Origin of the sequence: Pseudomonas sp. LB-090624 (assembly GCF_003205205.1) — a bacterium.
In the GTDB taxonomy this organism is placed as follows: domain Bacteria; phylum Pseudomonadota; class Gammaproteobacteria; order Pseudomonadales; family Pseudomonadaceae; genus Aquipseudomonas.
Genome location: NZ_QJRL01000010.1, coordinates 114,807 through 161,332 on the forward strand (window position 1 = coordinate 114,807; position 46,526 = coordinate 161,332).

Below are 46,526 nucleotides of genomic sequence, written 5' to 3' on the forward strand. Positions count from 1 at the left end.
CAACGAGCAGATCACCACCGACTATTCCGAGTCGCTGCTGGAGTTCATCACCCCGGCATTGGCCGACCCGGCCAAGGTGCTCGAAAGCCTCGAACAGACCCACCGTTTCGTCTACAGCAAGCTCGGCGACGAATACCTGTGGAGCCCGTCGATGCCATGCACACTGCCGGCCGAGGAGGACATCCCGATAGCCGAGTACGGCACCTCGAACATCGGCAAGCTCAAGCACGTCTACCGCAAGGGATTGGCCCTGCGTTACGGCCGCACCATGCAGTGCATCGCCGGTATCCATTACAATTTCTCGCTGCCCGAAGCGCTGTGGCCGCTGCTGCGCGCCGCCGAAGGCAGCAGCGAGAATGACCGCGACTACCAGTCGTCGGCCTACATTGCGCTGATCCGCAACTTCCGCCGCTACAGCTGGCTGCTGATGTACCTGTTCGGCGCTTCGCCGGCCCTGGACAAAGGCTTCATGCGTGGCCGACCGCACCAGCTGGAAGAGCTGGATGCCGAAACCCTGTACCTGCCCTACGCCACCAGCCTGCGCATGAGCGACCTGGGCTACCAGAGCAATGCCCAGGCCGGCCTGACGCCGTGCTACAACAACCTGGCCAGCTACACCGACAGCCTGCGCAAGGCGGTGGGCACGCCCTACCCGCCTTACGTTGAAGTCGGCACGCACGTCGACGGCGAGTGGGTACAGCTGAACACCAACATTCTGCAGATCGAAAACGAGTACTACTCGAACATCCGCCCCAAGCGCGTCACCTACACCGGCGAGCGGCCGATCCAGGCCCTGACCTCGCGGGGCGTGCAGTATGTGGAAGTGCGCTGCCTGGACATCAACCCGTTCCTGCCGGTAGGTATCGACCTCACCGAAGCGCGCTTCCTCGACGCGTTCCTGCTGTTCTGCGCCCTGGACGACAGCCCGCAACTGGACAACGGCGAGTGCGGCCAGTGCACCAGCAACTTCCTGACCGTGGTCAAGGAAGGCCGTCGCCCTGGCCTGGAGCTACAGCGCAACGGCCAACCAGTCGGCCTGAAAGAATGGGCCAGCGAGCTGCTAGAGCGCATTCGGCAACTGGCCAACCTGCTCGACCAGGCTCAAGGCGGTGATGAGCATGCCAACGCCCTGGATGCTCAGCAGGCCAAAGTCGATGACGCCTCGCTGACGCCTTCGGCACAGGTACTGGCACGCATGACCGAGCATGACGAAAGCTTCGTGAAGTTCTCGCTGCGTCAGAGCCGTATTCACGCCGAGACGTTCCGCGAGCAACCACTGAGCCACGAACAGCAACAGGCATACGAAACGCTGGCCCGCGAGTCGCTGGCCAAGCAGTCCGAGCTGGAACAGGAAGAAGTCGGTGACTTCGACCTGTTCGTCGGTGCCTACCAGGCCAGTATCCTGGCGATCAGCAACTGATGACGCGTACCGCCACCCCGCGCAAGCCACGCGCCAGCAGCCAGGCCAGGATCGAGGCGATTCTGGCCGCTGCCCGCGAGCTGCTGGCCGAGCTGGGGGTGGCCGGGCTGTCGATATACAGCGTTGCCGAGCGTGCGCAGATTCCACCGTCGTCGGTGTACCACTTCTTCGCCAGCGTGCCGGCGTTGCTCGAGGCGTTAACCGCCGATGTCCACCGGGCTTTCCGTGAAGCTTTGAGCGCACCGATCGACAACCGCGCGTTCAGCACGTGGCATGAGCTGTCCCGGCTGATCGAGCAGCGCATGCTGGATATCTACAATGAAGATGCGGCGGCGCGGCAGTTGATTCTGGCGCAGCATGGGCTGAGCGAAGTAGTGCAGGCCGACCGGCAGCACGATATGGAACTGGGCGACTTGATGTACAAGTTGTTCGACCAGCATTTTCACTTGCCGGTGATGCCGCTGGATGTGGATGTATTTGCCTTGGCCATGGAGCTGAGCGACCGGGTGTATGCACGGTCGGTGCAGTTGCATGAAGCGATCACCCCACGCATGGCCGAGGAAGGCAAGCGGGTGTTCGAAGCGTATCTGGGGTTGTACCTGCCGCCATTTCTGGCCAAGCGTTCCAGCTGAGAAATTTGGGGCCGCAAGCAGCCCCAATATCGAGCAAACGCATCACAGCTTGGCGATAGACACTTCAGTCGACTTCACAAAGGCAATCACTTCACTGCCCACCTGCAGCTCCAGCTCACGCACGGAGCGGGTGGTGATGACCGAAGTCACGATGCCCGAGGCGGTCTGCACGTCGATTTCCGACAGTACCGGGCCTTCAAGGATTTCTTTCACGGTGCCTTTGAACTGGTTGCGAACGTTGATGGCTTTGATGGTCATGATTTGCTTCCTTCTCTTGGCTTCAGTCTGGTAAGTGAGTCATTCAGTGCGCCCAACGCAGTTGCGTGGGCAAAGGCGCTACAGGATCCGGCTCGGGCGCGGCGCCCGGGGCCGACAGAACACGGTTGAGTACTTCGCTTTCCAGCGCGGCCAAGCGGTGCGAACCACGCGCCCGGGGCCGTGCCAGGTCGACAGTGAGGTCGAGCCCGACTTCGCCGTCCTCGATCAGGATTACCCGGTCAGCCACGGCAACCGCCTCGCTGACATCGTGGGTAACCAGCAATACGGTGAAGCCGTGTTGACGCCACAGGCGCTCGATCAGTTGCTGCATCTCGATACGGGTCAGGGCATCCAGCGCGCCGAGCGGCTCGTCCAGCAGCAGCAGGCGAGGCTGGTGGATGAGCGCCCGCGCCAACGCCACACGCTGCTTCTGGCCGCCAGACAATGCTGCCGGCCATTCCTGGGCACGGTCGGCCAGGCCGACCGCCTCCAAGGCATCCAGCGCACGTGGGCGCCAGTCGCCAGACAGGCCAAGACCAACGTTGTCGATCACTTTCTTCCACGGCAGCAGTCGTGCGTCCTGGAACATCAGGCGGGTTTCTTCACGGGCCTCGTCCAGCGGCGCAGCACCGGCCAGCAGTTGTCCGGCAGTGGGCTGGTCGAGCCCGGCCAGCAACCGCAACAAGGTGCTCTTGCCGCAGCCGCTGCGGCCAACGATGGCAACGAACTGGCCGGCCGGAATGTGCAGGTCGATACCCTTCAATACTTCGCGCTGGCCAAAAGTCTTGCGCAGGCCGTTGGAGGCCAGCGGGATGCCACGCAGCAGGCGTGGCGGCTGTTCCTTGAGCACGGTCATGCGCCCTCCTTCCTGGCAACTTGATAGGCGGGGTGCCAGCGCAGCCACACACGCTCCAGGCCGCGAGCGGCGAGGTCGGCGAGCTTACCGAGCACGGCGTACAGCACGATGGCCAGGACCACCACATCGGTCTGCAGGAACTCGCGAGCGTTCATCGCCAGGTAACCGATGCCGGCATTGGCCGATATGGTTTCGGCGACGATCAGGGTCAGCCACATGAAACCCAGGGCAAAGCGCACACCCACCAGGATCGACGGCAGCGCCCCCGGCAGGATCACCTGGCGAAACAGGCTGAAGCCAGACAAGCCATAGCTGCGGGCCATTTCCACCAACGCCGGGTCGACGTTGCGGATGCCGTGGTAGGTGTTCAGATAAATCGGGAACAACGTGCCCAGCGCGACCAGGAAGACCTTTGCCGACTCGTCGATACCGAACCACAGGATTACCAGCGGGATCAGCGCCAGGTGCGGCACATTGCGGATCATCTGTACCGAGCTGTCGAGCAGGCGTTCACCCCAGTTCGAAAGGCCCGTGATGAAGCCGAGCACCAGGCCGATGCTGCCACCGATGACGAAGCCCAGCCCGGCCCGCCAGCCACTGATGGCCAGGTGCGTCCAGATCTCGCCGCTGCGGACCAGTTCGACGCCGGCGCTGATGACTGCACTGGGCGCCGGCAGGATACGCGTCGACAGCCAGCCGGCGCTGACCGCCAGCTGCCAGGCGGCCAATAGCAGCACCGGCAGCGCCCACGGCGCCAGGCGCTGGGTAAGGTTGGAGGAAGTAGAACGACTCATGGCCCGGCCCTCAGCTCTGCGACACGGACTTGGGCAGGATGTCGTTGGCCACCATCTCGCCGAACGGGCTTACATACCCACCGGTTTTCGGCTGCTCCGGGCGCTGCACATCAAGGTGCGGGAACAGCAGCTCCGCCACGCGGTAAGACTCTTCCAGGTGTGGATAACCCGAGAAGATGAAGGTATCTATGCCCAAGTCGGCATATTCCTTCACCCGTGCTGCCACGGTAGGGCCGTCGCCCACCAGCGCGGTACCCGCGCCGCCCCGTACCAGGCCAACACCTGCCCACAGGTTGGGGCTGACTTCCAGGTTGTCGCGGTTGCCGCCGTGCAAGGCAGCCATACGCTGCTGGCCTACCGAATCAAAGCGCGCCAGCGAAGCCTGGGCACGGGAAATGGTGTCATCGTCCAGGTGCGAGATCAGGCGGTCAGCAGCAGCCCAGGCTTCTTCGTTGGTTTCCCGCACGATTACGTGCAGACGGATACCGAAGCGTACTTCGCGGCCTTGAGCGGCAGCTTTTTCGCGCACCTGGGCGATTTTTTCGGCTACAGCGGCCGGTGGCTCGCCCCAGGTCAGGTACAACTCGACCTGTTCGGCAGCCAGGTCCTGGGCGGCCTCGGACGAACCACCAAAATACAGCGGAGGACGTGGCTGCTGAATCGGCGGGTAGAGCAGCTTGGCGCCCTTCACCTGAATGTGTTTGCCCTCGTAATCCACGTTTTCGCCTTCCAGCACCTTGCGCCAGATGCGGGTGAACTCGACCGAGGCCTCGTAGCGCTCCTGGTGGTTCAGGTGCAGACCGTCGCCGGCGAGCTCGTCCGGGTCACCGCCGGTTACCAAGTTGAACAACGCGCGGCCATTGGACAGGCGATCGAGGGTTGCCGCCTGGCGTGCTGCCACGGTTGGCGAAATGATGCCCGGGCGCAAAGCAACCAGGAATTTCAGGCGCTGAGTCACGGGAATCAGCGACGCAGCCACCAGCCAGGAATCCTCGCAGGAGCGCCCGGTCGGGATCAACACTCCACCAAAACCCAGGCGGTCGGCAGCCTGCGCGATCTGCTGCAGGTAACCGTGATCGACCGCACGTGCGCCGTCGGAAGTGCCCAGGTACTTGCCGTCACCATGGGTTGGGAGGAACCAGAAAATGTTAAGGCTCATTGGAGTTGTCTCCTCAAGGGTGGCTCAGGCCGGGGCGGCGCCCCGGCACAGGCGAATCAATCAAGGCGCGCTGGCGACCTTGGCCGGGGGTGTCCAGATCACGTCCTTGATGCTCAGCGGCTTGGGAATAAGCTTCAGCGCCTGGAACGTGTCGGCGATTTTCTGCTGCGCGGCCACCACGTCGGGGGTCAGCGGCGCAGCGCCGTAGCCTTGGCGTTTGACCGAGGTCAAGGTGATGTCGGCAGACAGGCCGAGCAGCGGGGCAACCTGGTCGGTCACTTCCTGCGGGTTGGCCTGGGACCACTCACCCACGGCGCGCACTTCTTCGATCACGGTGTTGATCACCGCTGGGTGCTGTGTCGCATAGTTGCGGGTGGCGAGGTAGAACTGGTGGTTGTCGACCAGGCCCTTGCCGTCACGCAGGGTGCGCGCTTGGAGCTGCTGCTCGGCGGCGGCCTGGTACGGGTCCCAGATCACCCAGGCATCCACGCTGCCGCGTTCGAAGGCGGCGCGGGCGTCGGCAGGTGGCAGGTAGACAGGCTGGATGTCGCTGTACTTGAGGCCGGCATCTTCCAAGGCGCGGACCAGCAGGTAGTGCACGTTGGAGCCTTTGTTGAGGACGACCTTTTTCCCCTTGAGGTCCTTCACCGACTGGATCGGCGAGCCCTTGGGCACCAGGATCGCTTCGCTGTGCGGCGCTGGCGGCTCGTAAGCCACGTAGAGGAGATCGGCGCCAGCGGCCTGGGCGAACACAGGAGGGGTCTCACCGGTGACACCAAAATCGATGGACCCGACGTTCAGCCCTTCAAGCAGCTGCGGGCCACCGGGGAACTCGGTCCACTGCACCTGCACGCCCTGCTCGGCCAGGCGTTTCTCCAGCGAGCCCTTGGCCTTGAGCAGCACCAGAGTGCCGTATTTCTGATAACCGATACGCAGGCTTTCGGCCTGGGCTTGGGTAATGGCGCCGAAGGACACAGCCGCCGCAAACAGGGCGACCAGACCACGACGCAAGAAGACTGTGCGCATGGCGCTCTCCTGTGCGAATGAGGTTCGGGTTGCACCTGCTTGCCTCGTTGTCGGGCGAGTAAGGTGGTGAAGCGGGTAGTGCCGTTCAGATGCTCCAGCGGGCGCTGATCAGGCGTTCGTTCAATACGCCGGGGGCCACCGGGCGCGGTCGACGGGCCAGGGCAACGTGGAAAGTTTCCAGCGAGTCGTGCAGGCGTTCTTCCAGCGCCTGTACCAACTGCGCGGGCTTTGTACCTTCTGCGTAAGCCACCTGGCTGTCGTCGGCAAAGATCCCTTGCAGGGTCTCTTGTGCCTTCAGGGCCGACAGCACCGGCTTCAATGCGTAATCCACCGCCAGCATGTGGGCGATGCTGCCACCGGTGGCGATTGGCAACACGATCTTGTGTGCCAAGGCGCGCTCGGGCAGCAGGTCCAGCAAGGTTTTCAGGGCACCGGCAAACGAAGCCTTGTACACCGGGGTGGCGACGATCAGGCCATCAGCCTGGGTTACCAGCTGTTGAAAGTGCTGCACATGCGGGCTGTCGAAACGGGCATGCAGCAGGTCTTCGGCGGGAAAGTCACGCACCTGGAACGTCACCACTTCAACGCCGCGGTCCTGCAGCCACTGGCGCGAACGCTCGAGCAGCACGCCGGAGCGTGAACGGAGACTTGGGCTACCACCGATTGAGACGACCAGCATTGCTGCGCTTCCTTGTGTTCTGTTGGAGGTGACATTAACAGCTGCTACATATATCTAGAAATCATATTTTTTCATTTGTTTATTCCATTAATGTCTTTAACCATTAGGACCTCTTCGCAGGCGCGCCGGCTCCCACAGGTTTTTGGCAGGCATAAAAAAGGGCCGTCGAAACGGCCCGAAAATCCCTGCTTGGCTAAGAGCAATGCAACGAGGAATCCATTAACGATTGGGCTGAGGGGTCAGGCGCAGATAGGGTTTGACCGCCCGGTAACCTTTGGGGAAGCGCTGCTTGATCTCCTCCTCATCCTTGAGCGAAGGCACGATCACCACCTCGTCGCCGTCCTGCCAGTTACCTGGCGTGGCGACCTTGTGGTTGTCGGTCAACTGCAGCGAGTCGATCACCCGCAGAATCTCATTGAAATTGCGCCCGGTACTGGCCGGGTAGGTAATGGTCAGGCGCACTTTCTTGTTTGGGTCGATGACGAACAGCGAGCGTACGGTCAGGGTGTCGCTGGCGTTCGGGTGGATCAGGTCGTACAGGTCGGACACCTTGCGGTCAGCGTCGGCAATGATCGGGAAGTTGACCACAGTGTTCTGGGTCTCGTTGATGTCCTCGATCCACTTGTGGTGCGAGTCGACCGGGTCCACCGACAGGGCGATGGCCTTGACCCCGCGCTTGGCGAAATCGTCCTTCAGCTTGGCAGTCAGGCCCAGCTCGGTGGTGCACACCGGCGTGAAGTCGGCCGGGTGGGAAAACAACACCCCCCAGCTGTTGCCCAGCCACTCGTGGAAGCGGATCTTGCCTTCGCTGGAATCCTGTTCGAAATCGGGGGCGATATCGCCGAGTTTGAGGCTCATGGGCTGCGGCTCCTTGGCTGGGTTCTGTACCGTATGGGTTCAATGTGCCTGCAATCGGTTAAAAACAAAAAGAATAAATAACAATTTATTTATAACCATAATTCATACCAATCGAGAGGCACAAAAAAGCCTCGCACTAGGCGAGGCTTTCTTTGTAGATACGACTTACAGGAAGCTGTAAGTGTAGTTCACGATGAAACGAGCCTGATCCTGGTCGGAGCTGCTCTCGCCGGCACCACGGTAGACGCCTTGGCGCAGGCTGAAGCCCAAGCCTTTGAGGGCGCCTTCCTGGAGGGTGTAGTCGATGCGCGCGTCGCGTTCCCACTCATTGTAAGTGCCGCTGCCCGACTTGTTGCGGATATCATCACCACGCAGGTAAGCAACCGATGCTTTCAGGCCTGGCACACCCAGAGCCGCGAAGTCATAGGAGTACTGACCGAAGGTGGTGTTTTCGCCAGCACGGGCGAACTGGTTGATCATGCTGTCGGTGAACAGGTAGAAGCTGGCGCCACCAGCACCTTCCGAGGTGCCGCTGTCGTTGGCCAGGCTGCCCTGGTTCAACCATACAAAGCCACCGTCGTCACCTACTTGCTGGTGACCGAGCATCAGCGCGTGGCCACCCAAGGTATAGGTGAACATGGCGGACCAGGTCTTGTTGTCGATCTCGCCGGTGTTTTTGGCATAGCCACCGTTGTTGTTGAAGTTGTAAGCACTGTCGTTGCCATTCTTGCCGTCGCTGCTGCTGTCGAAGTAGCGCAGGTCGGTCTTGAACGACTGGTCGTCAGCGATCTTGAACACGTGGGTCGCGCCCAGGAAGTGCTGCTTGTAGAAGTCTTCCAAGTTCGAGTAGTAGTACTGCAGGGTCAGGTCTGGAGTGAGCTTGTAGTCCAGGCCACCGTAGCGGAACTTGTTGCTCTCAGCATTGGAACCGGCGACAGACAGGCCGGTACGGTTGCTCGAAGCACGGCCCATGGCGTGGGTCAGCTGACCCGCGTTGATGGTCAGGTTGTCGATTTCCTTCGACTGGATGGTGCCACCCTCGAAGGTTTGCGGCAGCAGACGACCATCGTTGGAAACAAGGATCGGCAGGTTCGGTGCGAGCGCGCTACCGAAATGCGCTTCGGTCTTGGAGAAGCGAGCCTTGGCATTGGCACCGAAACGAGCCCACTGGGCTGCAGAACCTTTGCCGTCATCCGGGAAGAAGCCGGACTTGTGGTAACCCTCGCCGCCATCTAGGTGAATACCCCAGAGCGCTTGGGCATCAACACCAAAGCCTACGGTACCTTGAGTGAAGCCCGAGATGTAGTCGAGCTTGAAGCCCTGGCCCGACTCACGTTGGTCCGGGCGCTCGGCACCAGGTCTTGCGTGATCTTCACGGTTGTCGCCGTTGTAGTACATGGTGCGCGAGCTGAGCGACAGTTTGCTGTCTTCAACGAAACCGGCAGCGCCTGCTTGTTGGGCGAGAACCCCCAGTGCCACGGCCAGAGCCAGGCTGGACTTGTACATGTTTTGCTCCTCTACGTTCTAATTCTTGTGTATCTCTGGCGGCAGGGTCTTCTGCCCCGCTCACCGTGGATTGGCGATTAAGTCCCAAAGCGTGACCATTAAGTCAATCGTTTCTAAACGTTTCACGACTTTGGTCTAAGACGCCACCTGCGCTACAGGATAATGACAATCCTATAAATCCAAAATGACCGTTTTATGAATTTGTAAGATTTTTAAGGAATATGTTAGGAACCTTTACTGCCATTCGTTGTAGCGGCGCCACCTTTTCATAACCATAGGTTATTTGCAAACGTTTGCTCATAACCTAATTCCGTATGGTTCTATAGGAGCGAAAACCCTTTCAGGTTGTGCGGGTTTCGCCATTGGCCCAGATTGCGACTCCATGTGCTGCCCGGCATGGAGCTTGCTGGAGGGCCTGCCCCCTAAGGCCTTTGCCTCCTAAGCTAATTCGAAAAAGTTATTTATTTTTGATTTCTTAGATCATTTAGCCTTCTCGTCATCCATTACCCAGATTGCCTGACGAGAGGTTCACCATGATCCCGCATGCCCCGCTGCGCCTGTTCGCCGCCCTGACCCTCGCTGGCTCCAGCTGGCTGGCCCAGGCTGCCGACCTGACAGTTGCCTACCAGACCACGGTCGACCCGGCCAAGGTCGCGCAGGTCGATGGCGACTACGAGAAGGCCAGCAAGGCCAGCATCGACTGGCGCAAGTTCGACAACGGCGCCGACGTGATCACCGCCGTGGCCAGCGGTGACGTACAGATCGGCTACCTCGGCTCCAGCCCGCTGGCCGCCGCTGCCACCCGCAAACTGCCGGTCGAAACCTTTCTGATCGCCACGCAGATTGGCGCCGGCGAAGCACTGGTCGCCCGCGACAGCGTCAAGACCCCACAAGACCTGATCGGCAAGAAAGTCGCCGTGCCGTTCGTGTCCACCGGCCACTACAGCCTGCTGGCAGCCCTGAAAAGCTGGAACATCGATCCGTCCAAGGTGCAAATCCTCAACCTCGCCCCCCCAGCCATCATTGCTGCCTGGAAGCGCGGAGACATCGATGCAACCTACGTCTGGGACCCGGCTCTGGGCGTGGCCAAGGAAAACGGCAAGGTGCTGATCACCTCTGGCGAGCTGGCCGCCAAAGGCGCGCCGACCTTCGATGCGTGGATCGTGCGCAAGGACTTCGCCGCCAAACACCCCGATGTGGTCAAGGCCTTCGCCAAAGTGACCCTCGATGCCTATGCCGACTACCGCAAGGACCCGAAAGCCTGGCTGGCCAACCCCGACAACGTGACCAAGTTGGCCAAGCTGTCCGGCGCCAAGCCTGCCGACATCCCGGTACTGCTGCAGGGTAACGTCTACCCGCTGGCTGCCGACCAGGCCAGCGCCTTGGGTGCGCCAACCACCCAGGCACTGACCGATACCGCGACCTTCCTCAAGCAACAGGGCAAAGTCGACGCGGTACTGCCGGACTACTCGCCATACGTCAGCGCCCAGTACCTCCCCAACTAAGCCTGCACAACCGGAGCCCGCCATGGCCTTGCTCGAACTGGAGCGCATCAGCGCACAGTACCCCGGTGCCGCCACCCCGGTACTGGCCGATATCAACCTGAGCCTGGGGCCTCGCCAGTTGCTGGTGGCCCTGGGGCCATCCGGCAGCGGCAAGACCTCGCTGCTTAACCTGATCGCCGGCTTCGTCCCCCCCAGCGCCGGCCGTATCACCCTTGACGGTGTGCCGGTGCAGGGCCCCTGCGCCGAGCGCGGCGTGGTATTTCAGGACGACGCGCTGCTGCCCTGGCAGAACGTGCTGGGCAACGTCGCCTTCGGCCTGGAGCTGGCCGGGGTGCCGCGCGTCGAGCGTGAAGCCAAGGCACGCGAGATGCTGGCCCTGGTCGACCTCGCCGGCTTCGGCGAGCGGCGCATCTGGCAGCTGTCAGGTGGCCAGAAGCAACGCGTGGGCCTTGCCCGGGCACTGGCAGCCGACCCACGGGTGCTGCTGATGGACGAACCCTTCGGCGCCCTCGATGCCTTCACCCGCGAGCAGATGCAGGAGTTGTTGCTGCAGGTGTGGCAACGCACCGCCAAGCCGGTGTTCCTGATTACCCACGACATTGAAGAGGCCGTGTTTCTGGCCAGCGAGCTGGTGCTGCTGGCACCCAACCCGGGGCGTGTAGTGGAACGTCTGCAACTGGACTTCGGCCAGCGCTATGCCGCGGGGGAATCGGCCCGGGCGATCAAGTCCGACCCGGCCTTCATCGAAACCCGCGAGCATGTACTGGCCCGCGTTTTCTCTCAACGCCAAAGCCTGCAGGAGCGCGCATGAGCAGCCTGGACCTGCCGGTTACCGGCAAAAGCGAAGAACAAGCCCGGCCAGCCACCCGGCTGAGCCGCCCACTGCCTACCCGCTGGATCAGCGCCCTCACCCTCGCCAGCCTGCTGCTGGCTTGGTGGCTGGTGACTGCCGCCGGTTGGGTCGAGCCCCTGTTCCTACCCTCGCCCAGCGATATCCTGGCCAAAGCCTGGACCTTGCTGACCCAGGGCTACATGGACGCCAGCCTCTGGCAGCACCTGGGCGCCAGCCTGGGGCGCATCGGCGTGGCCCTGGTGGCCGCCACCCTCACTGCCATCCCGGTGGGTATCGCCATCGGCTACAACCGCATTGCACGTGGCATCCTCGACCCGCTGATCGAGTTCTACCGGCCGATCCCGCCACTGGCCTACCTGCCGCTGATCGTCATCTGGTGCGGCATTGGCGAGCTGTCGAAGGTATTGCTGATTTACCTGGCGATTTTCGCCCCGATCGCCATTGCCACTGCCACCGGCGTACGCACGGTCGACCCAGCCAAGCTGCGTGCCGCGCAGTCGCTAGGTGCCAGCAAGGCCCAGCTGATTCGCCATGTGATCCTGCCCAGCGCGTTGCCCGACATCCTCACCGGTATCCGCATCGGCCTGGGGGTTGGCTGGTCGACCCTGGTCGCCGCCGAACTGATCGCCGCCACCAGCGGCCTGGGCTTCATGGTGCAGTCGGCGGCGCAGTTCCTGGTCACCGATGTGGTGGTACTGGGCATTCTGCTGATCGCCCTGATCGCCTTCGCCCTGGAGATGAGCCTGCGTGCCCTGCAACGCAAGCTGGTGCCCTGGCACGGGCAAAGCCACTGAACCCCATTGCCCACGCCAGCACACTGGCGCCTGATTGAAGAGACCGACATGAGCCTGACCATCACCCCACTCAGCCCGGCGCTCGGCGCCCAGATCAGCGGTGTGGACATCAGCCGCGAAATCAGCGCAGCAGACCGCGACGCCATCGAACAGGCGCTGCTGCAGCACCAGGTGCTGTTCTTCCGCGACCAGCCGATCACCCCGGAGCAGCAGGCGCGCTTTGCTGCCCGCTTCGGTGACCTGCACATTCACCCAATCTACCCCAACGTGCCGGACACCCCGCAGGTGCTGGTACTCGACACAGCAGTGACCGATGTACGCGACAATGCCGTATGGCACACCGACGTGACCTTCCTGCCGACCCCGGCACTGGGCGCGGTGCTCAGTGCCAAGCAGTTGCCGGCCTTCGGTGGCGATACCCTGTGGGCCAGCGGCATTGCCGCCTTCGAGGCCTTGTCGGTGCCGCTGCGGGAAATGCTCGATGGGCTGACCGCTACCCATGACTTCACCAAGTCATTCCCGCTGGAGCGCTTTGGCACCACGGCCGAAGACTTGGCGCGCTGGGAAGCCACCCGGCGCAACAACCCACCGCTGTCGCACCCGGTGGTGCGTACGCATCCGGTGAGCGGGCGCAAGGCGTTGTTCGTCAATGAAGGGTTTACTACACGCATCAATGAGCTGAGCGAGCTCGAAAGCGAGGCGTTGCTGAAGCTGCTGTTCGCCCATGCTACGCGGCCGGAATTCAGCATTCGCTGGCGGTGGCAGGAGAATGACGTGGCGTTCTGGGACAACCGCGTGACCCAGCATTTCGCGGTGGATGACTACCGGCCGAACCGGCGGGTGATGCACCGCGCGACCATCCTTGGGGATGCGCCTTTCTAGCTGTTGCCTGTCCCGGCCTATTCGCGGACAACCCCGCGAAGAGGCCGGGACAGGAGAGCTTGGTCAGCGGACCAGGTGCAGGTACTGCATGTGCCGCTCGTACTGGTCGAGGATGTCGTTGATGATCTGCTCCTTGCTGTAGCCCACCAGGTCATAGTTCTGGCTGCCTTCGCTCAGGTGCACCTCGGCGCGGTAGTAGCGGCGGTTCTTCAACTCTTGCGTACCCAGCCCACCCAGGGCGAACGATGGCGTGAAGTAGCCACGCATCTGCACCTGGTAAATGAACGGCTGTTCCTCGCCATGGCCAATCTTCAGGCTGACGTTGTCGTGGCTCGGGTCGTCCTGGGTAATCAGTACCAGGCCCTTCTGCTCGAACACTTCACGCACGTCGGCAATCGCCGGGCGCACCACATCGTCCATGAAGCGGTACACCTCATCACGCGACGGGAAGTGCACCGCCTGGCTCAGGCGCTGTCGCCAGCCACCCCGGCCACGGCGTGACTGGGCGAACGGGGCCAGCGAGTGCATCTGCGCGATCTGGCGTTGCGACTCCAGGTAGAACGCCTTGTGCAGCCCCCACATCATGCACAGCAGAATCAGCGAGAACGGTAGCGAGGTCAGCACCACCGCCGACTTGAGCGAATCGATGCTGCCCGCAAACAGCAGTGCACTGGTGATCAGCGCGGTCATCGCCCCCCAGAAGATGCGCAGCCAGTTCGGCCCGTCTTCATCAGCATCACCGCCCTGGGCTGACAGGGTCGAGAGCACCACAGTGCCCGAGTCGGCCGAGGTCACGAAGAACACGAAGCTGATGAACACGGTAGTGGCGATCACCACCTTGCTCCAGGGGTACGTCTCCAGCAGCAGGTACAGGCTCATCGACGGGTTGTCCAGCGCGGACTGGCCCAGTGCGGTCATGCCGTGGTTGATCACCTGGTCGAGTGCACTGTTGCCGAAGATCGACATCCACGCCAGGGTAAAGCCCAGCGGGATCAGCAGCACGCCAAAAACGAACTCGCGGATGGTACGGCCACGGGAAATCCGGGCGATGAACAGGCCCACGAACGGCGCCCAGGCAATCCACCAGGCCCAGTAGAAGACCGTCCAGCCGCCCAGCCAGTCACGGTTTTCACCGTAGGCATAAACGTCGAAGCTCTTGCGCGGCAATGCGCCCAGGTAGTCGCCCAGGTTCTGGATCAGGGTGTTGAACAGGTGTTGGGTTGGCCCGGCGAACAGCACGAACAGCAGCAGCGCGCAGGCCAGGAACAGGTTGATGTCGCTCATCACCCGCACACCCTTCTCTACCCCGGCCACTGCCACGGCCACGGCCGCGCCCATCATCAGTGTGATGAGGATCACCTGCACCCACTGGCTGTGGCTGATGCCGAACAGGTAGTCGAGGCCGGCGTTCAGGTGCAGCACGCCAAAGCCCATGTCGGCGCCCAGGCCAAATACCGTGGCGATGATGCCGAAGCCGTCCACCGCGTAGCCGATCGGCCCATTGATGCGCTTGCCGATCAGCGGGTAAAGCGCCGAGCGCAGCGCCAGCGGCAGGTTGTGTCGGTAGGCGAAGTAGGCCAGCGCCATCCCGACAAAGGCGAATACCCCCCAGCCATGCAGGCCCCAGTGCAGGAACAGGATCTGCATCGCCTGGCGCCCGGCCTCGGCCGTGCCCGCTTCGCCTTGGGGCGGTTGCAGCATGTGGGTCAGCGGCTCGGAGACACAGAAGAAGAACAGCGTAATGCTGATACCGGCGGCGAACAGCATGCCGGCCCATGACAGGTAGCTGAACTCGGGTTCGTCGTGGTCGGCACCGAGCTTGATCTTGCCGTAGCCGGATAAGGCGGTGACCACCACGAAGACCAGGTACAGCGTCATCGCCAGCATGTAGTACCAGCCGACCGTGTTGGCGGCCCAGTTCTGCGCCGCCAGCAACCAGTCGCCTGCAGCTTGCGGATTGCTGATGACCACAAGGCCGAAGATGAGGATGAAGCTTGCCGCAAAATAGAACACCGGAGGGTTCATGCGGATCTTGCCATTGGCAAGGGACGGGTTCGGTGCACTCATCGGGCGTGCACCTCGTCAAATGACGTAAGGTTCGGAATGAACGGGTTCAGCAAAGGAATCCTCCTGTTGAACACCGGCAGCGGACCAGCGTTTTTTCATTGAACAAGCGTTCAAGTTAACCATGGATCTGCTTTCAATGCGAATTGGGGCGCTGATTGGCGCCCTCTTGCGCTGACCTCTTCGCGGGTAGCGCCGTTCCCACAGGAACCCCACAAGCCGTGGGTGAGCCCGGGTTTACCCGCGCAAGGGCCAGCACACGCAGCAGGGATGCCAGATCAATTCTTGTCTTGGCAATCCAGCTGCAGGTTGGCCTGGGTGATGTTGCTCTCAGCCGGTACGCTGCGGGTCAGCCACACATTGCCGCCAATGGTCGAACCCTTGCCGATGGTAATGCGCCCCAGCACTGTGGCTCCGGCGTAGATCACTACATCGTCCTCGACGATGGGATGGCGCGGCAGGCCTTTGTGCAAGGTCCCCGACTCATCGCTTGGGAAGCGCTTGGCACCCAGAGTCACCGCTTGGTAGATGCGCACGCGCTCGCCGATGATTGCGGTTTCGCCGATGACCACGCCGGTCCCGTGATCGATGAAGAAGCTTGGCCCGATCTGCGCGCCTGGGTGAATGTCGATACCGGTGGCCGAATGCGCCAGCTCCGAACTGATCCGCGCCAGCAGCGGCAGGCCGGCCCGGTACAGGTGGTGCGCCAGACGGTGGTGGATGATCGCCAGGATCCCGGGGTAGCACAGCAGCACCTCATCGACGCTGCGGGCGGCCGGGTCACCGTGGTAGGCGGCCAGCACGTCGGTGTCGAGCAGCACGCGCAATGCCGGGAGCGCAGCGGCAAAGCCCTGTATCAGGCTCAGGGCCTGGGCATCGACGCTGGCCAGCTCAGCCTTGCTTTGCCGGGCGGCATAGCGCAACTCCAACCGCGCCTGGGTCAGCAAGGCGGTCAGCGCGGCATCCAGGGTATGGCCCACGTAAAAGTCTTCGCTCTCTTCGCGCAGGTCCACCGGCCCAAGGCGCATGGGGAACAACGCACCGCACAGTTGTTCGAGAATCTGCCGCATCGCCTCCCGCGACGGCAGCTCACGCCCGCCCTGCTCGCCAATGCTGCGGCCATTGCGGGTGCGCCATTGCTCACGGGCGCCGCGCAGGCCAGTGACAATGCTCTGCAACTGCCAGTGCGCGGATGAAGGTTGTTCGCTCACGGTTTTCTCCTGCCGTATCGGCCATCTGGTTTTTCGCCAGGCCCGGCCCTCTCGCGGTCCCTTCGGGAGCGGGTTCCCCCGCGAAGAGGCCGGGCCTGCCTACATGCAATCCACTCTACGGCAATTCCGTCCCTTGGAAAAAACAACGCTTTATTCCATCCTGCGCTAAGTCAGGCATAAGCGGCGATGACGGCGCAGGCAACCTCGCCTACCCTCAAAGCAGCAAGCACCTGGCAAAAATACAAAAGGGAATAATAAAATAATTTTTTAGTATTTCCTGGCCTAAACAGCCAACCCTATAGTCGCCACCCACCACTTAAACAACAAGCGCGGGGCTCTGACATGTCGAAATTCGCCAAACCGCTACTCAACGCCAGCCTGGCAATCCTGTTGGGTGCCGGCCTGCTCGGCCAGGCATTTGCCGGCGAACAATTGAAGACCATCCAGGAAAAAGGCGTGATCAACGTCGGCCTTGAAGGCACCTACCCACCCTTCAGCTTCCAGGACGAAAACGGCAAGCTGGCCGGCTTTGAGGTCGAGCTCTCCGAACTGCTTGCCAAGGAGCTAGGGGTCAAGGCCAAGATCCAGCCGACCAAGTGGGACGGCATCCTCGCTGCGCTGGAGTCCAAGCGCCTGGACGTGGTGGTCAACCAGGTGACCATTTCCGAAGAGCGCAAGAAGAAGTACGACTTCTCCGAGCCCTACACCATCTCCGGCATTCAGGCGCTGATTCTGAAGAAGAAGGCCGAGCAGCTGAACATCAAGGGCGCGCAGGACCTGGCCGGCAAAAAGGTCGGCGTGGGCCTGGGGACCAACTATGAGCAGTGGGTGAAAAAGGACGTGCCACAAGCCGACGTGCGCACCTACGAAGACGACCCAAGCAAGTTCGCCGACCTGCGTAACGGCCGCATCGACGCCATCCTGATCGACCGCCTGGCCGCACTGGAATACGCGCAAAAAGCCAAGGACACCGAACTTGCCGGCGATGCGTTCTCACGCCTGGAGAGCGGCGTGGCACTGCGCAAGGGCGAGCCTGAACTGCTGGCAGCAATCAACAAGGCCATCGACAAGCTCAAGGCTGACGGCACGCTGGCCAAGCTGTCGGAAAAATACTTCGGTGCCGATGTCACCAAATGATCGCTGAAAGCCTGCAACTTGTTGTCGACTCCACGCCCTTCCTGCTGAAGGGCGCGGGTTATACGGTGCTGCTCAGCGTTGGCGGCATGTTCTTCGGCCTGGTGCTGGGCTTCGCCCTCGCGCTGATGCGGCTGTCGAAGATCTTGCCGCTGAACTGGCTGGCGCGGGTCTACGTGTCGTTTTTCCGCGGCACGCCGTTGCTGGTGCAGCTGTTCGTGATCTATTTCGGCATGCCGCAGATCGGTATCGAACTCGACCCGATCCCGGCTTCGTTGATCGGCCTGTCGCTGAACATGGCCGCCTATATCTGCGAAATCCTGCGCGCAGCGATCTCCTCGATCGACCGCGGTCAATGGGAAGCTGCTGCCAGTATCGGCATGACACGCGTGCAGGCCATGCGCCGGGCAATCCTGCCACAGGCCTTGCGCACCGCTCTGCCACCGCTGGGCAATAGCTTCATCTCGCTGGTCAAGGACACTGCCTTGGCGGCAACCATCCAGGTGCCAGAACTGTTCCGCCAGGCCCAGCTGATCACCGCACGTACCTTTGAAGTGTTCACCATGTACGTGGCGGTAGCGGTCATCTACTGGGTGCTGTGCAGCATCCTCGCGCACTTCCAGAACCGTATGGAAGCGCGGGTCAACCAGCATGACCAGGAGCACTGAGCATGATTGAAGTCAAAGGCCTGACCAAGCGGTTCAAGGGCCAGACCGTGCTCAACGGTATCGACATGACCGTCCAGCCCGGCGAAGTAGTGGCCATCATTGGCCCCAGCGGCTCAGGCAAGACCACCTTCCTGCGTTGCCTGAACCTGCTGGAAACGCCTGATGCCGGGCAGATCCAGCTAGGCGCCATCAGCATCGATGCAAACCGCCCGCTGGGTGGCCAGCAAAGTGCGATCCGCCGCCTGCGTCAGCAGGCCGGGTTCGTGTTCCAGAACTTCAACCTGTTCCCCCACCGCACCGCCCTGGAAAACGTGATCGAGGGGCCGGTGATCGTCAAGAAGACGCCCCGCGAGCAAGCCATCGAACTGGGCCGGCGCCTGCTGGCCAAGGTGGGTCTGGCGGGCAAGGAAGACGCGTACCCGCGGCGCCTGTCGGGCGGCCAGCAGCAACGGGTAGCCATCGCCCGCGCTCTGGCCATGGAGCCGGAGGTGATCCTGTTCGATGAACCCACCTCGGCGCTGGACCCGGAGCTGGTCGGCGAAGTGCTGGCGACCATCCGAGGCTTGGCCGAAGAGAAGCGCACCATGATCATCGTCACCCACGAAATGAGCTTTGCCCGAGATGTGGCGAACCGGGTGATCTTCTTCGACAAGGGTGTGATCGTGGAGCAGGGCGAAGCCAAGGCGCTGTTCGCGGCGCCGAAGGAAGAACGTACCCGGCAGTTCTTACGCAAGTTCCTCGGGACTGCTGCCTCCGAGTGAACCTGTTCCGGCCGTTTCGCGGGCACGCCCGCTCCCACAGGTGTCGCACCGGTTTCAATACCTGTGCAATGCCTGAGCGAGCGGGCATGCCTGCATAATGGCCGGCACATCTCTACAAATCCCTCCTTCTATAGATATTCCAAAGAGTTAGTTCATAAACATTTTATAAAGCATTAGGGTATATAAACCGGACCACCGGACCAGCACACATCTGCCGCGACCAGCTGTAGCGGCATAACTACTTTGTGAGGTCAGGAATGGTCAGGATCACAATCACCCCAGTGCGTAACGCCAGGGCATTGAGTGCAGCCAAGGAGCGGTACTGATGTCCAGCCAGCCAAATAGCCAATTCCACAGCGATCTCGACAGCTCGCCCCTGCTGCTGCCGGCCAGCGTGCTGCGCAACGACGCAGAAGCCCTGCAAGCCGCCCGCGAACTGGCCGAGGTCGCTCGCGAGCAGGCCGCTCGCCGCGACCAGCAACGCAAACTGCCATGGGCCGAAATCGAGCTGTTCACCCGCAGCGGCCTGGGCAGCATCAGCGTACCCAAGGCGTTCGGTGGCCCCGACGTATCGTTCGAAACCGTAGCCGAAGTGTTCCGCGTGATCAGCGCCGCCGACCCCGCCCTGGGGCAGATCCCGCAGAACCAGTTCGGCATGCTGCAACTGCTGCGCCTGACGGCCAGCCAAGCGCAGCAGGCGCTGATTTTCCGCAGCGTGCTCGACGGCTGGCGCATCGGCAACGCCGGGCCCGAGCGCGGCACCAAGGACACGCTCACCCTCAATGCCCGCATTACTCGCGTTGGCGACAGCTATCGCATCAGCGGCGAGAAGTTCTATTCCACCGGCGCCTTGTTCGCCCACTGGGTGGCGGTCAAAGCCCTGGACGAGGAAGGCCGCCAGCGCCTGGCATTCGTGCGGCGGGGCAGCCCGGGGCTGCGCATCGTCGATGACTGGTCCGGGTTCGGCCAGCGTACTACCGCCAGCGGCACTGTGCTGTTGGACGAAGTGCCGGTAGACGCGGAGCTGGTGATCGACAACTGGCGCCAGCGTGATATCCCCAACATTCAGGGCGCGTCCTCGCAACTGATCCAGGCAGCGATCGACGCCGGTATCGCCGAAGCGGCCATCGATGATGCGATCAAGTTCGTCCGCGAGAAATCCCGGCCGTGGATCGAAGCCAATGTCGAGCGGGCTAGCGACGACCCTTATGTAATCGCTGACATCGGCCGCCTGAAGCTTGAACTTCACGCGGCAGAAGCATTGCTGCGCAAGGCTGCTCGGGTACTCGACGAGGTCAACGCCGCCCCGATCGATGCCGACTCCGCAGCACGGGCCTCGATCGCAGTGGCGGAGGCCAAGGTGCTGACCACCGAGATTGCCCTGCAGGCCAGCGAGAAGTTGTTCGAACTGGCTGGCAGCCGGGCCACCCTTGCCGAGTTCAACCTCGACCGCCACTGGCGCAATGCCCGCGTACACACCCTGCACGACCCGGTGCGCTGGAAGTACCACGCGGTGGGCGCTTACCACCTTAACGGCACCCTGCCTGCGCGGCATTCCTGGATCTGAATTGCTGGCTTTGGGGCTGCTGCGCGGCCCTTCGCGGGCTTGCCCGCTTCCACAGGATTGCCACCGCTTGAACTGGCATCACTTTACCTGTGGGAGCGAGCAAGCCTGCGAAGGGCTGCGAGGCGGCCCCCGGAGAACTTTATGACAATCGCTATCATCACCAGCGACGCCCAAGCCCTGGCCGTCGCCGAAGACATCGCCCAGCAACTGCGCCGTGACAGCGCCCTGCGCGACCGCGAACGCCGCCTGCCACACGCCGAACTGGAGCTGTTCACCCGCTCCGGGCTGTGGGCCATCAGCGTGCCCAAGGCCTTCGGCGGTGCCGGAGTGTCCAACGTCACCCTGGCCAAGGTCATCGCCCGTATCGCCCAAGCCGACGGCTCGCTCGGGCAGATCCCGCAAAACCATTTCTACGGCCTGGAAGTGCTGCGGGTAAACGGCACGCCCGAACAGCAACAGCGCCTGTATGCCGAAGCGCTGGCTGGCCGCCGCTTCGGCAACGCACTGGCTGAACTGGGCACCAAGACCGCCAACGAACGCACCACCCGCCTGAGCCGTGACGGCGATGGCTTCCGTATCAATGGCCGCAAGTTCTACTCCACCGGCGCCATCTACGCCCAGCGTATCCCCACCTCGGTGGTCGACGATCAAGGCGTGCAGCACCTGGCCTTCGTTCCGGCCGACAGCCAAGGCCTGCAGGTAATCGACGACTGGAGCGGTTTTGGCCAGCGCACTACCGGCAGCGGTTCGGTCGTGTTCGACAACGTGTATGTCAGCGCCACCGACGTGGTGCCGTTCCAGAGCGCTTTCGAGCGCCCCACCCCGGTCGGCCCGCTGGCACAGATTCTCCACGCCGCCATCGATACCGGTATCGCCCGCGCCGCCTATGAAGATGCCCTGCACTTCGTGCGCACCCGCAGCCGCCCGTGGGTCGATTCCGGCCTGGACAAGGCCACGGATGACCCCCTGACACTGAAAAGCTTTGGCCACCTGGCAATCCGTCTACACGCTGCCGAAGCACTGCTGGAACGTGCCGGCGAGTACCTCGACCGCGCCCGCGACGACAGCAGCGCCGACAACATCGCCGCAGCCTCCATCGCCGTTGCCGAAGCTCGTGCCATCAGCACCGAAATATCCCTCGCCGCCGGTACTGCCCTGTTCGAGCTGGGCGGCAGCCAGGCGACGCTGGCCGAGCACAACCTGGATCGCCACTGGCGCAACGCCCGCGTGCACACCCTGCACGACCCGGTGCGCTGGAAGTACCACGCTATCGGCAACTATTACCTCAACGATGCCAACCCACCACGTCGGGGGACCATCTGATGGCCAGGCAGATCCTGCTCAATGCCTTCAACATGAACAGCATCGGGCACATCAACCACGGCCTGTGGACCCACCCACGGGACACCTCGCCCCAGTACAAGACCCTGGACTACTGGACCCGCCTCGCACGCCTGCTGGAGCGTGGCCTGTTCGACGGGCTGTTCATCGCCGATATCGTCGGCACCTACGACGTCTACGGGCAGTCGCTGGACGTGACCCTCAAGGAGTCCATCCAGTTGCCGGTCAACGACCCACTGCTGCTGGTCTCGGCCATGGCTGCGGTCACCCGCCACCTGGGGTTCGGCCTTACCGCCAACCTGACCTACGAGGCGCCGTATCTGTTCGCCCGGCGCCTTTCCACCCTCGACCACCTGAGCAATGGCCGGGTGGGCTGGAACATCGTCACCGGCTACCTCGACAGCGCCGCCCGGGCCATGGGCCTGGAACAGCAACCCGAGCATGACCGTCGCTACGACCAGGCCGATGAATACCTGCAGGTACTGTACAAGCTGCTGGAAGGCAGCTGGGCCGATGACGCAGTGGTCGCCGACCGCCAGCAACGTGTCTATGCCCGGCCCGACAGGGTGCGCAAAGTCGAGCACCACGGCGAGTTCTACAAGGTCGACGGCTACCACCTGTGCGAGCCCTCGCCGCAGCGCACCCCGGTACTGTTCCAGGCCGGCAGCTCACCGCGTGGCCTGGCCTTTGCCGGCAGCCATGCCGAATGCGTATTCATCAGCGGCCAGGACAAGGCTGCCACCCGCTCTCAGGTCGACAAGGTACGTGCTGCAGCGCGGGCTGCCGGCCGTGACCCGCAGGCGGTCAAGGTGTTCATGGGCATCACGGTGGTGGTCGCCCCGACCGAGCAACAGGCCCAGGCCAAGCATGCCGAGTACCTGCGCCACGCCAGCGCCGAGGCTGGGGTTGCGCACTTCGCGGCATCCACCGGGATCGACTTCGCCGCCTATGAATTGGACGAGCCGATTGCCTTCAGCCAGGGCAACGCCATCCAGTCGGCCACGCGCCAACTGCAAGACAACGCCTGGACCCGCCGACGCCTGTTGCAGCAGCACGCCCTGGGCGGCCGCTACGTGACGTTGGTCGGCGCGCCCGACCAGGTCGCCGAACAGCTGATCGCCTGGATCGACGAAACCGGGCTGGACGGTTTCAACCTGACCCGCACCGTCACCCCGGAAAGCTTCGAAGACTTCATCGACCTGGTCATTCCGCAACTGCAACAGCGTGGCCGTTACAAGACCGCCTACGCCGAAGGCACCCTGCGCCAGAAGCTGTTCCAGGCCGCGCACCCGCACCTGCCCGCCGACCACCCCGCTTCGACTTATCGCTTCACCCCATCCCCGACTGGAGCCCTGCACCATGCTTGAAAAACTGTTCCGGCCCGTCGCGGCCATCGCCATTACCCTCGGCATGGCCGCCACTGCCCTGGCCGCCGAACCCTTGAAGATCGGCACCACCTCGGCCTTTGCCATCCCGCTGGAGGCCGCCGTGGAAGAAGCGCACAAGCAAGGCCTTGAAGTGAAGCTGATCGAGTTCAGCGACTGGATTGCGCCGAATGTCAGCCTCAACAGCGGCGACATCGACGTGAACTACTTCCAGCACACCCCGTTCCTGGAAAACGCCAAGGCGGCTGCGGGCTTCAACCTGGTGCCGTACGCCCCGGGCATCATCAACAACGTCGGCCTCTACTCGAAAAGGTACAAAAGCTTCGCCGAACTGCCAGAAGGCGCCAGCGTGGCCATCGCCAACGACCCGATCAACAGTGGCCGCGGCCTGCAACTGCTGGCCAAGGCCGGTTTGATCACGCTCAAGCCCGGGGTCGGCTATAAAGCCACCGAGGACGACATCGTCGCCAACCCGAAAAAGCTGAAGATCCTGCAAGTGGAGGCAGTGCAACTGGTACGTGCGTATGACGACGCCGACCTGGTGCAGGGTTACCCGGCCTACATTCGCCTGGCCAATAGCTTCGATGCAGGCTCGGCACTGCTGTTCGACGGCCTCGAGAACAAGGAGTACGTGATCCAGTTCGTCATTCGACCGCAAAGCAAGGACGACCCGCGCCTGGCCAAATTCGTCGACATCTACCAACACTCGCCAACGGTGCGCGCAGCGCTCGACAAAGCCCACGGCAAGCTGTACCAGGCCGGCTGGGAAGGCTGACATGAGCCAGACCAGCGCGCTCAGGGCGCCCGTCACCTCATCACTACCGCTGACGGCCAGGGAGCAAGCCCTACGGCCGGAGGTCAATCAAGCCCATGTGCGCTTCATCGGCCTTGGCAAGACCTACCCGGGTCAGGCGCAACCGGCTCTGCAAGGCATCGACCTGAACATTCGGCATGGCGAGATTTTCGGCATCATCGGCCGCAGCGGCGCCGGCAAGTCGTCGCTGCTGCGCACCATCAACCGCCTGGAGCAACCCAGCCAAGGCCGGGTGCTGATCGACCAGGTCGATATCGCGCCGTTCGACGAAGACCAACTGGTGGCGCTGCGTCGGCGCATCGGCATGATCTTCCAGCACTTCAACCTCATGTCAGCCAAGACCGTGTGGCAGAACGTCGAACTGCCTTTGAAGGTGGCAGGGGTGGCCAAGGCCGAGCGCCAGCGCAAGGTGCGCGAGCTGCTGGAGCTGGTCGGCCTGGAGGAGAAGCATCAAGTGTATCCGGCGCAGTTGTCTGGCGGGCAGAAACAGCGCGTGGGCATTGCCCGGGCGCTGGTGCATGACCCCGAGATCCTGCTGTGCGACGAGGCCACATCGGCGCTGGACCCGGAAACCACCGCCTCGATCCTTGAGCTGCTGCGCGACATCAACCAGCGCCTGGGCCTGACCATCGTGCTGATTACCCACGAAATGGCGGTAATCCGCGATATCTGCCACCGGGTGGTGGTATTGGAGCGCGGTGCTGTGGTCGAACAGGGCGAAGTCTGGCAAGTGTTTGGCTCCCCACGCCACGACGTCACCCGCACCTTGCTCGCGCCGTTGCAGGCTAGCCTGCCTGCCTCGCTGCAAGCCAGCTTGCGGGCCAGCCCGGCGAGCCGCGACAGTGCCGTGGTACTGAAGCTGACCGTGCTCGGCGAGCCAGAGCTATCCGCCCTGTTCAATGACCTGGGCGGCCGTGTGCGCTTGCTGCAGGGCGGCGTCGAAACCATCAGCGAGCACGCCTTGGGGCGGTTGATCCTGTCGGTGCAGCATGCGCCGTACGATACCCATCAGCTGTTGGAACGGGCCCGCCGCTGGGCCGAGGACGTGGAGGTACTGGGCCATGTGGTTTGACCGCCTGCTGCAAGGTTTGCTCGACACCCTGCTGATGGTTGGCGTGTCGTCGTTGATCGCCCTGCTGGTGGGGGTGCCGATGGCGGTGTTGCTGGTCACCAGCGACAAGGGCGGGATCTTCGAGGCGCCGCTGCTGAACCGGGTACTGGGTGCCTTCGTCAACCTGTTCCGCTCGATCCCGTTCCTGATCCTGATGGTCGCACTTATCCCCTTTACCCGCCTGCTGGTGGGTACTACCTATGGCGTGTGGGCGGCGGTGGTGCCGCTGACGATTGCTGCCACGCCGTTCTTTGCACGCATAGCCGAGGTCAGCCTGCGTGAAGTCGACCATGGCCTGGTGGAGGCCGCGCAGGCCATGGGTTGCAGGCGCTGGCACATTGTCTGGCATGTGCTGTTGCCGGAGGCACTGCCGGGCATCGTCGGGGGCTTCACCATTACCCTGGTGACCTTGATCAACTCCTCGGCCATGGCTGGGGCGATCGGTGCCGGGGGCTTGGGCGACATTGCCTATCGGTATGGGTACCAGCGTTTCGACAGCCAGATCATGCTGACCGTGATTGCCATGCTGGTGGCATTGGTGGCGCTGATCCAGCTTGGCGGCGACCGCCTGGCGAAGGGCTTGAACAAACGTTGAGCATGACCTGGGAAATTTAGTGGGGCGTAAGTCGAGCGCCGCGCGGGCAGCGCTCGCACTCACAGGCGCTGCCCAACTTGCGCCATACCCTCAATCCCAGCGCAAATCCCCAGCCGGCACCGGTCGCCCGAACCAGTACCCCTGCCCCAGCTGGCACTGCTCCTGTAGCAGGAAGCTGGCTTGCTCCGCCTGTTCGATGCCCTCGGCATGCACCTGCATGCCCATGCTGCGTGCCAGGGCGATGATCACCCGTACAATCGCAATGTCATCTTCATCCAGCGGCAAGCCGGCAACGAACCCCTGGTCGATCTTCAGCTTTTGTACCGGCAAACGCTTGAGCCGCAGCAGCGATGAATAGCCGGTGCCAAAGTCATCAATGGCCAGGGTCACACCCAGTTCTCGCAAACGGTGCAGTTGCTCCAGCGCCACCTCCGGGTCTTCCATCACCGCGCTTTCGGTGACTTCCAGCTCCAGCAGGGCCGGGTCCAGGCCGGTTTGGTGCAGCACATCGGCCACTTGGCGGTACAGCTCGTGCTGGCCAAACAGGCGGCTGGAAATGTTCACCGCCACAAAGGCCAGCTGACGGCCTTCCGCTTGCCATTGCACCATTTGCCGGCATGCCTGGCGCAGCACCCAGGCGTCGATCTCGGCAATCAGCCCGCTGCGCTCGGCAATCGGAATGAACCCGCCCGGCGGCACCAGTCCACGCTGCGGGTGCTGCCAACGCACCAGCGCCTCGACGCCGACCTTGCTGCCGGTCGCCAGGTCGTGCACCGGCTGGTAGAACACCCGCAGTTCATCGTGCTCAAGCGCCCGGCGCAGCTCACCGGCCGTCTCCACCCGGTGCTGGGCGTGGGCGGTCAGCTCTTCGGTGTACAACGCATAACACGCGCGGCCATTGCTCTTGGCCTTGTACAAGGCCGAATCGGCATTGCGCAGCAATTGCTCGGCACTCAAAGCATCGCTGGGGAACAGGCTGATACCGGCGCTGACACTGATGAACAGGCGATGGTCATCGAACAGGAACGGCTCGCGCATGCGCTCGATAACGCTTTGCGCCAGCTTGCCAGCCTGGCCGACCTGCTGGCAGTTTTCGGCCAATACGCCAAACTCGTCGCCGCCCAGGCGCGCCAACGTCACGCCAGCACCCAGCACGTCACCCAGGCGTTCGCCCACCAGCTTCAGCAGCTGGTCACCGATGGTGTGGCCCAGGCCGTCGTTGATGCTCTGGAAATGGTCCAGGTCCAGCAACAGCAGGGCACACCCGCGCTTGTTAGCCTGGGCGGCGGCCACCGCCTGCTCGACGCGGTCGCTGAAAAGCAGGCGATTGGGCAGGCCGGTCAGCGGATCGTGGTGGGCCAGATAGGCCAGTTCCTGTTCCGAATGCTTGATCGCGCTGATATCACTGAACACCGCCACATAATGGCTCAGCTCACCCTCATCATCGCGGATGGCGCAAATGGTCTGCCATTGCGGGTAGATTTCGCCGCTTTTACGCCGGTTCCAGATTTCGCCGCTCCACTCGCCCTGCTCGGCCAGTGTGGCGAAGATCTGCTGGTAGAAGGCCAAGCCATGGCGGCCCGATTTGAACTTGTTCGGGCGCTGGCCGACGACCTCGTCCTGCTGGTAACCGGTAATGCGCATGAAGGCGCGGTTGACGTGCACGATCAGGCCCTGGCGGTCGGTCACCAGCACACCTTCGAGCGTGCTGTCGAACACCGCGGCGGCCATGCGCAGGCGCTCGCGGTCCTCACAACGCAGGCGGGCACCTTGGCCAATGAAATTGAGCAGGCGTACCCGCGATACATAGATCAGCACGGCACTGAGCAGTACCCAGACCACCACGTTGATCTGCCGCCCCACGGTCAGTGCCAGGGGGTCATCAGTCATGCTGTGCAGCACTACCTCGGCCAGCGCCAGCCAGAGGATCGAGAGCACCACATACAGCGCAGCCATGCGCAAGGCGTCGCGAACAGAAACAGACATGTCGGGTGCGATAGCCCATCAAGAAGGAGGGGGCATTATAAAGGCTGAAACATGCCGTGACCTCCTATCTGAACAGTTGACTGGTTTTATTTCCCTACCAAGGGATAATCACCCCTTTCCCCCGCATTACGAGGGTTTCTACACCTATGTGGTACAACGGCCTGCTCGACTTGTCGGCCTGGCAACTGGTCGGCATCACCCTGCTGATGACCCACGTGACCATCGTCAGCGTCACGGTCTACCTGCATCGCTACTCCGCGCACCGGGCGCTGGAGCTCAACGGTGTGCTCAAGCATTTCTTCCGCTTCTGGCTTTGGCTTACCACGGCACAGAACACCCGCGAGTGGACCGCGGTCCACCGCAAGCACCACGCCAAGTGCGAAACCCCCGACGACCCGCATAGCCCGGTACACAAGGGCCTGGGTACGGTGTTGCGCAAAGGGGCCGAGCTGTACCGCGAAGAGGCACGCAACCCCGAAACCCTGCGCATCTATGGCAAGAACTGCCCTGAAGACTGGATCGAGCGCAACCTCTACTCACGCTACAAGCTGGGCGGCATTGCGTTGATGGCGGTGATCGACCTGCTGTTGTTCGGCACCATCGGCATCACCATCTGGGCGGTGCAGATGATGTGGATCCCGTTCTGGGCCGCCGGTGTGGTCAACGGGCTGGGCCACGCGCTCGGCTATCGCAATTTCGAATGCCGTGACGCCGCCACCAACCTGGTGCCGTGGGGCATCGTCATCGGTGGCGAAGAGCTGCACAACAACCACCACACCTACCCCAACTCGGCCAAGCTGTCGGTCAAGCGTTGGGAATTCGACATGGGCTGGGCGTGGATCCGCCTGTTCTGCCTGCTGCGCCTGGCCAAGGTGCAGCGCGTGGCGCCGATAGCCCACCGGGTCGCAGGCAAAGGCAGCCTGGACATGGACACCGCCATGGCCATCCTCAACAACCGCTTCCAGATCATGGCCCAATACCGCAAGCTGGTGATTGGCCCTCTGGTGAAGCAGGAACTGGCTCGCGTCGATGCCTCGGTTAGCCATCACTTCCGCCGCGCCAAACGCCTGCTGTCGCGTGAAACCAGCCTGCTCGAAGACCGCCATCATGTGCGCATCGAGTCGATGCTGGCGCACAGCCAGGCGCTGAAGACCATCTATGAGAAGCGCCTGGCGCTGCAGCAGATCTGGGCGCGTACCAGCGCCAATGGTCACGACATGCTGGCCGCCATCAAGGAATGGGTACATGAGGCCGAAACCAGCGGTATCCATGCCTTGCGTGACTTCGCAGCACAACTCAAGACCTACTCCCTGCGTCCGACTGGCGCCTGACCGCCGTTGATCGGTACGCCCCAGAGCGGGGCGTACCGCTTGGAACTTCCCCCCCTCCCGCTCACTCAAACTTGGCACATCGCCCGCGTGGCGGGCCGGATGCTGGCCGCACGCTTTCACGTTGAGACCCGCTTCGTGCTCATGGCCAAGAACATTCCAACCACACTGCCCGGCATTCCACCACCCGAGGCTGCCCAGACTTTACTGGCGTTACTGCATGCCCAAGGCGAAGTTGCCCGCCTGAGCGAGCGTGAACAGCTGTTCAGCTCGTTGCTCGACAGCGTCAACGCAGTGCTTTGGGCCTTCGATTGGGAAACCCGCCAGGTGCTGTACGTCAGCCCTGCCTACGAGCGCATCTTTGGCCGCCCGGCCAGCCTGGTGCTGGCCGACTACAACGAGTGGCGCGACAGTATTTACCCCGACGACCTGGAGTTCGCCGAACGCAGCCTGGCCCAGGTGCTGCTCAAAGGCGCGGTGGAAGACCGCGAGTACCGCATCATCAATGCCGACGGGCAGCTGCGCTGGTTGAGCGACAAGTGCTACATCAACCAACAGCGCGACGGCGACCGGGTGATCATTGTCGGCATCGCCGAGGACATCACCGAGAAGAAGCAGCTGGAAGGCGAACTGCAACGCCTGGCCACCACCGATGTGCTGACCCAGAGCAGCAACCGCAGGCACTTCTTCGAATGTGCCCAGCAAGCGTTCGACAGCGCCCGCGAAGACGGTACGCCGCTGGCCTTTCTGTTGCTGGACATTGACGACTTCAAGTGCATCAACGACAGCTACGGCCACCAGGAAGGCGACCAGGTGCTGCAGCACATCGCCGACAGCGGCAAGGCTGTGCTACGCCGTGGCGACTTGTTCGGGCGCATTGGGGGCGAGGAGTTTGCGGCGGTATTCCCGGGTTGCGCTGCGCAGGTAGCAGAGCAAATTGCCGAGCGCCTGCAGCGACAGATCCAGCGTTTGAGCTTCAGCCATGGCGAACAGACTTACGGCGTGACGGTGAGCCAAGGGCTGACCGGGCTGACCGATGAAGATGTGACCCTGGACAGCCTGTACGCCCGGGCGGATGCGGCGATGTACCAGGCCAAGCGACAGGGCAAGAACCAGATCGTGCGCGGGTGACTATTTTTACCCCACGACTCAAACAGCCAGCGCGAATGCTGTGGGAGGGGCCCGGACCTCAGCCTGAAGTGGCATCCTCAGGCGGCTTGACCTCAGGGTTTTCCACCTTACGCAGCCTTTTCAGCTCCGGCAGGCCCAGCTTCAGCAAACGCGCCGTCTTGCCACTGGCCAGTTTCTCCAGCCCCTGCTCGGCCGGCAGCCGCGATAACTGCCCTGCCAGGTTCATGGCCAGGATCTCCCGCGAATAAACGCCGCCACCCAACTGGTAAATCGCCGCGATCAATTCGCGCAAGGCCAGCGGCAGACGCCAGCGTGTACGTAGCGCCGAGCCGAACGCCGCCCCGAACTCATCCAGCGATTGCTGCACGTTGCGTTCATCCAGCTCGCCCCCGGCCAACCGCCACTCTTGCAGGCAGCGCAGCACCGCCAGGTCGCCCAGGCAATGCAGCAACCCCGCGCAATAGCAGCGGCCTTCGTCCAGCTCGAGCATGCGCGCCAAGGTCCGACCATATTCGGCGGTATGCAGTGAAAGGTCCCAGTACCGGGCGGCGTGCTGCGCCAGCAACGGGTCGCTGAGCCGCGCGCTGCGCTTGAGGGTCATGCCCAGAATGAGGTTCATGCTCTGGGTACTGCCAAGCTTGTTCAAGGCCTGCAGCAACGTTTGCACTGGCGCTTCACGGTGCAGCGCGGCACTGTTGGCGGCCGCGATCAACACGGCGGTAACCTGCGGGTCGTTACGCACCTCCTCTTCCAGCACCTTGAGGTTCAGGCCCTGGGGATTGAGCGCGCGCTTGATCGCCAATTGCACATCGGCCAGCAGCGGCCCGCCATCGGCATTCGCCCGGCGCTGTTCCAGATAGGTGGGCAGGTTGGCACCCGCCTGCAAGGCCGGCACCGGGCAGGCGATTTCTTCGCCAACGGCCACCAGCAGCTCTTCCAGGCGTTTGCGCAGGGTATCCAGATTCAGCGGCTTGCTCAGGTAAGCCGTGGGGTGCAGCGGCAACGCTTCGCGCACGCTGGCGCTGTCGCTGCGGTTGCTCATGAGGATGAACGGCAGCGCCAGCCCCTTGGCGCGCACCTTGCGCAACAGGTCGAGGCCGTCGACACCGGCCAGCTCACGCGCGGCGATGATCAGGTCGGGTTTGCCAGCCAGCGCGCTGAGCGCCTGCGAGCCGTCTGCACACACCTGCAAGCGGGCGTCACAGCGCACGCTGAGCAGCATTTCGCTGAGCATGTCACGTACCCAAGGGTCGCCTTCGACAATCAATACGCTTGGTGGGGTGGGGTCTGCAGCGTTCATCGCCAACTCCTGAAAATCCCTGACACACAGTCCTTCGCAGCTTCCTGAGCAAGTCCTTCCACAACCATAGCGCCACATGGCTTTTCATGGCACAAAAAAAACCCGCCGAAGCGGGTTTTTTCTGAAGCGTGTCACATCAAGCGATTTCAGCGAAGCACTCTTCGATGATAGCCAGGCCTTTGTCCAGCAGCGCGTCTTCGGCGGTCAGCGGAACCAGGATTCGCAGGACGTTGCCATAGGTGCCGCAAGACAGCAGGATCAGACCCTTCTCACGTGCCTTGGCCACAACCTGGCCAACAGCAGCAGCGTTAGGGGTGTGAGTGCCCTTCTCGAACACTTCGACGGCAATCATCGAGCCCAGACCACGGACGTCGCCGATGATCGGGTGCTTCTTCTGGATTTCACGCAGGCCGGCGGTCAGGCGCTCACCCACAGCCTTGCTGCGGTCCAGCAGTTTTTCTTCTTCGAACACTTCGATCACGGCCAGGGCCGCGGCGCAAGCGATCGGCGAGCCGGCGTAGGTACCGCCCAGGCCGCCTGGAGCGATGGCGTCCATGTACTCGGCCTTGCCGCACACACCAGCCAGCGGGAAGCCGCCAGCGATGGATTTGGCGAAGGTGGTCAGGTCAGGCGCAACGCCCATCTGTTCCATGGCGAAGAAGGTGCCAGTACGGCCAGCGCCAGTCTGTACTTCGTCGGCGATCAGCAGGATGCCGTGCTGGTCGCACAGGGCGCGCAGGCGCTTCATCAGCTCTTTTGGCGCTGGCAGGAAGCCGCCTTCGCCTTGAACAGGCTCGAGGATGATCGCGGCGATGTCACGCGGCTCGGCGTCGTTCTTGAAGATACGCTCGACCGAGGCAATGGCGTCGTCAACGCTGATACCGTGCAGTTCGCTCGGGAACAGGGCGCGGAAAATGCCGCCTGGCATCAGGCCCATGCCAGCGGAGTACGGCACGACCTTGCCGGTCAGGCCCAGGGTCATCATGGTACGGCCGTGGTAGCCGCCGGTGAAGGCGATGACGCCGGCGCGGCCAGTGGCGGCACGGGCGATCTTGACAGCGTTCTCAACGGCTTCGGAGCCGGTGGTGACCAGCAGGGTCTTCTTGTCGAAGTCGCCTGGTACCAGCTTGTTGATCTTTTCGCACAGCTCTACGTAGGGTTCGTAGGCCAGCACCTGGAAGCAGGTGTGGCTGACCTTGGTCAGCTGCTCTTGCACCGCTGCAACCACTTTCGGGTGCAGGTGGCCGGTGTTCAGTACTGCGATGCCGCCGGCGAAGTCGATCAGTTCGCGGCCTTCAACGTCGATCACGGTCGAGTTCTTCGCGGTGTCGACGAAGATCGGGTGGATCTGGCCGACGCCACGTGGGACGGCAGCTACACGACGTTGCATCAAGGATTCGTTGGTCTTGCTCATAATGCCCTCATTGCGCCGGTTGAATATGGCGCTTTTATTCGGGGGTGGCTGGGAGTGCTCGCGAACAGTATTCGTTGATCGACTGCCGTGAACGCCCTGGCCACCAGGTACTGCGATGTAAAAAAGGCCAGCGAGGCGTCGCTCTCGCGCCCCGCTGGCAGAGGTAAAGCCTTTACCCTGCTATCAGACGCTGATGCACAGGTATTTGATTTCGAGGTAGTCCTCGATACCGTACTTGGAACCTTCGCGGCCCAGGCCCGAAGCCTTGATGCCACCGAACGGCGCCACTTCGTTGGAGATCAGGCCGGTGTTGATACCCACCATGCCGTATTCCAGGGCTTCGGCAACACGGAACACACGGCTCATGTCGCGGGCGTAGAAGTACGAAGCCAGGCCGAACTCGGTGTCGTTGGACATGGCGATGACTTCGGCTTCGTCCTTGAAGCGGAACAGCGGCGCCAGTGGGCCGAAGGTCTCTTCCTTGGCGACGGCAGCAGTCTTCGGTACGTCGACCAGGATGGTCGGTTCGAAGAAGTTGCCTTCGATGAGCTTGCCACCGGACAGCACTTTGGCGCCTTTGGAAACGGCGTCTTCAATGTGCTCCTGGACCTTGGCGACAGCCTTGCCGTCGATCAGCGGGCCAGTAGTGGTGCCGTCTTCCAGACCGTTACCGATCTTCAGCTTGGCAACCGCAGCGGCCAGCTTCTGGGCGAACGCATCGTAGACGCCGTCCTGCACGTAGATACGGTTGGCGCAGACGCAGGTCTGGCCGTTGTTGCGGTACTTGGAGATGATCGCGCCCTCGACCGCCTTGTCCAGGTCGGCGTCGTCGAACACGATGAACGGGGCGTTGCCACCCAGTTCCAGGGAAACCTTCTTGATGTCCTTGGCGCATTCTTGCATCAGCTGGCGACCGATTTCGGTCGAACCGGTGAAGGACAGCTTGCGTACCAGGGAGTTACCGGTCAGTTCGCCGCCAACTTCGCCAGCGCTGCCGGTGACCACGCTCAGCACGCCAGCCGGGATACCGGCGCGGTGGGCCAGCTCGACCAGGGCCAGGGCGGAGTACGGGGTCTGCGAAGCAGGCTTGAGCACCATGGTGCAGCCAGCGGCCAAGGCCGGGCCGGCTTTACGGGTGATCATGGCGGCCGGGAAGTTCCACGGGGTGATGGCCGCGGTAACGCCGATTGGCTGCTTGATGACGATCAGGCGCTTGTCTGGCTGGTGGCCAGGAATGGTGTCACCGTAGACGCGCTTGGCTTCTTCGGCGAACCACTCGATGAACGAGGCGGCGTAGGCGATTTCGCCCTTGGCTTCGGCCAGTGGCTTGCCTTGTTCGGTGGTCATCAGACGAGCCAGGTCGTCCTGGTTCTCGATCATCAGTTCGAACCAGCGACGCAGCTTGGTCGAACGCTCTTTGGCGGTCAGGGCACGCCAGGCCGGCAGGGCCTTGTCGGCAGCTTCGATGGCGCGGCGGGTTTCCGCGGTGCCCATCTTCGGCACGGTACCGATGACTTCACCGGTGGCCGGGTTGGTCACCTTGATGGTCTGGCCATTGTCCGCATCCAGCCACTCACCATTGATATAGGCTTGCTGGCGGAACAACTGAGCGTCTTTGAGCTGCATGTCGGCTTCCCGAATTGTTGATTGTTGAAAAGCGCCCAAGGCAGGGCATCGAGCGTTTGAAATCTCAAACGAATGCTAAGCGGCTGCTGGGGTGTTGGACAATAGGCTGTTCGAAAAAAAGAACGAATGGTTGAACAGCCGGGCGGAAATTTCATCATTTGGGTAGTGGCAACCGGTCTCTTCGCGGGCACGCCCGCGAAAGGGCCGTTACAGGTTAGACGAATGAACTGAAAGAAATGTGAAGGGAGGACCGACGGCCCTCCCGAAGGGGGTGCATCAGAATGCCTTGGCCAGGTCGATCACCAGAGCCCTGTAGCCAACACTGCCAGGCTGCCGGCTATGCACCTTCAGCTCCACCAGCACCTCCTGCGTTCCGCGCCGCACCTCGTTGAGCACGGTGGTGGTCAGTTTCTCGGGGGTGAGGAAGTTCACCGAAGCCGAGTAGATGAACTGGGTGTCGGTCTCTGGCCGGTAGGCCACCACCGAGGTCACCGGGCTGTACCACTCGTCGCCACGCTCCTTGCCGTACTCCCACACCTGCTCGACCGTACCCTTGCCCTCGTCGATACGGTACTCCACCGCCCGGCTATAGTTGCCGGCAAGCTTGGTTGGCGCAAAGTCGCGCCCCCAGCCGTTATCGAACACAGTCAACGTGCCTTTGCCGGTGAGCCAAGCAGTGTGCTGGGTCCACGACCAATCGAAGTTTTCGCTCGCGACCGGTGTCAGCACCTTGTCGCGCAAGCGCTCAGGCCAGCCTTGGGGCGAGGCAAGAATCCATTTCACCTGCTTGTCACGCCCAATCTTCACCACGCCCTGATGCCGTGCTGAAACGATGATGCTGTCGTCATCGGCGTCGTAGTCGATGGCATTGACGTGGGCCCAGTTGCGCCCGGTACCCACACCCGGGGTATCGCCAAAGGGCAAGTCACCCTCGGCCAGCTCGTTGGCCAGCCGCTCGTCCTGCTTCTGCACACCCGGCGGCAACTGGATGGCCGCCTTGCCCAGGGTCTCCAGCAGGTCGCCGCGGTACGGGTCGAGAATCTGGTTCAGGTCCCAGAAGTCCAGCACATCCCCGGCCTCGTTGACCTCGATGATGTGGTCACGGATCGAACGCACGCGTTTGCCATCGGGACGGCGGTAGTCGCTGGTGCCAACCCGTAACAGGTAAGTGCCATTGGTGGTCTCGCGGATTTCGTGGGAGAAATCGGCAAATTTGTCAGGCAGGCTGCGCTGCCAGATGCGTCGGCCCAGCAGATCGTACTTGGAGTAGGTCTGGCCCTGCCCCCAGATCAGCTTGCCATCGCGGGTCTGCTGGAAGCCCATGGTGCCGCCCAAACTGTCACGGCGGTTAGAGTCGTGGATCTGTTCAATATCCAGGTACCAGCGCACATCGCCATTGCTGTCGGCAATCCAGTTGTTGCCCACTTGGTCCCATTCTGCTGCGCCGCCCAAAGCGTTCCATTTAAAGGCGCGGCCACCAGGAATGTCACCTTGCAAGTGGTTGAACAGGTACAGGCGTTTTTCGAACCCTGCTGCGACCTTGATCGGCTCGACCTCCGGTAGCGCGGCAGTCTGCCTGGCCACCACCGGCAGGCGGACGGCCGGAGCGTAGATCTGGTACTGCTCGCGAACACGCTCGCCGTCCAGCTTGTAGGTCACCTCCACCTGGTTGACGTGGTCCGGGTACAGACCGAATACCGGGATACCGCCGTAGGTCCACAGCGAACGGTCGGAGACTTCGTAGGTAATGTCGACACCGCGTTCGCCGCGGCCCAGCACGCGCACGTGCGCGTTACTCAGGCTACGCCCTCCGTCGCGAATGATCGCGGTCAGCGGCGCCAGGCGATACGGGTTGACCACTACATCACCGAGCAGCGCCTCGCCACGCTCGGGGACCTTGGCGGTCAGGCACGCGCCTTCAGGCAGTACAGGGGTTTCGGTCTTGGCATTCATGGCAAAGCTCCTTGTGCTCAGAAGTCGTAACGGGCAGTGGCACCGAACGTACGCGGCGTGCCTAGCACGCCGGCATAGCCACCGTTGGCGGAGTTCCACAGGCTGGTGAAGTAGGTCTTATCGCCGGCGTTTTTCACCCACAGCGACAGGTCGACCACGCCGTCGCCCTGGTCCAGGCGCACACCAGCGGAAAGGTTGACCAGCGCGTAGCTGGGGATCTGGCCGAAATCGGAATCGTCGATGGTGCCCACTGCCTTCGAACGGAAGGCGTAACTGGCGGTGACGTAGGGCTCGACATGCTCGCTGGCCTGCCACTTGTACTGCGTGTTGAGGTTGGCGATGTACTTGGAGGCGCCAACCACCTGGTGCCCGGACAGGTCGCAGGTGGCGGTGGCGTTGGCCAGGCTCACTTCGGCCGGGCATGGTGCGTCCTTGTATTCGGTGTAGCGCACGTCGTTCCACGAGCCGTTGAAGTTGACCGTAAGGCCGCGGATCGGCAGCGCCGTGGCCTCGAACTCCAGGCCACGCGAGCGCACGCGGCCGGCGTTGGCCAGGTACTGCACGCGGTTGATCTGGTCATAAACGTTGGCCTGGTAGCCGTGCACTTCGGCCCAGAACAGGTTGCTGTTGAGCTGCAGGCGGCCGTCGAACAGGGTGCTTTTCAAACCCAGCTCGGCATTGTTGACCCGCTCGGTGCCGACCAGCAGCGAATCGGTGCCCAGCCGGGGCGCAGCGCCAACCGTGAGGTTGATGCCACCAGACTTCTCACCATGGGTCAGGGTGGCGTAGCCCAGCAGCTGTTCGTTGAAGCGGTAGCTCAGGCCCAACAGGCCGGAAGGGCTGAAGCTGTACTGGTTGAGGTCACCCGAATCGTAGGCCCCTATGCGGGCCTGGCGCGCGGCAGCAGCAGCCCCGGTGACAGCGGCGCCGCCCTCCGGTGCATCGCGGGTCACCCAGGCGCTCTTTTCTTCATAGGTGCCCCGGATGCCGGCGGTAAAATCCAGCCGGTCGGTGACATGCCAGGTGCCTTGCGCGAACAGCGCATAGCTGTCGGTATCGATGTGCCCATCGCCAATGGTATTGACGTTGTTCAGTGCCCCGGCTGGTGTGAGGTTCCAGACATCCGCCTGCGGCCCGTAGTAAGTAAAGGATTTATTGTCCAGATCCTGCTTGAAGTAATAGGCACCCAGCACGTAGTCGAAGGCGCCACCCGTAGGTGAAGCCAGGCGAATTTCTTGCGAGTACTGCTTGTCACGTACCGAAACCCCGGCGCTATAGAACACTGGCACGTTCAGACCATCGTCGTTGCGCGGGGTGAAGTCCCACCAGCGGTAGGCAGTGATCGACGTCAGGGTGAAGTCGTTGGGAAGGGTCCAGTTGGCCTCCACCGAAGTGCCGCCCTGGAACACCGTCACCTGCTGGTCAGCGTCGAAATTGACCTTGCGGTCCTTGCCCGACACCAGCGTTGCGCCCGCCTGGGCAGCCAGGCTTTCGTAGCGGTTCACGCCATTGATGGTGGGGCCGGTGCTGTACAGGCTGAGGATGCCGTTGTTGGAGTCTTCTTCGTTGTATTCGCCTATCCAGCGCAGGTTGAAGGTTTCGCTGGGTTTGAACAGCAGCTGTGTGCGAAAGCCTTGGCGCTTGCCGCCGTTGAGATCGTCACCGTTGTGGATGTTCTTTACATAGCCGTCGTCTTCGGTGCGGTAGGCACTGATGCGGCCGGCCAGGGTATCGCTGAGCGGCCCCGAGAAGCTGCCTTGGGTTTGCAGATAGCCGTCCTCCCCGATCGACTGCTGAATGCTGCCTTCACGGTGGAAAGTCGGCTTGCGCGTGGTGATGTTGAGCACGCCGGCAGTCGTGTTCTTGCCGAACAGCGTGCCCTGCGGGCCGCGCAGTACTTCCAGCTGCTCCACATCCAGCAGGTCGAATACCGCCATGCCGGGGCGACCGAGGTAGACGTTGTCGAGATAGATGCCAACGCTGCCCTCCAAGCCATCGCTGGCCGGGTTGTTACCCAGGCCACGAATCGAGATGCTCGACTGGCGGGCATGCACGTAGGCGACGTTGGTGCTGGGCACCAGCTGTTGCAAATCCTGCACGCGGTAGATGTGCTGGGTTTCCAGGGTTTCGCTGTCGAGTACGCTGATCGGCGTGGGCACGCTCTGCGCGGTTTCTTCGCGGCGGCGGGCGTTGACTGTGACGGTGCCTAGCTTGGCTTCCTGCTCCACCGTCGGGCTGGCGGCTATGACCGCGTCTTCAGCGAAGCTGCCAGAGGATGCCGCCAGCAGTACGCCAGCGGCCAAGGGTTGCAGGGTGAAACGCGACGCGCGCGCAGGCCAACGGGAAAGTCCGGACATGCAAATGCTCCTTGAGGCATGGGCCCTGGGCGAGCATTTCCGTTGGCGGAACCGAATCGCGGTAAGTCGGGCTTATATTCTTTTAAGATATATAAATATTTGTATTTCATATTTTGTGGAATAAGTAAGTCCCTTTATAAGGGGACTCACCCTTGTCAGCAATTGCATTTCACCGAAGGTTTCAATGTAGAAAATGCATATCGATCTGCGTCAGCTGCGCCACTACATCGCCCTTGTCGAACACCGCAGCTTCGTCGCGGCAGCGGCGGCGGTGAATCTGTCGCAATCGGCCTTCAGCCGTAGCATTCAGACCCTGGAACACAACGTCGGCTGCCGCCTGGTCGACCGCGCCAGCAAGGAGCTGGCACCCACCCGCCAGGGTCTTCTGGTGCTGGAGCACTCGCGGCGGCTAGTGCATGGGGCACACAAGCTGGTTAACGAAATTCACCAGTTCAACGGTGCCACCACCGGCGTGGTGCGCTTCGGTTCCGGCCCAGCGCCGGCCGGTGGCCTGGTGCCGCGGGCGGTAGCGCGCTTCGTTGCCGAGTACCCGGCGGCGCGAACCTGCTTCCAGGTGGACAACTGGCAAGCATTGAACCGTAAGCTGGTGGCCGAGGAGATCGAGTTCTTCGTCGCCGACACACGCCAGTTCGAATCCGACCCGGATTACCAAGTGCACAAGCTGACGCCACAGCGCTGGCATTTCTGCTGCCGCGCCGGGCACCCTCTGACGCAGCAGGAGATCGTGCAGGCGCGCGACCTGTTCGACTACCCGATGGCCACCACCTTCCGCCCGCCGAACATCCGCAAGATCCTCAGCGACCTCAGCGGGCGGCAGGACTTCTTGCCAGCAGTGGAGTGCGAACACGGGTATGCGTTGCTGAATGTGGTAATGCATTCGGACACCATCGGCATTGCCTGCAATGCCAATTTGCAGCCGTATCAACGCGAGGGTGGGCTAGTGCAGTTGAAGCTGGCGGACCTTACGCCGGAGCAGGAAGAGGCGTGCCATACCCGCTATGGCGTGGTAAGCCGGGTGGGGTATGGCTTGTCGCCGTTGGCGCAGGCACTGGTCAGGCAGTTGATTGCCTGTGATACCGAAATGTAACAGGCGGGTACCCCGCCTGTGAGCCCGCTCCCACAGGGTCATCTGAACCTCTCAGCCCTTGCGAGTTGTCCGGCTCAACTGGCCATCCACACCCACCGGCACCTCCCCGGCCAAGGTCACCCGCCGCACCACGCGCGGCTGAGTCCCATAATCATCCACCGCATAATGCTGCGTTGCCCGGTTATCCCAGATCGCTACGTCCCCCGCCTGCCAGCGCCAGCGCACGGTGTTCTCAAGGCGCGTCACATGCCCTTGCAACACCGCGAACAGGTGCTGCGAATCCGCCAACGAATAACCCTTGATGCGCTTAACGAAGTGCCCCAGTTGCAGTACCCGCTCGCCACTGATCGGGTGCACTCGCACCACCGGGTGCTCGGTCTCGTACACCGTGGAGGTGAAGACCTTGCGATAACGCTCCAGCTTGGAGGGGTCCACGTCAGGCTTGATGCTGGCGTAGTCGTACTCGTTGCTGTGCACCGCCCACAGTTTATTGGCCAGCTCGCGCAGCGGTTCAGGCAGCTCTTGATAGGCCGCAGCCGTGTTGGCCCACACGGTGTCGCCACCGGAGGCAGGCGCCACCACGCTGCGCAGGATCGAGGCCTTGGGGTAGGCGTCGACGAACGTCACGTCGGTGTGCCAGGAGTTGGCCCGCTGGCCCTCGGCGCCGTCGAGCTGCAACAGGTAGCTGGTGCCGTCCACCACCGGCACGGTGGGGTGGGCCACGGGCTCGCCGAGCAGCTTGGCGAAGGCTTCCTGGCTGTGATCATCGAGGTGCGTCTGGCCACGGAAGAAAATGACCTTGTGTTTCACCAGCGCAGCCTGAATGGCATCGAGGGTGGCGGCGTCGAGGTCGGCGGACAGCTGTACCCCGCGAATTTCGGCGCCGATACGCCCGGCGACCGGGTGAATATCGAGTTCGAGGGCTTGTGGCGCGGTGGCCAGGGCGGCATTGCTCATGGTTGTGGTCCTTGCGGTGATGGTCGGGTTGCTTGCGGGTTCAGCGGGCGGCCTGTACGGCCTGTTCCTGTTTCAGCGCGGTATCGAGGAAACGCGGTTCGATCCAGTCGGCCACCTGGAAGCCACGGCGGATCAGGCGCTCCTTGGCTGCCAGGTCGACGCCCTGCTGCAACTGGCTGACAAAGTCGGCGTCCAGCCGCGGGTCGAAGTAGTGGGCAAGGTCTTCCTTGGCCAGGTCATCGCTGAGGATGCTGCGCGGCCAATTGGCGTTGCTGGCCACCAGGTCGATGTAGGCCTCGCGGTTGTGCTCGTCGCGTAGCCAGGCGCTTGCCTGCTCCTGGGCATTGACCAGGCGCTGCACCAGCTCGGGGTACTTACGTATGAAGTCGCCAGTGCCCAGCAGCACTGCCTGGGTACTGCCGGCACCCTGCAGGTCACGCGAATTGACAGGCAACTCGACCAGCCCACGCTCTCGCAGCGACAGCAGGTTGGACAGCCCCCAGGTGGCGTCGACCTGCTTGGCCGCCAGCGCAGCATTGGCGGCATTGAAATCGAGGTTGATCACTTTCAGCTCGCGCTCGCTCAGGCCCTGGCTGGCAAGGGCGCTGGCGAACGACAGCTGGTTGGCAGTACCGCGGAATACCGCAACGCGCTTGCCCTTGAGGTCGTGCAAGGTATTGATGCCCGAACCGGGCACCACACCCAGGTAGCTTTTTACCCCGCGCACGCCGGCAGACAGCACACGGGTGTCGAGGCCGTTGGCCTTGCCGACGATCGCTGCCAGGTCGCCCAGGTAGGCGAAGTCGGCCTGGCCGTTGGCCAACGCTTCGTTCACCACAGGCCCGGCGCCCTTGAAGAAATGCCAGTCGATGCGGATGCCATCCTTGGCGAACTCCTTCTCCAGCAGTTGCTGGTCACGCAGCACATCAACCACGCCACCGGCGCTGGGCTTGTTGCCAGCGCTAAGGTCGGGCACGGCGATGCGGATACTTTGCGGCTTGGCGGGTTCAGCGGCATGGCCGCTGAGGCTGAAGGCCAGCCCAAGGGCGGTTATCAGGTGACGCAACGGGGTGTTCATGGCAAGGCTCCTTGGCAGGCTGCCACCGGCGATGGCCGGCGCTTTGGCCAGAAGCTAGGCAGGTCTGGTTAGAACCTACAAAGATCAAAACTTCATTCTTCAGTAACTGAAAGACATAAATCACGCGCTATGCGGCCCCGAGCCAGGGTTGCGAAAAACGCATCGAAAATATGAGGAAAACGCAATGGATAGAGGCTTCCGCATGCAGTGAGTGCATGGTCTTATCTCTTGAACGTTTATTTTAAGATTTTTTAATTCCTTAAATGCATAAACTAAAAACGTCGCGAGAAATGGCCGATGAATGGAGTTCTTAATAAAGATCGGGGGTGGCCTCGGGGGCCGCTGGGCGGCCCATTCGCGGCGCAAGGCCGCTCCCACAGAGGCCGCGCAGCCCTTGCACAGTGGGTGTTGCCTTGGGTGGTGCCGGTAACCATCGCCCTGCTTTGGGTGCTGGCTACTCGGCAGCACTGGATGAGCGAGCAGATACTGCCGGCGCCGGCGCTGGTGTGGCAGAGCGCTTTGGAGTTCGGCTCCGGCGAGCTGTGGGGGCACCTGTGGATAAGCCTACAGCGACTGTTCTGGGGGCTGACGGTCGGCATCGGCAGTGGCTTGCTGCTGGGGGTGTGGCTGGGAGGCTCGCGGCGGGCTCAGACTTTGGTTTTGCCGACCTTCGTGGCGCTGGCGCAGATTCCCACGCTGGCCTGGATTCCGTTGTTCATGCTGTTCTTCGGCATTGGTGAGCTGCTCAAGCTGGTGGTACTGGTGAAAGCAGTGGTGGTCCCCGTCACCTTGCACACGCTGGTTGGGGTGCGCGATGCCCAGCCCAAGCTGCGTGAGGCTGCTGCAGCATTGCGCCTGCCGCGTCACCTGCTGTTTCTACGCCTGTTGCTGCCGGCCGCCCTGCCCGCTTTCCTTACGGGCATACGCCTGGCCTTGGCCACCGGCTGGACCTCGCTGCTGGCGGTCGAGCTGCTGGCCTCCAGCGAAGGTATCGGTTACCTGATGGTGTGGGGCCGGCAGCTGTTCATGCTCGACCTGGTGCTGCTGTGCATCCTGGTGATCGGCCTGGTCGGCGCGGTGCTGGAGCATGGCTTTTCAGCAGTGGAAAAGCGCCTGCTGTACTGGCCGCAAGCGGCCACCGGGGAACAGCAGCGTGGCCCCGTACCGAGCGGTTGGCAAAGCCTGCTGCTACCGCTGGCGCTGTTGGCATTGTGGCAGGCCAGCACCCGCTTTGGCTGGGTCGACAGCAACATCCTGACCTCGCCACTTGAAGTGCTACGGACCTTGTTGATCGGCCTGGCCGATGGATCGCTGCCGCAGGCCTTGCTGCTGAGCCTGCAGCGCACCCTGAGCGGCCTGCTACTGGGCGGCAGTGCAGGCCTGTTGGCCGGGTTGCTGCTAGGGTTGTCCAGCCATGCCGAGCGCCTGTTCGGCGCAAGCCTGACAGCAGTACGCCAAGTGGCCCTGTTCGCCTGGGTACCGCTGCTCACCGCCTGGTTCGGGCTGGGTGAAGGGGCCAAACAGGTGTTTGTCGGCATGGCGGCGTTCTTTCCACTGCTTATCGCCACCCAACGGGGCATTGCCAGCCTCTCGCCGCAACTTGGCGAAGCGGCCCGTACCCTGCGCCTGAACCTCTGGCAGCGCTTGCGCCTGCTGGTGCTGCCCGGCGCGGCACCGGCGATCTTCGCCGGCCTGCGGCTATCGCTGATCTACGCCTGGCTGGGCACCATTGGCGCCGAATACTTCATGCCCTCGGACGGCGGGATCGCCAGCCTGATGATCGGCGCGCAGCAACTGTTCCGCATGGACCAGGTGATGGCCGCCATGCTGCTGATCGGCCTGGTCGGCGCCCTGCTCGGCACCCTTGGACAACGCCTTGAATCGCGCGCCACGCGCTGGAGAACCGCATGAACGCCTTCAACACCTCGCACCTGCACGCGGCGAACCAGCCCGACGCCACCCCGCCCTTGGTAAGTTTCGAGGAGGTTGGCAAAGTATTCTGCGTCGACGGCCAACCGCTCGAGGCCATCCGCAACTTCAACCTGTCGATCAATCAGGGCGAGTTCATCGCCATCGTGGGCGCCTCTGGCTGTGGCAAGTCCACCCTGCTGCGCCTGCTGGTGGGGCTGGATACGGACTACAGTGGCAGCATTCGGGTCGACGGCCATGCGGTCGGCGGCATAGGTGGCGAGCGCGGCATCGTGTTTCAGGAGCACCGCCTGTTTCCGTGGTTGAACGTGGAACAGAACATCGCCCTGGGCCTGGTCAACGAACCGCTCACCCAAGGCGAACGCGCCCGGCGGGTGCATGAATTCGTACAACTGGTGGGGCTGGTCGGCTTCGAGTCGGCCTACCCGCACCAGTTGTCCGGCGGCATGGCGCAGCGCGTGGCGATCGCCCGTGGTCTGGTCGCCAGCCCGCGTATCCTGTTGCTCGACGAGCCATTCGGCGCGCTGGATGCATTGACCCGCCAACAATTGCAGGACGAGCTGCTGGCCATTCGCGAACGGGCCGGCATCACTATCCTGCTGGTGACCCACGATGCAGAGGAAGCCACTTACCTGGCCGACCGGGTAGTGGTGCTGGAGCCGCGTCCGGGGCGGATCAAGTCGGTGGTGGAAATCGACCTGCCGCACCCGCGCTTGCGTACCGGCGTGGCCCTGCACGGCCTGCGCGAAAAAGTGCTGCACCAGATCACCGGCGACGGTGACTACCTGCCAGCGCCGGCTCGCCGGGTAGAAGGGCTGCGGCCAGAGCTGATAGCACTCTGACTTGCAGTCCCCCGCAGGGGTCTGCTCTAAAAGGGTAAAAAAGGCTACAGATCAAGGCGATGGACTCCAACGGCGCAGATGGGTATGATGCCTGCGCGTTGCACTCGTAGCTCAGCTGGATAGAGTACTGCCCTCCGAAGGCAGGGGTCGTGGGTTCGAATCCCGCCGAGTGCGCCATCTTCTTTCCCTTGTGTCACAAGGGGTTAGCGCTTCTGACAGAAACCTGTCCTAGTCCTGAAAGTCGTTTTTGCCACAAATTTGCCACACTCAAGTGTGGTGGGGATGGTCGAAATGGCAACAATCAGGAATCGCGGCGAGTATCAGTGGGAAGCGCAAATTCGCCGTAAGGGCTATCCAGCCCAGCGCAAAACCTTCGAAACCAAAGCCGACGCCCAAGCCTGGGCACGTATGATCGAAAGCGAAATCGACCGGGGCATCTTCGTCTCTCGGGTCGAGGCTGAACGTACCGCCTTTCATCAACTCATCGATCGCTATATCTCCGAGGTCGCTCCGAAGCACAAAGGCGCGTACTCGGAAATCAAACGCCTGGAAGCGCTCAAGCGTCATCCGCTGGCAACACGCATCGTTGCGACCCTCACCTCTTCAGATTTTGCCCGCTACCGTGATGAGCGCCTGAAGATCCGCAAGGGCAATACGGTGAAGCGTGAGCTGGCTTTGTTCCAGTGCGTGATTGAGGTCGCACGCCGCGAGTGGGGTATTCATCTTGCGGAGAACCCGGTGCGGATGGTTAGCCGCCCAAGCTACAACGACGAACGCTCACGGCGGCTCGATCCGGTTGAAGAGCAATACATCCTCGGCGCGTTGGAGCTTTGCGAACGCCGTCCGGACGGCACCTATGCTGATGCCTCTCACAATCCTTGGATACGCCCCATTGTCCAACTGGCGATTGAAACAGCCATGCGGCGTGGCGAGATTTTCGAGCTGCGCTGGAAGCACGTGAACCTGGACCGCCGGACCGCTCATTTGCCAGCGACCAAGAATGGATTGCCGAGGACGATTCCGCTCTCACCCAATGCGATCCAACTGCTGAGAGGACTACCACGGTCCCTGTGCGGTCGAGTATTCCCAACCACCGCTGATGCTCTCAAAAAAGCTTTTGTGCGGGGGCTGGAGCGCGCGCGGTCAAAGTACTTGGCTGACTGCGAGCAGGCATGTGTGGCGCCTCAGGAGGACTTTCTGCTCGACCTGCGCTTCCACGATCTACGACATGAAGCTACATGCAGGCTCGCGACCAAGCTGCCGAACCTGATCGAGCTAGCAAGCGTGACGGGGCACCGGGAGGTGAACATGCTGAAGCGGTATTACAACATTACGGCGGAGGAACTGGCAGCGAAGCTGGCGTGACGCCCCCTCGCCGTGTCAACGAATGCTTTTCGGGAAATTGCACCTAGTTTGACCAAGCGTTTGCATCCTACTTGACCATCTGCTTGCATTCGACTTGACCAGCCATTTACATCGGATGCGCCAGCGCACGGGTACGTGTTGACCGGCAGGAATCGACCCATTGCGGACGTTCGCCATAAGATCGTCTGCGCCTATGAGATCGAGCGCCGCCCGCGCGGCGCATCGCGAGCTGCGCTCGCTCCTACGTCTATTTCGGGCCAATTATTCCTGTGAGGTTTG

At 62.5% G+C, this 46,526-nt stretch carries 39 protein-coding genes and 1 tRNA gene (1 of these 40 only partly in view); 22 read left to right on the forward strand and 18 right to left on the reverse strand.

The features are described from left to right. A protein-coding gene (gshA, locus tag DMX11_RS12580; protein ID WP_177410740.1) for a glutamate--cysteine ligase crosses the window boundary here: on the forward strand, positions 1-1,420 show its 3' portion. 158 nt of this gene lie to the left of the window's left edge; the window shows 1,420 of its 1,578 coding nt (coding positions 159-1,578); its start codon lies beyond the left edge, outside the window; it ends in the stop codon at positions 1,418-1,420. After that, the gene (locus DMX11_RS12585) at positions 1,420-2,052 is read left to right on the forward strand and encodes a TetR/AcrR family transcriptional regulator (RefSeq protein WP_110744817.1); all 633 of its coding nucleotides are present in this window, start codon (positions 1,420-1,422) and stop codon (positions 2,050-2,052) included. The genes gshA and DMX11_RS12585 overlap by 1 nt, the downstream gene beginning before the upstream one ends. Before the next feature lie 42 nt (positions 2,053-2,094). On the opposite strand, the gene DMX11_RS12590 is transcribed toward DMX11_RS12585, so the two are convergent. The 8 genes from DMX11_RS12590 to DMX11_RS12625 form a co-directional block, all read right to left on the reverse strand. Further along, the gene (locus DMX11_RS12590) at positions 2,095-2,310 is read right to left on the reverse strand and encodes a molybdopterin-binding protein (RefSeq protein WP_003255829.1); all 216 of its coding nucleotides are present in this window, start codon (positions 2,308-2,310) and stop codon (positions 2,095-2,097) included. A 43-nt stretch (positions 2,311-2,353) separates the two neighbouring features. Continuing rightward, positions 2,354-3,166 carry an aliphatic sulfonates ABC transporter ATP-binding protein gene (gene ssuB, locus DMX11_RS12595; RefSeq protein WP_110744818.1) on the reverse strand — a complete coding sequence of 271 codons (813 nt, stop codon included), beginning with the start codon at positions 3,164-3,166 and terminating at the stop codon, positions 2,354-2,356. Next, entirely contained in the window at positions 3,163-3,960 is a 798-nt protein-coding gene (ssuC, locus tag DMX11_RS12600; protein WP_110744819.1) for an aliphatic sulfonate ABC transporter permease SsuC, read from the reverse strand. The genes ssuB and ssuC overlap by 4 nt, the downstream gene beginning before the upstream one ends. Before the next feature lie 10 nt (positions 3,961-3,970). Continuing rightward, positions 3,971-5,119: an FMNH2-dependent alkanesulfonate monooxygenase gene (gene ssuD, locus DMX11_RS12605; protein ID WP_110744820.1), complete on the reverse strand. Its 1,149-nt coding sequence runs from the start codon at positions 5,117-5,119 to the stop codon at positions 3,971-3,973. 60 nt (positions 5,120-5,179) lie between these two features. Beyond that, a complete protein-coding gene (locus DMX11_RS12610) occupies positions 5,180-6,145 on the reverse strand; it encodes a sulfonate ABC transporter substrate-binding protein (protein ID WP_110744821.1) in 966 nt (321 codons plus the stop codon). 85 nt (positions 6,146-6,230) lie between these two features. After that, positions 6,231-6,824, reverse strand: coding sequence for an NADPH-dependent FMN reductase (gene ssuE, locus DMX11_RS12615; protein ID WP_110744822.1), 594 nt, complete (start codon positions 6,822-6,824; stop codon positions 6,231-6,233). 219 nt (positions 6,825-7,043) lie between these two features. Next, positions 7,044-7,682, reverse strand: coding sequence for a peroxiredoxin (locus DMX11_RS12620; protein WP_016497546.1), 639 nt, complete (start codon positions 7,680-7,682; stop codon positions 7,044-7,046). Positions 7,683-7,847: 165 nt separating this feature from the next. Further along, positions 7,848-9,188 carry an OprD family porin gene (locus DMX11_RS12625; RefSeq protein ID WP_110744823.1) on the reverse strand — a complete coding sequence of 447 codons (1,341 nt, stop codon included), beginning with the start codon at positions 9,186-9,188 and terminating at the stop codon, positions 7,848-7,850. 533 nt (positions 9,189-9,721) lie between these two features. Between DMX11_RS12625 and tauA the strand changes: the two genes are divergently transcribed. From tauA to tauD, 4 genes are read left to right on the forward strand one after another with little or no spacing between them, the layout of a single operon-like run. Continuing rightward, the gene (gene tauA, locus DMX11_RS12630; protein WP_110744824.1) at positions 9,722-10,693 is read left to right on the forward strand and encodes a taurine ABC transporter substrate-binding protein; all 972 of its coding nucleotides are present in this window, start codon (positions 9,722-9,724) and stop codon (positions 10,691-10,693) included. Between the two features lie 22 nt (positions 10,694-10,715). Further along, positions 10,716-11,504: a taurine ABC transporter ATP-binding subunit gene (gene tauB, locus DMX11_RS12635; RefSeq protein ID WP_110744825.1), complete on the forward strand. Its 789-nt coding sequence runs from the start codon at positions 10,716-10,718 to the stop codon at positions 11,502-11,504. Beyond that, positions 11,501-12,340 carry a taurine ABC transporter permease TauC gene (tauC, locus tag DMX11_RS12640; RefSeq protein ID WP_110744826.1) on the forward strand — a complete coding sequence of 280 codons (840 nt, stop codon included), beginning with the start codon at positions 11,501-11,503 and terminating at the stop codon, positions 12,338-12,340. The genes tauB and tauC overlap by 4 nt, the downstream gene beginning before the upstream one ends. A 48-nt stretch (positions 12,341-12,388) precedes the next feature. Continuing rightward, complete coding sequence (gene tauD, locus DMX11_RS12645; RefSeq protein ID WP_110744827.1) at positions 12,389-13,222, forward strand: taurine dioxygenase; 834 nt, start codon at positions 12,389-12,391, stop codon at positions 13,220-13,222. A gap of 63 nt (positions 13,223-13,285) precedes the next feature. Here the strand turns inward: tauD and betT are convergent, their stop codons facing one another. Further along, the gene (betT, locus tag DMX11_RS12650) at positions 13,286-15,247 is read right to left on the reverse strand and encodes a choline transporter BetT (RefSeq protein WP_177410742.1); all 1,962 of its coding nucleotides are present in this window, start codon (positions 15,245-15,247) and stop codon (positions 13,286-13,288) included. Between the two features lie 317 nt (positions 15,248-15,564). Beyond that, positions 15,565-16,497 (reverse strand): serine O-acetyltransferase EpsC, encoded by a 933-nt coding sequence (epsC, locus tag DMX11_RS12655; RefSeq protein WP_110744829.1) that lies wholly within the window; start codon positions 16,495-16,497, stop codon positions 15,565-15,567. A 342-nt stretch (positions 16,498-16,839) separates the two neighbouring features. On the opposite strand from epsC, the gene tcyJ reads away from it, so the two are divergent. The 9 genes from tcyJ to DMX11_RS12700 all read left to right on the forward strand — a co-directional run bounded on the left by tcyJ (position 16,840) and on the right by DMX11_RS12700 (position 25,873). After that, complete coding sequence (gene tcyJ / locus DMX11_RS12660) at positions 16,840-17,634, forward strand: cystine ABC transporter substrate-binding protein (RefSeq protein ID WP_110744830.1); 795 nt, start codon at positions 16,840-16,842, stop codon at positions 17,632-17,634. Beyond that, the gene (gene tcyL, locus DMX11_RS12665; protein WP_051099126.1) at positions 17,631-18,299 is read left to right on the forward strand and encodes a cystine ABC transporter permease; all 669 of its coding nucleotides are present in this window, start codon (positions 17,631-17,633) and stop codon (positions 18,297-18,299) included. The genes tcyJ and tcyL overlap by 4 nt, the downstream gene beginning before the upstream one ends. Before the next feature lie 2 nt (positions 18,300-18,301). Beyond that, positions 18,302-19,060 (forward strand): L-cystine ABC transporter ATP-binding protein TcyN, encoded by a 759-nt coding sequence (gene tcyN / locus DMX11_RS12670; protein WP_110744831.1) that lies wholly within the window; start codon positions 18,302-18,304, stop codon positions 19,058-19,060. Positions 19,061-19,385: 325 nt separating this feature from the next. Beyond that, positions 19,386-20,627, forward strand: coding sequence for an SfnB family sulfur acquisition oxidoreductase (locus tag DMX11_RS12675; protein ID WP_110744832.1), 1,242 nt, complete (start codon positions 19,386-19,388; stop codon positions 20,625-20,627). 141 nt (positions 20,628-20,768) lie between these two features. After that, positions 20,769-21,950 carry an SfnB family sulfur acquisition oxidoreductase gene (locus DMX11_RS12680; protein WP_110744833.1) on the forward strand — a complete coding sequence of 394 codons (1,182 nt, stop codon included), beginning with the start codon at positions 20,769-20,771 and terminating at the stop codon, positions 21,948-21,950. Beyond that, positions 21,950-23,335 (forward strand): LLM class flavin-dependent oxidoreductase, encoded by a 1,386-nt coding sequence (locus DMX11_RS12685; protein ID WP_110744834.1) that lies wholly within the window; start codon positions 21,950-21,952, stop codon positions 23,333-23,335. The genes DMX11_RS12680 and DMX11_RS12685 overlap by 1 nt, the downstream gene beginning before the upstream one ends. Continuing rightward, positions 23,328-24,128, forward strand: coding sequence for a MetQ/NlpA family ABC transporter substrate-binding protein (locus tag DMX11_RS12690; protein WP_110744835.1), 801 nt, complete (start codon positions 23,328-23,330; stop codon positions 24,126-24,128). Before DMX11_RS12685 ends, DMX11_RS12690 begins: the two co-directional genes overlap by 8 nt. Position 24,129: 1 nt before the next feature. Beyond that, a complete protein-coding gene (locus DMX11_RS12695) occupies positions 24,130-25,239 on the forward strand; it encodes a methionine ABC transporter ATP-binding protein (RefSeq protein ID WP_110744836.1) in 1,110 nt (369 codons plus the stop codon). Beyond that, positions 25,229-25,873 carry a methionine ABC transporter permease gene (locus DMX11_RS12700; protein ID WP_110744837.1) on the forward strand — a complete coding sequence of 215 codons (645 nt, stop codon included), beginning with the start codon at positions 25,229-25,231 and terminating at the stop codon, positions 25,871-25,873. The genes DMX11_RS12695 and DMX11_RS12700 overlap by 11 nt, the downstream gene beginning before the upstream one ends. 90 nt (positions 25,874-25,963) lie before the next feature. Here the strand turns inward: DMX11_RS12700 and dibA are convergent, their stop codons facing one another. Further along, on the reverse strand, positions 25,964-27,859 hold the full coding sequence (gene dibA / locus DMX11_RS12705) for a phosphodiesterase DibA (protein WP_110744838.1): 1,896 nt from the start codon (positions 27,857-27,859) through the stop codon (positions 25,964-25,966). Between the two features lie 146 nt (positions 27,860-28,005). On the opposite strand from dibA, the gene desA reads away from it, so the two are divergent. After that, positions 28,006-29,190 carry a delta-9 fatty acid desaturase DesA gene (gene desA, locus DMX11_RS12710; RefSeq protein WP_110744839.1) on the forward strand — a complete coding sequence of 395 codons (1,185 nt, stop codon included), beginning with the start codon at positions 28,006-28,008 and terminating at the stop codon, positions 29,188-29,190. 99 nt (positions 29,191-29,289) lie between these two features. Then, the gene (locus DMX11_RS12715) at positions 29,290-30,318 is read left to right on the forward strand and encodes a sensor domain-containing diguanylate cyclase (RefSeq protein WP_110744840.1); all 1,029 of its coding nucleotides are present in this window, start codon (positions 29,290-29,292) and stop codon (positions 30,316-30,318) included. A 58-nt stretch (positions 30,319-30,376) separates the two neighbouring features. On the opposite strand, the gene DMX11_RS12720 is transcribed toward DMX11_RS12715, so the two are convergent. From DMX11_RS12720 to DMX11_RS12740, 5 genes are all read right to left on the reverse strand, one after another. Continuing rightward, on the reverse strand, positions 30,377-31,618 hold the full coding sequence (locus tag DMX11_RS12720) for a response regulator (RefSeq protein ID WP_110744841.1): 1,242 nt from the start codon (positions 31,616-31,618) through the stop codon (positions 30,377-30,379). A gap of 136 nt (positions 31,619-31,754) precedes the next feature. Further along, complete coding sequence (gene gabT, locus DMX11_RS12725) at positions 31,755-33,032, reverse strand: 4-aminobutyrate--2-oxoglutarate transaminase (protein ID WP_110744842.1); 1,278 nt, start codon at positions 33,030-33,032, stop codon at positions 31,755-31,757. A gap of 183 nt (positions 33,033-33,215) precedes the next feature. Then, the gene (gene gabD, locus DMX11_RS12730) at positions 33,216-34,658 is read right to left on the reverse strand and encodes an NADP-dependent succinate-semialdehyde dehydrogenase (RefSeq protein ID WP_110744843.1); all 1,443 of its coding nucleotides are present in this window, start codon (positions 34,656-34,658) and stop codon (positions 33,216-33,218) included. Positions 34,659-34,934: 276 nt separating this feature from the next. After that, positions 34,935-36,611: an aryl-sulfate sulfotransferase gene (locus tag DMX11_RS12735; protein ID WP_110744844.1), complete on the reverse strand. Its 1,677-nt coding sequence runs from the start codon at positions 36,609-36,611 to the stop codon at positions 34,935-34,937. Between the two features lie 17 nt (positions 36,612-36,628). Next, positions 36,629-38,968: a TonB-dependent receptor gene (locus tag DMX11_RS12740; RefSeq protein WP_110744845.1), complete on the reverse strand. Its 2,340-nt coding sequence runs from the start codon at positions 38,966-38,968 to the stop codon at positions 36,629-36,631. Positions 38,969-39,161: 193 nt separating this feature from the next. Between DMX11_RS12740 and DMX11_RS12745 the strand changes: the two genes are divergently transcribed. Beyond that, a complete protein-coding gene (locus DMX11_RS12745) occupies positions 39,162-40,076 on the forward strand; it encodes a LysR family transcriptional regulator (RefSeq protein WP_110744846.1) in 915 nt (304 codons plus the stop codon). Positions 40,077-40,127: 51 nt separating this feature from the next. On the opposite strand, the gene DMX11_RS12750 is transcribed toward DMX11_RS12745, so the two are convergent. Further along, the gene (locus tag DMX11_RS12750; protein WP_110744847.1) at positions 40,128-41,033 is read right to left on the reverse strand and encodes a TauD/TfdA family dioxygenase; all 906 of its coding nucleotides are present in this window, start codon (positions 41,031-41,033) and stop codon (positions 40,128-40,130) included. Positions 41,034-41,073: 40 nt separating this feature from the next. Then, a complete protein-coding gene (locus DMX11_RS12755) occupies positions 41,074-42,111 on the reverse strand; it encodes an ABC transporter substrate-binding protein (protein WP_110744848.1) in 1,038 nt (345 codons plus the stop codon). Between the two features lie 297 nt (positions 42,112-42,408). Between DMX11_RS12755 and DMX11_RS12760 the strand changes: the two genes are divergently transcribed. The 4 genes from DMX11_RS12760 (at position 42,409) to DMX11_RS12775 (ending at position 46,247) form a co-directional block, all read left to right on the forward strand. Then, positions 42,409-44,022: an ABC transporter permease gene (locus DMX11_RS12760; protein WP_256590613.1), complete on the forward strand. Its 1,614-nt coding sequence runs from the start codon at positions 42,409-42,411 to the stop codon at positions 44,020-44,022. Further along, complete coding sequence (locus tag DMX11_RS12765) at positions 44,019-44,882, forward strand: ABC transporter ATP-binding protein (protein WP_110744849.1); 864 nt, start codon at positions 44,019-44,021, stop codon at positions 44,880-44,882. The genes DMX11_RS12760 and DMX11_RS12765 overlap by 4 nt, the downstream gene beginning before the upstream one ends. Before the next feature lie 100 nt (positions 44,883-44,982). Continuing rightward, positions 44,983-45,059 (forward strand) — tRNA-Arg (locus DMX11_RS12770). A 105-nt stretch (positions 45,060-45,164) separates the two neighbouring features. Beyond that, complete coding sequence (locus tag DMX11_RS12775; protein ID WP_256590614.1) at positions 45,165-46,247, forward strand: site-specific integrase; 1,083 nt, start codon at positions 45,165-45,167, stop codon at positions 46,245-46,247. Positions 46,248-46,526: the final 279 nt, after the last annotated feature.

Excerpts from the sequence above, each read along its gene's own strand:
- DMX11_RS12585 (WP_110744817.1), top strand. The coding sequence starts at position 1,420 with ATGACGCGTACCGCCACCCCGCGCAAGCCACGCGCCAGCAGCCAGGCC.
- DMX11_RS12590 (WP_003255829.1), bottom strand. The coding sequence starts at position 2,310 with ATGACCATCAAAGCCATCAACGTTCGCAACCAGTTCAAAGGCACCGTG.
- ssuB (WP_110744818.1), bottom strand. The coding sequence starts at position 3,166 with ATGACCGTGCTCAAGGAACAGCCGCCACGCCTGCTGCGTGGCATCCCG.
- ssuC (WP_110744819.1), bottom strand. The coding sequence starts at position 3,960 with ATGAGTCGTTCTACTTCCTCCAACCTTACCCAGCGCCTGGCGCCGTGG.
- ssuD (WP_110744820.1), bottom strand. The coding sequence starts at position 5,119 with ATGAGCCTTAACATTTTCTGGTTCCTCCCAACCCATGGTGACGGCAAG.
- DMX11_RS12610 (WP_110744821.1), bottom strand. The coding sequence starts at position 6,145 with ATGCGCACAGTCTTCTTGCGTCGTGGTCTGGTCGCCCTGTTTGCGGCG.
- ssuE (WP_110744822.1), bottom strand. The coding sequence starts at position 6,824 with ATGCTGGTCGTCTCAATCGGTGGTAGCCCAAGTCTCCGTTCACGCTCC.
- DMX11_RS12620 (WP_016497546.1), bottom strand. The coding sequence starts at position 7,682 with ATGAGCCTCAAACTCGGCGATATCGCCCCCGATTTCGAACAGGATTCC.
- DMX11_RS12625 (WP_110744823.1), bottom strand. The coding sequence starts at position 9,188 with ATGTACAAGTCCAGCCTGGCTCTGGCCGTGGCACTGGGGGTTCTCGCC.
- tauA (WP_110744824.1), top strand. The coding sequence starts at position 9,722 with ATGATCCCGCATGCCCCGCTGCGCCTGTTCGCCGCCCTGACCCTCGCT.
- tauB (WP_110744825.1), top strand. The coding sequence starts at position 10,716 with ATGGCCTTGCTCGAACTGGAGCGCATCAGCGCACAGTACCCCGGTGCC.
- tauC (WP_110744826.1), top strand. The coding sequence starts at position 11,501 with ATGAGCAGCCTGGACCTGCCGGTTACCGGCAAAAGCGAAGAACAAGCC.
- tauD (WP_110744827.1), top strand. The coding sequence starts at position 12,389 with ATGAGCCTGACCATCACCCCACTCAGCCCGGCGCTCGGCGCCCAGATC.
- betT (WP_177410742.1), bottom strand. The coding sequence starts at position 15,247 with ATGAACCCTCCGGTGTTCTATTTTGCGGCAAGCTTCATCCTCATCTTC.
- tcyJ (WP_110744830.1), top strand. The coding sequence starts at position 16,840 with ATGTCGAAATTCGCCAAACCGCTACTCAACGCCAGCCTGGCAATCCTG.
- tcyL (WP_051099126.1), top strand. The coding sequence starts at position 17,631 with ATGATCGCTGAAAGCCTGCAACTTGTTGTCGACTCCACGCCCTTCCTG.
- tcyN (WP_110744831.1), top strand. The coding sequence starts at position 18,302 with ATGATTGAAGTCAAAGGCCTGACCAAGCGGTTCAAGGGCCAGACCGTG.
- DMX11_RS12675 (WP_110744832.1), top strand. The coding sequence starts at position 19,386 with ATGTCCAGCCAGCCAAATAGCCAATTCCACAGCGATCTCGACAGCTCG.
- DMX11_RS12680 (WP_110744833.1), top strand. The coding sequence starts at position 20,769 with ATGACAATCGCTATCATCACCAGCGACGCCCAAGCCCTGGCCGTCGCC.
- DMX11_RS12685 (WP_110744834.1), top strand. The coding sequence starts at position 21,950 with ATGGCCAGGCAGATCCTGCTCAATGCCTTCAACATGAACAGCATCGGG.
- DMX11_RS12690 (WP_110744835.1), top strand. The coding sequence starts at position 23,328 with ATGCTTGAAAAACTGTTCCGGCCCGTCGCGGCCATCGCCATTACCCTC.
- DMX11_RS12695 (WP_110744836.1), top strand. The coding sequence starts at position 24,130 with ATGAGCCAGACCAGCGCGCTCAGGGCGCCCGTCACCTCATCACTACCG.
- DMX11_RS12700 (WP_110744837.1), top strand. The coding sequence starts at position 25,229 with ATGTGGTTTGACCGCCTGCTGCAAGGTTTGCTCGACACCCTGCTGATG.
- dibA (WP_110744838.1), bottom strand. The coding sequence starts at position 27,859 with ATGTCTGTTTCTGTTCGCGACGCCTTGCGCATGGCTGCGCTGTATGTG.
- desA (WP_110744839.1), top strand. The coding sequence starts at position 28,006 with ATGTGGTACAACGGCCTGCTCGACTTGTCGGCCTGGCAACTGGTCGGC.
- DMX11_RS12715 (WP_110744840.1), top strand. The coding sequence starts at position 29,290 with ATGCTGGCCGCACGCTTTCACGTTGAGACCCGCTTCGTGCTCATGGCC.
- DMX11_RS12720 (WP_110744841.1), bottom strand. The coding sequence starts at position 31,618 with ATGAACGCTGCAGACCCCACCCCACCAAGCGTATTGATTGTCGAAGGC.
- gabT (WP_110744842.1), bottom strand. The coding sequence starts at position 33,032 with ATGAGCAAGACCAACGAATCCTTGATGCAACGTCGTGTAGCTGCCGTC.
- gabD (WP_110744843.1), bottom strand. The coding sequence starts at position 34,658 with ATGCAGCTCAAAGACGCTCAGTTGTTCCGCCAGCAAGCCTATATCAAT.
- DMX11_RS12735 (WP_110744844.1), bottom strand. The coding sequence starts at position 36,611 with ATGAATGCCAAGACCGAAACCCCTGTACTGCCTGAAGGCGCGTGCCTG.
- DMX11_RS12740 (WP_110744845.1), bottom strand. The coding sequence starts at position 38,968 with ATGTCCGGACTTTCCCGTTGGCCTGCGCGCGCGTCGCGTTTCACCCTG.
- DMX11_RS12745 (WP_110744846.1), top strand. The coding sequence starts at position 39,162 with ATGCATATCGATCTGCGTCAGCTGCGCCACTACATCGCCCTTGTCGAA.
- DMX11_RS12750 (WP_110744847.1), bottom strand. The coding sequence starts at position 41,033 with ATGAGCAATGCCGCCCTGGCCACCGCGCCACAAGCCCTCGAACTCGAT.
- DMX11_RS12755 (WP_110744848.1), bottom strand. The coding sequence starts at position 42,111 with ATGAACACCCCGTTGCGTCACCTGATAACCGCCCTTGGGCTGGCCTTC.
- DMX11_RS12760 (WP_256590613.1), top strand. The coding sequence starts at position 42,409 with ATGAATGGAGTTCTTAATAAAGATCGGGGGTGGCCTCGGGGGCCGCTG.
- DMX11_RS12765 (WP_110744849.1), top strand. The coding sequence starts at position 44,019 with ATGAACGCCTTCAACACCTCGCACCTGCACGCGGCGAACCAGCCCGAC.
- DMX11_RS12775 (WP_256590614.1), top strand. The coding sequence starts at position 45,165 with ATGGTCGAAATGGCAACAATCAGGAATCGCGGCGAGTATCAGTGGGAA.